Source organism: Streptomyces sp. AC627_RSS907 (genome assembly GCF_019049165.1).
This window is the reverse complement of record NZ_JAGMUE010000154.1, coordinates 1,193-58,863: the sequence shown is the minus strand read 5'-3', so window position 1 is coordinate 58,863 and position 57,671 is coordinate 1,193. Positions and strand designations below refer to the sequence as shown.

Sequence of the window (57,671 nt, the reverse complement as noted above, 5' to 3'; positions counted from 1 at the left end):
TACGGGGGCCGGGCCAGCGGTGGATCGAGGACGACCCGCCCGCCACACGCGAACAGCGCCCGGCCGTGCGGGTCGGTGGCGTGGCGCAGCCCGTCCACCGCCTCCCGCACGGCCCGGCAGGTCGCGTCGTCCGCGCCCTGCTCCGCCAGCTCCCGGGCCACCGCGGCGGCCGTCAGCTCACGTTCGTGGGGGGTGTCCTCCGTGTGCCGGGAGAGGTCGACGTACACGGAGGCCCAGGGCCCCTGGTGTTCATAGAGAGGATGCAGAAACGCGAGATCCATGGCTCCCTCCCGGGTGCCGCTCGGGGGTGGTAGTGCTCCGGGGCGGGTACCCGGACCGCATGAACGAACACGACACACGGGACGACACCATGACCGGCGTGGACCCGGGTCGCCTGGACGACCAACAGCTCATGAAGGAGCTGGAGACCATCCACCGCACGCGCCACGACACCCTGCTGTACGGCTCCAACGACGCGCTGCGGGCTCACAACGGGCGCATGGCGCAGCTCGAGGGCGAGTGGCTGCGCCGCAACCCGCGGCGTCCGGTCGCCGCGGGCCGCACCCGCGAGGGCGCCCGGGAACGCGGCTGCGGGACAGGGGTCACCCCGGCGCCCGAGTGAGGACGCCGGGGTGACCCTGGTGCTCGGCTTTCCCCGTCGCCCGCCTCAGCCGCCGGCCTTGGCGAACTCCGCGAGGAAGGTCTCGCAGAACGCGTCGAGGTCGTCCGGCTTGCGGCTGGTGACGAGGACGTTGTCGCCGTGGTCGCAGACCTTCACCTGCTCGTCCACCCAGGTGGCACCGGCGTTGCGGAGGTCGGTCCGCAGACTGGGCCACGAGGTCACCACCCGGCCGCGCACGACGTCCGCCTCGACCAGCGTCCACGGGGCGTGGCAGATGGCGGCCACCGGCCGGCCCTGCTCGAAGAAGGCCCTGACGAACGCCACGGCCTTCTCGTCGGTCCGCAGGAAGTCCGGATTGGCCACGCCGCCGGGCAGGACCAGCCCGTCGAACGAGTCGGCCGACGTGTCGCCGACCACCTCGTCCACGGGGAACGTGTCCGCCCGGTCGAGGTGGTCGAAACCCTGGATCTCACCGGACTGCGTGGAGACGAGCACCGGCTCGTGTCCCGCGTCCTTCGCCGCCTGCCACGGCTGGGTGAGCTCTACCTGTTCCACGCCTTCGGGCGCGGACAGAAATGCGATGCGCATGTGGTCCGTGCTCCTTTCGTAGCGCGCCGGCCGGTGCCGCCGTCCGGCGCGCGTGTCTCGTTCGGTCCCGTCTCAGCCGCTGTCCCGGGCGTCCGGCTCCGCGCGACTGATGTCGGCGAGTGCCGAGGACGGATCCCGGGCCTCGGCCAGATCGCCCAGGCTCACCACGCCGACCGGCAGTCCGTCCTCCACGACGGGCAGCCGGCGCACGGCGTGCTCGCGCATCAGCGCGACCGCGTCCTCCACCGGGTCGTCCGGGGCGACCACCAGCGGACCGGCGGTGCAGACCGACCGGACGTCCACCGCCATCGGGTCGACGCCCTCCGCCACCGCACGGACCGTGATGTCGCGGTCGGTGAGCAGGCCCACGACGTCCTGCCCGTCCGCGACCACCACGTCGCCGATGTTCTGCGCGCGCATCAGCCGCGCCGCCTCGACGAGCGAGGAGTCCGGGCGGACGGCGGTCACACCCGGGGTCATGACGTCCTTCACGTACTGGGTCATGGGGAGCCCGCCCTCTCCGGCGGCTACGCGCCCTGCGGCCCCGCGGGTCCGGAGCCGCCCTTCTCGGTCAGAGCCACCGCCAGTTCCTGGACGTTGCCGTAGCGCGCCTTGTGCGGCAGCCGCTCCAGTCCCTCGACGAGGGCGTCCGGCGCGTTGCCGCGGCGCAGTGCACGGGACAGTTCCCGCGGGCTCGCGGGAAAGGTGCCCCGGGTCAGGTTCCGGGCCAGTTCGAGCCGGAGAGCTTCCAGGTACGTGGGTCCGCGTCCGGGGGTCACCGGGCCGTACATGACGTCCGGGTCGTCCTCGGCGCTCGGTTCCGGGTCGTGCCACTCCTCGCTGCGGGTGGGGTGCCCGGACCTGAGCAGTCCCTGCAGTTCGTGCTTCATCTCGTCGTCGCGGTGGACGCTCATCCGGTCGCTGCCTCGCTGCATGTCTCCCTCCAGATCCTCAGGGTGCCGACCGCGTACCCGGACACCGCGGGCCGACACGGATTCACCTGGACGGGTCCGGCCCGATTTCTCCGTGCACGCTGCGCGTCCGCCCGTGCACGCTGGGTTTGCGCGGGGGGTGCGGGGAACCCGGCCCGCGCCCCCCACGCCCCACCCCTTCGGGAAGGACGGACCATGGCGGTGCTGCTCGCTGTGTTCATCCCGGTCCTCATGCTCGGCGTGGTGCTGGCCCTCGGCCGCTACGAGGACCTGGTGCTGCCGGTCACCGTGCCGCCGTCCGACGACCCCGAGGCGGCCGTGGCCGACCGGACGGATCAGTAATCGAGAAGCGCACGTCCCCGTGGGCCGTCTAGCGTGTACCGCGCCGACGGAGACCGCGACCGCGGCCCGGCCGAAGATGGAGACACGATGAGCAGCGCCAACAGGGCGGACACGCAGTCGCGTGCGCCGCACGTCGCCGACAGCCACGACATGATCCGCGTGCACGGCGCCCGTGAGAACAATCTCAAGGACGTCAGCATCGAGATCCCGAAGCGCCGCCTGACGGTGTTCACCGGTGTCTCCGGCTCGGGCAAGAGCTCGCTGGTGTTCAACACGATCGCCGCCGAGTCGCAGCGGCTCATCAACGAGACGTACAGCGCCTTCGTGCAGGGCTTCATGCCGACCCTGGCGCGGCCCGAGGTCGACGTCCTCGACGGACTGACGACCGCGATCATCGTGGACCAGCAGCGGATGGGCGCCGACCCCCGCTCCACCGTCGGCACCGCCACCGACGCCAACGCGATGCTGCGCATCCTCTTCAGCCGGCTCGGAGACCCGCACATAGGCCCGCCCAGCGCCTACTCCTTCAACACCGCCTCCGTCCGTGCGAGCGGCGCGATCACCGTCGAGCGCGGCAACAAGAAGGCGGTGAAGGCGACCTACGAGCGCACCGGCGGCATGTGCACGAACTGCGAGGGCCGGGGCAAGGTCTCCGACATCGACCTCACCCAGCTCTACGACGACTCCAAGTCGCTCGCCGAGGGCGCGTTCACCATCCCGGGCTGGAAGTCGGACAGCCAGTGGACCGTGCAGGTCTACGCCCAGTCCGGCTTCGTCGACCCCGACAAGCCGATCCGCGACTACACCGAGAGGGAACTGCGCGACTTCCTCTACGGCGAGCCGGTCAAGGTCAAGGTCAACGGCGTCAACCTCACCTACGAGGGCCTGATCCCCAAGATCCAGAAGTCGTTCCTGTCCAAGGACAAGGAGGCGATGCAGCCGCACGTCCGGGCGTTCGTCGAGCGGGCCGTCACCTTCACCACCTGCCCCGAGTGCGACGGCACCCGGCTCAGCGAGGGGGCGCGGTCGTCGAGGATCGGAAAGATCAGCATCGCCGACGCCTGCGCCATGGAGATCCGGGACCTGGCCGCATGGGTCCGCGAGCTCGACGAGCCGTCGGTGGCGCCACTGCTCACCGCGTTGCGGGACACCCTCGACTCCTTCGTGGAGATCGGCCTCGGCTACCTCTCGCTCGACCGTCCCGCGGGCACGCTGTCGGGCGGCGAGGCGCAGCGCGTCAAGATGATCCGCCACCTCGGCTCCTCGCTCACCGACACCACGTACGTCTTCGACGAACCCACCGTCGGGCTGCACCCCCACGACATCCAGCGGATGAACGACCTGCTGCTGCGGCTGCGGGACAAGGGCAACACGGTGCTCGTCGTCGAGCACAAGCCGGAGGCGATCGCCATCGCCGACCACGTCGTCGACCTCGGTCCCGGCGCCGGCACGGCGGGCGGCACCGTCTGCTTCGAGGGAACCGTCGAGGGCCTGCGGTCCGCCGGCACCGTCACCGGGCGCCACCTCGACGACCGGGCCTCGCTCAAGGAGACGGTGCGCAAGCCCACCGGCGCGCTGGAGATCCGCGGCGCGACCACGCACAACCTCCAGGGGGTCGACGTCGACGTCCCGCTCGGGGTGCTCTGTGTGGTCACCGGCGTGGCGGGCTCCGGCAAGAGCTCGCTGATCCACGGCTCGATCCCGGCCGGCGCGGACGTCGTCTCGGTCGATCAGAGCGCCATCAAGGGATCGCGACGGAGCAACCCGGCGACGTACACCGGACTGCTCGACCCGATCCGCAAGGCCTTCGCCAAGGCCAACGGCGTGAAGCCGGCCCTGTTCAGCGCCAACTCCGAGGGCGCCTGCCCCACCTGCAACGGCGCCGGGGTCATCTACACCGACCTGGCGATGATGGCCGGCGTCGCCGCCCCCTGCGAGGACTGCGAGGGCAAGCGGTTCCAGCCCTCGGTACTGGAGTACCGCCTCGGCGGCCGCGACATCAGCGAGGTGCTCGCCATGCCGGTGTCCCGGGCCGAGGAGTTCTTCGGCGCCGGCGAGGCCCGTACGCCGGCCGCGCACAGGATCCTCCAGCGGCTCGCCGACGTGGGACTCGGCTACCTCACCCTCGGCCAGCCCCTCACCACGCTGTCCGGCGGTGAGCGGCAGCGACTGAAGCTGGCCACGCACATGGGCGAGAAGGGCGGTGTCTACGTACTCGACGAGCCCACCACCGGCCTGCACCTCGCCGACGTCGAGCAACTGCTCGGCCTGCTGGACCGCCTGGTCGACGCCGGCAAGTCGGTCATCGTCATCGAGCACCACCAGGCGGTCATGGCGCACGCCGACTGGATCATCGACCTCGGTCCCGGCGCCGGCCACGACGGCGGACGGATCGTCTTCGAGGGCACACCCGCCGACCTGGTCGCCGACCGCTCCACCCTCACCGGCGAGCACCTCGCGGCGTACGTCGGCGCCTGACCGTTCCCGTGGACCCACGGCGCCGGTACCGGCGGAGTCCGGCGCTGTGGGATCGTGGTGGCGTGACGACCTTGGAGGACCTGGCCCGGCTGCGCCGCGCCCGTGACCTGATGGACCGCGAGTACGCGAAGCCGCTCGACGTCCCGGCGCTCGCGCGCGTGGCCCTCATGTCGGCGGGCCACTTCTCCCGCAGCTTCCGCGCCGCCTACGGGGAGACCCCGTACAGCTACCTGATGACCCGCCGGATCGAGCGGGCCAAGGCGCTGCTGCGGCGTGGCGACCTGACCGTGACGGAGGTCTGCTTCGAGGTCGGCTGTACCTCACTGGGGTCCTTCAGCTCGCGGTTCACCGAACTCGTCGGTGAGAGCCCGAGCGCGTACCGGGCCCGCGACCACGGCGACGGCGCCGCCGTCCCGGCCTGCGTCGCCAAGATCTACACACGACCGGTCAGGAACGGAGAAGCGAGGCCGGCGCCCCGCCCGTAGCGTGAGGCACATGGACATCAGGCTCTCGCAGTGCTTCATCGCCGTCGACGACCACGACACGGCGCTCGCCTTCTACCGGGACGTACTCGGACTGGAGGTGCGGGGCGACGTGCGGTTCGACGGGATGCGCTGGGTGACCGTGGGCTCGCCGGCGCAGCCCGGCGTGGACATCGTCCTCGAACCCCCGCTCGCGGACCCGGGCGCGTCGGCCGCCGACAAGGAGACCATGGCGGAACTGCTGGCGAAGGGCCTGCTGCGCGGCGTCGTCTTCACCACCGACGACGTCGACGCCACCTTCGAGCGCGTCCGGGTCTCCGGCGCCGAAGTCCTCCAAGAGCCGGTCGACCAGCCCTACGGCGTCCGCGACTGCGCCTTCCGCGACCCGGCCGGCAACATGCTGCGCTTCAGCCAGCCGCGCGAGGGGTGACCCCGGGGGTACGGCGGCCCTGCTCGCCCCTGGCGCCGGGGCGGCGGGGGCGCGGCGTGCCGGGTGTTCCGGGGTGCGGGGTGTCTGGTGGTGCGGATGCGGTGCCGAGGCCCGATGGCTGCGCAGGCGTCCAAGGCGTGCGGATGCCCGGGGCGGCGCCCGCGGGCACCGGTGTGTTTGCCGGGCGGGCTCCGGGGCAGGTGCAGTTGCAGTGCTTCGGACAAGAAGGCACGTCCGTGGGAGCGGCGTGAGGCCGCGGTGGACGCGTCCGTCCGGACCGGACGTCCTCCCACGGTGACCGCCCGACCCAAGGGCCGTGTCGTCGCACGGTGGCGCCCGCCCCGAGCCCCCGGTGAGCCGTTCGAGCCCCGGGTGCCGTCCCCGCCGACCGGGTCACCGCCCGGCGCGACGACAGGACCCCGCGCTCCGAGGGAGTTGCGACGCACCATGCCGATCCACGCCAGCGTGAAGCACCCGCACGACGACGCCCCCGACACCGCCGACGCCTTCCGTCGGCTCACCACCCTTCCCGACGGCCCGGAGCGCGACGCGGTCCGCGACCGGATCGTCGAGGCCTGGCTGCCCATGGCCGAACGGCTCGCGGGACGGTTCCGCAACCGGGGCGAGAGCTACGAGGACCTGCGCCAGGTCGCGGCGCTCGGCCTGGTCAAGGCCGTCGACCGCTACGACCCCGAGCGCGGCAACGCCTTCGAGAGCTATGCCGTGCCGACCGTCACCGGCGAGATCAAGCGCCACTTCCGCGACCACATGTGGACCCTGCACGTGCCGCGCCGGGTGCAGGACCTGCGCAACCGCGTCCGCTTCGCCGGCCAGGACCTCTCGCAGACCGTTTCCGGCCGCCGTCCCACGGTCGCCGAGATAGCCGAGCACGCCGACCTCAGCGAGGAGGACGTCCGGGTCGGCCTGGAGGCCCTGGAGACCTTCACGGCCCTGTCCCTGGACGCGGAACTGCCGGGCAGCGAGGACGGCTACTCGCTCGGCGACGCCCTCGGCGCCCCCGACCCGGCCCTCGACACGGTCGTCGACCGCGAGGCCGTCAAGGAACGCCTGGCCGCGCTGCCCGAACGGGAACGCGCCATCCTCTACATGCGCTTCTTCGACGACATGACCCAGAGCCGCATCGCCGAGCAGCTCGGCATCTCCCAGATGCACGTCTCCCGGCTGATCAGCCGGTGCTGCGACCGAGTCCGCGAGCAGGTGCTCCGGGACCCGGCGGCCTGACCGGCGCCCCGCCCCGGTGAACCCGGGCCGCGCACCCGGCCCTCACCCGCTCGGGCGCCCCGTTCGTACGAACGGCGCACGGCGGCGCGCGTCCTCGTGCCGGGCGGGCTGTGATGGCTGCGGGGGCGCGAGTGCCGTGCCCCCGCAGCCGTCGCTCGAAGGAGCCCGCCCCATGCGCCGCACCGCCCGCGCCCTGTCCGTCGCCGTCCTGGCCAGTGCCGCCCTCGGTGTCGTCGCGGGGCCCGGGGCGGCCGACCCCGGAGTCCCACCCCCCGCCGGCGCCGGCGAACCCGCCCCGGAGGCAGGGCCGGGCGGTGCCGGGCCGGCCGGTGCCGGCACGGACGGCAACGGCACGGTGCCCTGCGCCCCGGGCGGCGGGACCGCGCCCGGGACGCACCACGGCACCTCGCAGCCCCTCGACGAGGGCGACGACGCGACGACCGCGCGTATACCCCCCGTCGAAGGCTTCGAGGGCTTCGAGGAGGACGAGGACCCGGAGGCTGCGGTGGGCCCGGAGGACGCCTGGACCGCCGACGGCGCCAACGGCCCCTGCTCGTCGGTATCCGGCGACGAGGGCGGTGGACGGGGGGCGACGGCGACCGGACCGGGGCAGGGCGACAGCGCCGCGGCACCCTGCCCCGAACCCGCCGCTCCGCACCGCGACAGCGCCACGGCCCGCGGTACGTCCTGCGCGACCAAGCCGCCCGGCGCCACCGTGGACCACGGCGTGCGGGCCGGCACGGGCGGGTCCTTCACCGACTCGGTTCCCGCCCTGATCACCGGTGGCGTACTGATCGCGGGCGCGTGCGGCGCGGCCGCGCACCGGCTGCGGCTCCGGCTGCGCGGGGAGGACGGGGACCACTGATCCGCGGTCGCCGGTTCGCGGACGCACCGCGCGAACAGGGCCCCGGCCATGACCGGGCGGCACGGTGGGTACCTGGAGCAACAGCCGAGGAGGGAGCCCACGGCCCGACGGCGCAACAGGACACGGCATCACGGACCGCGCGGAGGTACGCATGCGGCGGACGGACTCCGAAGGCCACGCCCCCGAAGGCCATGCCCCCGCAGGCCATCTCCCCGCAGGCCATCTCCCCGAAGGCCGTCCCCCCGCAGGCCATGACCCCGTAGGGCACGGCCCCGTCCGCTACGGCCCGCACCTCCCCGACGACGGGCTGCCGGTGCTGCCCGAGCTGGCCGCCGTACTCGCCGCCGCCGCGGACCGCGCCCACGAAGAACCGGTCGGCGGCGGCCCCGCCCTCCTGGACGCCGCCTGCGCGTACTGGGACCGGCGCGGCCTGCCCACCCAGCCCGGCCACGTGGCCGCCGCCCCCGGCGCCAACGCCCTGCTGCTCGCGCTCACCGCCGCGCTCGACGGCGACGTCCTGGTGCCGCGCCCCTGCGCCGCCTGGTGGGCGCCGTACGCCCGCCTGCTGGGCAGGCCCGTCTTCCACGTCCCGACCCCGGCCGAGTCCGGCGGCGTCCCCGACCCGTACGCCCTCCTGGAGACCGTCCGCCGGGTCCGCGCCGAGGGCGGCGACCCCCGGCTGCTCGTGCTGTCCGTCGCCGACGACCCCACGGGCACCGTCGCGCCGCCCGAGCTGCTGCACGAGACCCTCGAGGCCGCCGCCGGCGAGGGCCTGCTGCTGGTCAGCGACGAGACCTGGCGCGACACCCTGCACGACCCGCACGCCACCGTGCTGCTCAGCCCCGCCGAGATGCTGCCCGAACGGGTCACCGTCGTCACCGACCTGGCCGGCGCGCTGCTGCCGCCCGGCTGGCCGGCCGCCGTCGCCCGTTTCCCCGCGTCCGCCGCCGGGGACGGCCTGCAGGCGCGCGTGCTCGACGTGCTCACCGCGCTCGGCGCCCGCGTCGCCGCGCCCGTCGCCGCGGCGGCCGGCTACGCGCTGGCCGAACCCGAGCCGGTCACCGCCCGTCGTTCCGCCGCCGTGCGCCTGCACGCGCGCGTGGCCGCCGCCGTGCACACCACCGTCGTCGCGGCGGGCGCCACCGCCCGCCCCCCGCAGGCCGGCCGCCACCTGTACGCCGACCTCGAACCGCTGCGCGACGCGCTCGGCGCCCAGGGAGTCGGCGACGCCCAGGAACTGGAGGAGTTCCTCGCCGCCCGGCTCGGCATGCCCGCACCGGGCGGCCACCGCTTCGGCGACGACCTTCAGGCGCTGCGCGTCCGGCTCTCCACCGGTCCTGTGGTGGGTGGCGGTACCGTCGGGCAGCGCGCGGCATGCCTCACGTCCCCCAACCCGTTGGAACTGCCACACGTGCAACGCGCGTTGATCGGGCTGAAGTCCGTCTTCGACGATCTCCGCGACGCTCAGCGATGGGAGCCCCCTCGATGACGCACCAGCCCCGTTCGACCACGAGCACGCCCACGACCGTCCAGGACGGGGACTGCGGCGCCCCGGCGGCCACGTCGCCCGCCACGGCCCCGTTCCCGCCGCTGGCCGACCCCCGGCCGCCGGGCGAGCACCGGGTGTGGCCACGGGCCTTCCACGACCGGCTGACCGCCCCGCTGCCCGGCCTGAGGGCCTTCGCCAGATTCGCCCGCGAAGGCGCGGTGAGACCCGGTCGTGAGGGCCTCGCCGACATCCCCCGGCTGCCGTACGCCCCCGGTCCGCTGCCCCGCGTGGACGCCGGCACGGTCGCCGTCACCTGGGCGGGACACGCCAGCTGGGTGGTGCACATAGGCGGGCTCACCGTGCTCACCGACCCCGTCTGGTCCCGCAGGATCCTCGGCACCCCAGCCCGCGTCACTCCCGTCGGCGTCCCCTGGAGCGCGCTGCCGCGCGTCGACGCCGTCGTCATCAGCCACAACCACTACGACCACCTGGACGCCCCCACCCTGCGCCGGCTCCCGCGCGACACGCCCGTCTTCGTCCCGGCCGGGCTCGGCCGCTGGTTCCACCGCCGCCGTTTCACCCGGGTCACCGAGCTGGACTGGTGGGAGGCCGCCGAACTGGGCGGGGTCCGTTTCGACTTCGTACCGGCCCACCACTGGTCCAAGCGCAGCCTCACCGACACCTGCCGGACCCTGTGGGGCGGCTGGGTCCTCACCGACCCCCACGGCCACCGCGTGTACTTCGCCGGGGACACCGGGTACGGGCACTGGTTCACCCGCATCGGCCGCCGCTACCCCGGCATCGACCTGGCGCTGCTGCCCATCGGAGCCTACGAACCCCGCTGGTGGCTGAGCGACGTGCACTGCGATCCGGAGGAGGCGGTGCGGGCCGCCCAGGACGTCGGAGCCCGCCGGATGGCGCCGATGCACTGGGGCACGTTCGTCCTGTCGGCGGAGCCGGTCCTGGAACCGCTGATCCGCGTACGCACGGCCTGGCAGCGGGCGGGCCTGTCCCGGGAGGACCTGTGGGACCTCCCGGTCGGCGGCTCCCGCGTACTGGACTGACCCCGGCCCCGGGCTCCTGCGCCCCGCCCGGCGACCCCCATGGGCCCGACGGCCTCGCGTCAGCCCCGCGGCCCTGGCAGGCAGGCCCCCGCCTCCCCCGGTGCTCCGTCGGGGGAGGGCACGCGTCGGTCCCGGGTCCGCCCGGCCTTCGTACCGTCCGGAGCCACCGTCACCCGGTGCCCGTCCCGTCGCCGGGCGACTCCCCGTGGGTTTGGCGGCCTCGGGCAGGCCGATGCGGCCCTGGCAGGCGGGCCCCGTCGTCCCCGGTGCTCCGTCGGGGGAGGGCACGCGTCGGTCCCGGGTCCGCCCGGCCCTTCGTACCGCCCGGAGCCACGGTCACCCGGATGCCCCGCCCCGCCCGGAGCCACCGTCACCCGGGTGCCCCGCCCGCCCGGCAGGGCCTACGCCTTCGCCGGGCCCCGTAGGCGCCGCCACACGGTGGGCGCCCCGCTGAGCAGTACGGTCAGTGCGATCGCCGCGGCCACGCCCTCCCACGGCCTGCTGAACAGCGAGCCGCTCAGTATCCCGATCAGCTGGTACGTCACCGCCCACGCCAGGCAGGCCGGGAGGTTGCCCCGGGCGAAGCGGCGCAGCGGCCACTCGGCGAGCAGACAGGCCAGCATCACCGGTATGCGCCCCGCCGGCACCAGCCGGGAGAGCACGAGCACGGCGACATCGTGCTCGGTGAGCTTGCGCTGCGCCTGCGCCAGCCGGTCCTCGGGCGCCCGGGACCGGATCGCCTCCAGCCAGCGCGAGCCGTTCTTCGAACCGACCCCGCGCCGCCCCAGCCAGTACAGCGCGATGTCCCCGCAGAAGGCGGCCAGCGCCGCCGTCACGAACACCATCAGCAGGGCGAACGGCAACGTCTGGTGCATCGCCACCACCGCCGCCGAACTCACCAGCGCCCCCGTCGGCACCACCGGCACCAGCGCCCCGATCAGCACCAGCAGGAACAGCGACGGATAGCCGAACGCCTGCTGCGTCGGCTCCGTCGGAATACTCGTCGCGGCGGCGCCCAGCCAGCTCACCGCGCGACCTCCACCCGCACGCTCTCGCCGTGCCCCAGCCGGTGCACCGCCACCCCCGGCGCGCGCAGCGCCGACAGGCGCACGAACTCGTCACCCGGCGTGTGGAACTCGTGGGGGCGCACGGCGTCCATCCCGATCGGCCAGTACGTGCCGTAGTGCACCGGCACCGCCGTGCGCGGCGCCAACCGGGCCACCGCCTCGGCCGCCCGCCCCGCGTCCAGGTGCTCCGCGCCCAGGTACGGCCCCCAGCCGCCGACCGGCAGCAGGGCCGCGTCGACCGGCCCGACCTCCTTCTCCATGCCGTCGAAGAGGCCGGTGTCCCCGGCGAAGTAGGTCCGTGCCTCACCGTGGACGACATAGCCGAGCGCGGGGGAGCGGTGCGGTCCGAGCGGCAGCCGCCGCCCGTCGTGCCGAGCCGGCACCGCCCGTATGAGCAGGTCCCCGACGAGCGTCTCGTCGCCGGGCGACACCTCGCTCACCTCCAGGTGCCCGAGCCGGCGAAACCCCGGCACCGCCCGTCGTGCGCCCCGGGGCACGAGGAGGCGCGTGCCCGGCGCGAGCCGCGCGAGCGACGGCACGTGCAGGTGGTCGGCGTGCAGGTGGGACACCAGCGCCACGTCCGCGCGCCACGCGTCCGGCGGCGGCACCGCGCCCCGCCTGCGGCGCAGATGGGCGAGCCTGCGGACGAACAGAGGGTCGGTGAGCACGCGGATGTCCGAGTCCTCGACCGTGCAGGTGGCGTGACCCCACCACGTGAGCTCCACCGGCACCCCTTTGCCTCCTTCGCGCGACTCCCCGCAGCCTACGTCCAGGAGTAGGGTCGGCGGCGAAAACGGGAGGTGAGGGGGACCCCATGGGGCCGGTGCGGGTGACGGCGATCGCGAGTCTGACGCCGCTGGAGCAGCTGGACGACGACCCCTTCCTGGTCGACTCCCGCAGCCAGCACGCCATGTGCGCCCGCTGGGCCGAGGAGCACGGCTACGTCGTCGCCCGGGAACTGCTGGTCCGCGGTCTGCGGCCCGACCACGACGCCCTCTGGGACGGCGTCCGCCCGGGGCGCGACCTGTTCGTGGCGCCCAGTCGGCGCGTGCTGGAGAGCGCGCTGTCGTCCGTGGCGGATTTCACAGCCGAGTGCGTGCGGCGCGGCGTCCGCGTCGAGACGGTCGGCCGTGCGGAACCGTCCTACGACGCCCGGATGAAGGCGTGCGTGCACCGCAGGCTGTCGATGCCGACGGCGGGGTACGACGGCCGCTGACCCCACCGCGCGGTGTGAAGGGGACCCGGGGGGACAAACAGGCGCTCCGGAGCGTTGTGACAGGGTGGGGGAGGCCCGCGCGGACGACGGGCCGGGACGTGAGGTGTGCGGAGCGTGGGTGGAGGGGGTTGGCGCCGGGTCGCCAGTCAGGTCGGGCGGAGTGTCACGGTGTGGGCCGTCTCCACCCTCACCATGCTCGTGCTCGCCGGGATCCTGCCGGACTTCCGGCTCCAGTCCCCGGACGGCGACAGTGCCACGGACATCGCCGTCACCGCCGCGGTCGGCGCCGGCGCCTTCGGCCTGCTGTCGGCCCTGGCCTGGCCGCTGCTGGTCCGCCTGCTGCTCCTGGTGCCCGCGCTCGTCCTCGGACTGCTGGTCTTCTTCCTCAACGGCGGGCTGCTGCTCCTCGCGATCGACGTGAACCCGGCCGGGCGCGGCGGCGTCGCCCCGGAGACGGCGGTCGTGGTCGCCGCGGTGATGTCCGCGGTCGCCTCGGCCACCGGTGGCGCCCTGGCCGTGCGGGACGACGACGCCTACCGGCGCCGGCTCCACCGCCTCGCCGACCGCCGACGCAGACAGGGCCCGCCCTGTGCGCCCGGCCCCGGCACCGTCTTCCTGCAACTGGACGGCGTGGGCCACGACGTCCTGCGGGACGCCGTCGACAGCGGCGCCATGCCCACCGTCGCCCGCTGGCTCGGCCGCGACGGCAGCCCCGCGACCCACCGGCTCGCCCCGTGGCGCACCGACTGGTCCAGCCAGACCGGCGCCAGCCAGCTCGGCATCCTGCACGGCAGCAACCACGACGTCCCGGCGTTCCGCTGGTACGAGAAGGACAGCGGCGAGGTCGTGGTCTGCAACCGGCCCACCAGCGCCGCCGAGCTCCAGCACCGCGCCGTCCGGCGCACCGGCGACGGCGGACTGCTCAGTCTCGACGGCGCCAGCCGCGGCAACCTCTTCAGCGGCGGCGCCGACGAACAGGCCCTCGTCCTGTCCATCGCCACGCGCCGCCGCAGCCGGGAGACCCGGTCCCGGTCCGGTTACTTCGCCTACTTCTCCGACCCGGCCAACGCCGTCCGCACCGCGATGTCCTTCGTCGCCGAGGTGTGCCGGGAGGTCGGCCAGTCCACCCGCGCCCGCCTCCACAAGGTCCGCCCGCGCGTCTCCCGCGGCGGCCTCTACCCCTTCGTCCGCGCCTTCGCGACCGTCGTCGAACGGGATGTCGTCGTGGCCGCCGTGATGGGCGACATGCTCGCCGGACGCACCGCCGTCTACGCCGACCTGGTGGCGTACGACGAGGTGGCGCACCACTCCGGGCCGGGCAGCCGGGACGCCGCGAAGGTCCTCCAGCGGCTCGACCGGTGCCTCGCGCTGATCGAGAAGGTCGCCGACCACGCGCCCCGCGCGTACCGGATCGTCGTCCTGTCCGACCACGGCCAGAGCCCGGGCGAGACCTTCCGCGCCCGCTACGGCCTCACCCTCGGCGACCTGGTGCGGGCCGGCTGCGGACTGCCCGTGCCGCGCCGCGCGCAGCGCACCCACAGCGGCGCGGAGGCCCGCAACGCCGTACGGGCCGCCCTGCACCGGCCCGTCGAGGAGGGCGCCGGACAGCAGCGCCCGGCCGACACCCCCGCCGGACGCCGCTCGGAGCCGGTCGTGCTGGCCTCCGGCAACCTCGGCCTGGTCTCGTTCCCGGACGTGCCGCACCGGATGAGCAGGGAGGAGATCGACGCCCGCCACCCCGCCCTGCTGCCGACCCTCGCCAACCACCCCGGCATCGGGTTCCTGCTGGTCCGCAGCGAGGAACACGGCGGTGTCGTGCTCGGTGCGCGCGGCGCCGAGACACCCCTGGACCGGCTCGACGAGGATCCCGGACCGCTCGCCCCCTTCGGCCCCGGAGCCGCCGACGCCGTCCGCCGCACCCACTCCTTCCCGCACACCGCCGACATCATGGTCAACTCCTTCCACGACCCGGCCGACGGCGAGGTCCTCGCCTTCGAGGAGCAGATCGGCTCCCACGGCGGACTCGGCGGCGCCCAGTCGCGCGCCTTCCTGCTGTCGCCGCTCACCCTCTCCGCACCGGTCGTCGAGGGGGCGGAGATCGTCGGCGCCGAGCACGTCCACCGGGTCCTGCGCCGCTGGCTGCGCGAGTCGAACGGCCCGCAGGTACCCCTGGACGATTCCCGGCCCACGACCGTCGGAAGTGCACCTTTTCCCGTCGCGGACGGGGTCGTGCAGGACAAAAGCGCCTGATTTGGAGCCGTGCCGGGCCGTGCCCGACCATGGGCGCCGTCCCGGCGATCCCGGGCACCAGTTCCACGAGAGGCGCACCACCCCATGCACGTCACCGGGACCGTCCCCCCACCGGCTCCGGCCCCGCAGGAGTCCCCCGCGGCCCCCGGCACCGCTCCCGCCCCCGGCACCAGCAGGCACGCCCGGCGCTTCGGGCTGCCCGTCGCCACCGCCCTGGTCATGGGCAACATCATCGGCGGCGGCATCTTCCTCCTCCCGGCCTCGGTCGCCCCGTTCGGCACCGTCAGCCTGCTCGCCTTCGGTGTCCTGACCGTCGGTGCCATCGCGCTCGCCCTGGTCTTCGGCCGCCTCGCCGCCCGCGACCCGCGCACCGGCGGCCCCTACGTCTACGCCCGCGAGGCCTTCGGTGACTTCGCCGGCTTCCTCGCCGCCTGGGCGTACTGGATCACCACCTGGGTCTCCAACGCGGCGCTCGCCGTGGCCGCCGTCGGCTACCTCGACGTCCTGATCCCGGTGAACGACCACCGCTGGACCGCCTGCCTCGCCGCGCTCGTGATCCAGTGGCTGCCCGCGCTCGCCAACTTCGCCGGCACCCGCTACGTGGGCGCCGTCCAGCTGGTGTCCACCGTGCTGAAGTTCGCGCCGCTGCTGCTGGTCGCGGTCGGCGGGCTGTTCTTCTTCGACCCGGACAACCTCGGCCCGTTCAACGCGAGCGGCGGCAGCGGGATCGGCGCGGTCTCCGCCGCCGCGGCGATCCTGCTCTTCTCCTACCTCGGCGTGGAGTCCGCCGCCGTCAGCGCCGGCGAGGTCAGGGACCCACGGCGCACGGTCGGCCGGGCCACGGTCATCGGCACCGCGGGCGCCGCCCTCGTCTACCTGCTGGGCACCCTGTCCGTGTTCGGTACCGTCGCCCACGACCGCCTGGTCACCTCGACCGCGCCCTTCTCCGACGCCGTGAACGCCATGTTCGGCGGTGCCTGGGGCGGCTGGGTCGTCGCGCTGGCCGCCCTGGTGTCGATGACCGGCTGCCTCAACGGCTGGACGCTGCTCAGCGCCCAGACCCCGTACGCGGCGGCGAAGGACGGCCTCTTCCCGGCCGCGTTCGCCCGCAGGCGGCGCGGCGTGCCGACGGTGGGCGTCGCCGTCACCGTCGTCCTCGCCTCCCTGCTCACCGTCTACAACTTCACGTCCGGCTCGGCGAAGGTCTTCGAGATCCTCGTCCTCGTCACCACCTTCACCGCGACCGTTCCCTACCTGCTGGCCACCGCCGCGCAGATCTTCCACCTGGTCTCCGGGCAGGGTGAGAAGGTCGACCGGGCGCGGCTGGTGCGGGACGGTGTGATCGCGGCGGTCGCGGCCGGGTTCTCGCTGTGGCTCGTCGCGGGCGCCGGGTACGCGGCGGTCTACCAGGGCGTGCTGTTCCTCTTCGCCGGTGTGCTGGTCTACGCGGTGATGGCGGCCCGCAGGCGGCGCGTGGACGGACCCGTTCCCGGCCCGGGGGCCGGTTCTTCCGGGTGAGCCGGGCCGGAGTGTGATCGTATGGGGGCGGGAGCCCGGACACGGGCTCCCACCACCCGAGTACAGCAAGCGAATTCGAGAGGACCCGCCGTGGCAACCACGCGCTCCGCACACACCGTCTGGGAAGGCAACCTGCTCGAGGGCAACGGTGTCGTCACCTTCGACTCGTCCGGTATCGGCGAGCAGCCGGTGTCGTGGCCGTCGCGCGCCGAGAAGGCGAACGGGAAGACCAGCCCGGAAGAGCTGATCGCCGCCGCCCACTCCAGCTGCTTCTCCATGGCACTGTCGCACGGCCTGGCCGGCGCCGGCACCCCGCCCACCAGGCTCACCACCTCCGCCGACGTCACCTTCCAGCCCGGTGAGGGCATCACCGGCATCCACCTCACCGTGGTGGGCACCGTCCCCGGCCTCGACAACGACGCGTTCGTCGCCGCCGCCGAGGACGCCAAGAAGAACTGCCCGGTCAGCCAGGCCCTGACCGGCACGACGATCACCCTCACGGCGAAGCTGGCCTAGTGCTCCAGCCGCGGTGGAGTGCCGGCCGAAAGGTCTAGGAGCCCGCGCGCTCCCAGCCCGCCCGGTCCGGGCGCGGCCCCAGCTGTCTGGGGCCGCGCGACCGGTACACCCCGTAGGGCCGGGTCAGGTTCGGCACCGGCGCACTGGACATGCGCACCAGCCGGGTGTACGGCACCAGGGCGATCAGTAGCATCCCCACCACCGTGTGCACCTGGTACAGCACCGGCACCCCGACCGTCGGCTCCGTCTTCGGCGTAGTGGAACACGGGCGAGGCGATGTTCAGCAGCCTCGACTCGTGGATCTGCGAGGACCGGGTGGTCCAGCCGAACCGGTCGTAGCGGTGGCTCCGGACCGGGCCGGCGACGAGCAGGGCGGCCGCGGCGTAGGGCAGGGCGCCCTACAGGAAGACGGTCACGGGCGGTCTCCGGTGGGTGCGGGCGGCAGCGTGGCGCACACGGCGTCCAGGACGCGGGCGTAGGGCGTGCCGAAGGCGGTGAGCCGGGAGCGGAGCTGGTCCAGGGCGGCCCGGTGCTCGGTGAGCATGCCGGTGTCGCCGGTGCGGGAGACGAACTCCAGCACCGCCGGCAGGAAGTCCGGCAGCTCCTCACCGGTGAACTCCAGGCCGTGCGCGCGGTACAGCTCCTTGAAGCGGACCAGGGACATGCCCCGCCGCCGGGTGTCCCCGTCGGTCCACCAGCTCAGGTACAGGCTGTGCCGGTTCCTGAAGTCGAAGACCTCCACGTAGTGCGCCTGGAGCTCGCCCTGCGGGGTCACGGCCGCGTGGTCGGTGAAGGCGCGCAGCTGCGGCGCGGCCTCGCGCAGCAGGGGCAGCCGGGCGCGGAAGTCGTCGTCGGGGTAGGTCAGGCAGAGCGCCGCCGCCTGGTACAGCACCTGGAATCCGGGCATCAGACGTCCCTCTCGTCGTCCGCGGTCCGCCGCCGGCGCAGGACGTGGAAGTTCTCCACCGGCACCAGCGGCAGCCTCCTGCGGCCCGAGTCCTGCCCGAAGGGGCCGTCGCCGCCCATGCCGGGGCGGCCGTCGGGATCACGTACCGTTCCTCGTACTTGGCGATCGCCGGCGGCCGGTACATGCCCTCGATCTCCTCGGGTCGCATGCCGGCGCCCGCGCAGACGGCCGGGTCGGGGTTCTCACCCAGGTTGGCCGAGCGCATGCGGGAGCGCATCGCCGCGAGCTTCTCCAGCGACGCCCGCACCGGGCCCGTGTCGCCCGCCGTGAACACCTCCGCCAGGTACTCCAGCGGGATGCGCAGCGTGTCGATGGCGCCGAAGAGGTTGTCCGCGTCCTCGCCGTCGTGCCCGGGTCGAGGTTCCGCCTCCCCCGGTCGGCCTCGTTCCAGCGGAAGCCGACCGAGCCGTTGGGGACCACCGCGCGGCCCGTCGCCTCGTCCAGCACGACCGTCTTCCAGCGCGCGTCCTCGCCCTCCTGGCCCAGATCGGCCGCGCGCAGGAACTTCGCCGGGACGTACGCCCCGTCCCTGGCGCGGCGGTGCCGGGCCGGAAGAACCGCCCCGCGCGCAGCGGCGCCGCGCCCGGCTCGGCGGGCGGTGTCCGTGTGTCGGTCACGTGCCGCTCCCTTGCTCGCCCTGGTCTCCGAACCTAGGGGCGGGCGCGGGAGCGCACCCGTTCGCGGCGCCCGTACGGGTCAGCGGCCGGTCGGCCGCGCACGCGTCGGACGTCACCCGGCCGTGGCGCCCCGGGACCGGTGACCGTGACCGTGCCCGGCCGACGGGGGCGGCTGGGGCGGTGGCGTACCAGGAACCTCGGCATACCGGTGCGCCGCCTCGGCATACCGGTGCGCCGGCCGGGTGGCAGGGGTGCGGCTACGGGCGGGGCGCTGATGCGGACGCTCCGGCGGGCGCCGCGGGAGTGCCGGGTGCCGGTCGTCCGGTCGGCACCCGTGTCAGGGCTTGCGCGCCACCCCCGCGTACACCGGCACGATGCCCTCCGCCTGGGCCGCCACGTCCTCCGGCTCCGGCCGCCACCCGGTGACGGGGATGACGCCCGGGCCCAGCAGCTCCAGTCCGTCGAAGAAGCGCGAGAACTCACCGAGCGAGCGCGGGTGGAACGGCGTGCCGCTGCGGGCGAACAGACCGGCGGCCTTGCCCACCGCCTCGGGGTTCAGATCGGGCGTGACCTGGGACAGAATCAGGTAGCTGCCCGGCGCGAGGGCGTCCAGGTACCGCTTGAGCAGGCCGTGCACGTCGTCGCCGTCGACCGCGTCGCCGAGGTAGTGGGTCAGGGCCACCAGCGACAGGGCGACGGGCTTGCCGAAGTCGAGGGACTCGCCCGCCAGCCCGAGGATCCGCTCCGGATCCCGGACGTCCGCGTGGACGTAGTCGGTGGTACCCTCCGCCGAGCCGTGCAGCAGCGCCTCGGCGTGCCGGAGGACGATCGGGTCGTTGTCGGCGTAGACGACCCGCGCCTCGGGGGCCACGGCCTGGGCGACCTGGTGCAGGTTCGGCTCGGTCGGGATGCCGGTGCCGACGTCGAGGAACTGGCGGATCCCGGCCTCGGCGACGGTACGGACGGCCCGGTGCATGAACCTGCGGTTGGCACGCGCCCCGCGGACCGCGGTGCTGTCCGCGGCGAGGATCCTGCGGGCGAGTTCCTCGTCCACCGGGTAGTTGTCCTTGCCGCCCAGCCACCAGTCGTAGACACGGGCCGGGTGCGGCCGGCTGGTGTCGATGGGCGCGGGGGTGGCGTCGGATCCGGTCATGCGGTGTCGTCTCCTCGGAGCCTGGTGTGTCGGAGCCTGGTGTGTCGGGGCCCGGTGGGTCGGGCCCGGCGTGCCGGGTACGGGCGGGGGCACCGGGTCAGTAGTCCTCGCGGTACTCGCGCAGGATCTTCTCGGTGCGCTGGGTCGAGGCGGCGCGCGCGGTCATGTGGTCCAGGACCTCCAGGTGCGCGGAGACCTCCGTGCGGGAGTCCAGGTACAGGGCGCCGGTCAGGTACTCGGTGAAGACCATGTCGGGCAGCTCCGGCTCCGCGAACCGGAACAGCGTGAACGGCGCGTACGTCCCGGGGTGCGGCCCGTCCTCGAACTCGGCGACCTGGAGCGTCACCCGGTCCCTGGTCGCGAACTCCAGTAGCCTGTCCAGCTGTTCGCGCATCACCCGGCCGTGGACGCTCACCGGGCGCCGCAGCACCGTCTCGTCCATCACCACCCACAGGTGGGGCGGGTCCGCCCGCTCCAGCAGCCGCTGCCGCTCCATGCGCAGGGACACGTGCCGCTCGACCGCGTCCGGACCCGCGCTGCCGATCGTCCCGGCCTCCAGGACCGCGCGCGCGTAGTCCTCGGTCTGCAGCAGCCCCGGGACGAAGTGCGGCTCGTAGGAGCGGACGATCCGGGCGGCGCCCTCCAGGCTCACGTACAGGCTGAACCAGTCCGGCAGCACGTCGTGGTACCGCTGCCACCAGCCCGGCTCGTTCGCCTCCTCGGCCAGCGCGACGAACGCCGAGACCTCGTCCTCGGGCACGCCGTAGGCCGTCAGCAGGACCTGGACGTACGGTATCTTCAGCGCGACCTCGGCCGTCTCCATGCGCCGCACGGTCGCCTGGGCCACCCGGAGCACCTTGGCGGCCTCCTCGCGTCTGAGGCCCGCCCGCTCCCGCAGCTCCTGCAACCGCCTGCCCAGGACCACCTGGCCCACGGTGGGTGCGGCCCGCCGTTCACTCACGCCACGCCTCCCCAACGCGCCCAAGTCTGCCCGCAGTCTGCCATGTTCCCCTGTCGGTCTCACAGGGGGCGGCCGGACCCCGGACCCCGCCACCCCGCGTCACGGCAGCTGCGTGTGCAGGTACTTGACCGTCGCCGGGTCGGCCGGCAGCAGCGTCTCGATGGCCAGCTCGGCCACGGTCACGTCCATCGGGGTGTTGAAGGTGGAGATGGAGGAGATGAACGACAGGACCCGGCCCTCGTGTTCGATCTGCATCGGCAGCGCGAAGTACGGCACCGGTTCGTCCGGCTCGGCGCCCGCCGCGTCGTCCGGCACCGGATAGCCGGCCACCTCCTCGTACAGCGCCCGCAGCGGTTCCGAGCGGTGCAGCGCGATCTGCCGCTCCATCTGCTCCAGCAGATGCCCGCGCCACTCGCGCAGATTGCGGATGCGCGGCGCCAGACCCTCCGGGTGCAGGGTCAGCCGCATCGCGTTCAGCGGCGGCTCCAGCAGGTGCTCCGACACGCCGTCCATCAGCATCAGGATGCCCCGGTTGGCGGCCAGCACCTGGTACGTCGCGTCGACGACCAGCGCGGGATAGGGCTCGTAGCCCCGGATCAGCCGCTCCATGCCCGCGCGCAGGGCGTCCAGCGCCGGGTCGTCCAGCGGCGTCTCCGGGTAGTGCGGGGCGTAACCGGCCGCGAGCAGCAGCGTGTTGCGTTCCCTTACGGGGACGTCCAGGTGCTCGGCGAGCCGCAGCACCATCTCCTCGCTCGGACGGGAGCGGCCCGTCTCGACGAAGCTGATGTGCCGGGCGGAGGAGCCGGCGCGCAGCGCCAGCTCCAGCTGGCTGACCCGCCGCCGCTCCCGCCAGGCCCGCAGCAGCGGACCCACGCCCTGGGCGGTGGGGACGGCAGTGGACATGGGTGCGGTCATACGCCGAACGGTAGTCGACGGCCGGCCCCGGCGGGCCCGGCCCGCGTTCCCGCCCAGGGCCCCGGCGGCCGTGCTGTGGCAGGCTGAGAGGGACCCGCCACCCAGGTAAGGAGCGCAGTCCATGCCCGTCGAACCGCTGACGCAGAAGGAGATCGAGGAGCGGCTGTCCGAGCTGCCGGGCTGGTCCCTCGACGCCGGTCGTCTCACCCGCTCCTACCGCCTCGGCTCGCACTTCGCGGCGACCGCCATGGTCGTCCACATCGCCCAGGTGCAGGACGAGCTCGACCATCACTCCGATCTGACCCTCGGCTACGACACGGTCGCCCTGGCCGTGCACACGCACAGCGCGGGCGGCGCCGTCACCGAGAAGGACGTGGAGCTCGCCCGCAGGGTGGAGGACCTGGCGGCAGGCCACGGGGCACACTGAAGGGCGTGCTGGACTACGACAAGGAAGCGGAACGGTACGACGCCTCCCGCGGCGGTGAACCCCGGGCCGAGGCCGCCGCGCGGGCCGTACTGAGCCTCGTGCCGCACCAGGCGCGCAGCCTGCTCGACGTGGCCTGCGGCACCGGCATCGTCACCCGGCGGCTCGCGGCCGGACGGGACGCCCTGCGCGTGACCGGCGCCGACCTCACCCCCGCCATGGCCCGGCGTGCCGCCGCCCGGCTGCCCGGCGCCGTCGTGCTGGCGGACAGCCGCCGACTGCCCTTCGCCGACGGGGAGTTCGACGCCGTCAGCAGCGTGTGGCTGCTGCACCTGGCCGGCAGCGCCGAGAACGCGCGGGCGATCGTCGGCGAGTGCGCCCGCGTGCTGCGGCCCGGCGGGGTGTACGTGACCACGGTCGACAAGGGCGCCTCGCACAACGTGGGCAGCGACATCGACGCCGTCCTCGCCTCCCGCCCGCCCAGCACGGCCCACGACGCCGCCGACCTCGTCGCGTCGTACGCCCGCGCGCACGGCCTGGTCCCGGCCGGCCGGGCCCGCTTCACCGGCCGGGGCCAGGGCCGCAGCCCCCGCCGAACCATCGCCGACCTGCGACGCGGCTGGTTCGTCACGCTGCCGCCGGGCGACCCGCTCGCGGAGGACTTCGCCACCCGGCTCGCCGCCCTGCCGGACCAGGACCGGCCCCGCCCCGACCCGGTGTTCACGCTGAGGGCGTTCAGGAAGCCGGTGGCGGCGCCCCGGTCGGCGGCGTCCACGGCGTGACCTGCGGGGATCTCCTCACGGAGCGCCCCGGAGGGGCTACTGAAGTTGATCAGCGTGTGGCATATTGATCCGCGCATGCCAGGGATACGGAGTCCCCGGCCAGGGGAGGAACAGCGTGAAGACCCGGAGAACCGCGATCCGAGCACTCGTCACCGGCGCCTGCGCGGTCGGTCTGGCCGTCGGCCTGCAGGGCCAGGCCTGGGCGGGGACGGTGACCATCTACGCCCCCAACGGCGCGGGCAGCGCCACCTGGAACGCGGACCCGTCCGGCTCCATCCCCGGCGACGCCATCCGGGCCTGCGACACCAAGTCGGACGGCTGGGGCATCGAAACCGCCCTCGACTACAACTACGACGGTGTCATCGACCGGCGGGTCGACACCCGCGGCCACACCGCCGGTTACTGCAGTCCCTGGAAGGGCGGTGACCTCACCGAGGGCAAGACCGTCCGTATGTACGTGACTCCCGTCAGCGGGGGCAGCTACGGGCCCTCGACGTACATCGACGTCGTCGCCTGACCGACCGCACAGGGCGACGTCCCCGGAACCTGCCGGTCCGGGGACGTCGCGCGTGCGGGGCCACAGCAGCCCCCGCCGACGCGGCCTGTGGCGTCGGTCAGCCGATCGAGCAGCTCCGGCCTCCCACCGCGAACGCCACCGGCTCCGCGTTCGTCCCCGACCACTCGCCCGTGAAGCCGAAGCCCACCGACGAACCGGGGGCCACGGTGCCGTTCCAGCCGGCGTTCCTGGCGGTCACCGAGGTGCCCGACCGGGTGTGGTCGGCGTTCCACATCCGGGTCACCTTCTGGCCGTTCGCGAAGGGCCAGGTGAGGGCCCAGCCGTTCCAGGGGGACGTGCCGGTGTTGGTGAGGCGGACGTCCGCCTGGAAGCCGCCCGACCACTGGTGGGTGATCGTGTACGTCACCTCGCAGGCGCCCGCGGGAGTCGGGCCTTCGCCGCCGTCGCCGCCCGCCGTGTCGCCGTAGACGACGCCGCGCCCGTTGGTCGCCACGTACACCCGCCCGTACACCCGCGGGTCACCGGTGATGGCGGCACCCGTCCAACCCCACTGGTGGGCGTCGTCGTTGACGCGGGTCCAGCTCGCTCCCCGGTCGGTGGACCGGAAGATGCCGCGGACGCCGCCGATCTCGGCGCTGGTGTAGAGGGTCTGGTAGGAGGCGTCCGGGGCCGCCTTGCCGAAGCCGACGGTGTCGGCCGCCCCGACGTTCGGGAGCTTGGCGAAGGTCGCGCCGCCGTCCGTCGAGTGCCACAGGCCGTACGGGCCGTCTGCCGCCCCGCCGGCCAGCCAGATGTCGCCCTTGCCGCCCGGCAGCGCCTTGAAGCGGACGCTGTCACCGGCGGGCAGGCCGCTCGCCGCCGACGCGGTGAAGGTCGCGCCGCCGTCGGTACTGACGTAGAACTTCCCGGACTTGAAACCGTAGAAGGTCTTCGGGTCGACCCGGTCGGACTCGACGACCGCGCCCGCCGGGATGCCGCTGGAAGCCTTCCAGCTGGTGCCGAAGCCCGTCGTGTAGTGCACTCCGGTGCCCTGCGGGCTCCACACGAAGCGGCTGCCGTCCGCGCCCGCCGCGACCGTGCCGCCGCCGCTCACCCCGGCGGGGTCGCTCCCGCCGGACCAGTTGGCGCCGTTGTCCGTGGAGAAGGCGATGTGCGGGCCCGCGTCGAGGTTGCCGGCCCGCACGACCGTGTCCGGGTTCGCCTCCGCGAAGTCCAGGCTGGTGGTGGAGGTGAAGTTCGGGGAGGTGTACATCATCGACGGGACCTCGGTCAGGCTCGTGTGCCGGAAGCCGCCGATGTCCCCCAGCGCGCTGAGCAGCGGGGCACCGGACGGGGGAGAGGCCAGGTCGTTCACCGCCGTCTCCTCCAGGCCCCGCACCATCGGGGTGATGGCGAACGTGCCGCCGTCGTCCCAGTTCGTGAGGTTCTCGGTACCGTAGATCGTCGCGCCGGTCCCGTACATCATCCGGTCCGGGTCGAACGGGTCGATCTCCAGCGACTCCGTCATCCAGCCCAGCTTCGGGGACTGCTCGGGCGGGGAGGGCCGCGCGCCCCAGGTCAGCCACGGGGACGACGAGACGTCCATCGTGTAGCGGTTCTCGCGGGCGGGGTACGACGTGTAGCTCCACGCCTGCGTCCACGTCGCGCCGCTGTCCGTCGAGCGGAAGATCTGCGTGTCCGGCCACCAGGAGCTGTACGCCGTCGCCATCACCGTGCCGGGGTTCTGCCGGTCGACGGTCAGGCCGCTGAACCCGTAGTAGGTGTCCGCCTCCGCGACCGGGCTGATGTCGGTCCAGGCGCCCGTCGCCGTCGCGTACCGGTACAGCCGGCCCTTGCCGCCGTCGTACGGGCCGCCGGTGTCGCTGTAGGCGAGGTAGAGGTGGCCGTTCTCCGCGTCCAGCACGCCCTTGTGGGCCAGGTACCCCGTCGGCTGCCCGGCGATCCGCTGCCAGGTCGCGCCGGCGTCCGTCGAGCGGTAGACGGCGTTCTCCTTGTCGGCCACCCCGACGTAGATCGTCTTCGTGGCCGCACCCGCGGTGCCCGTCGACTCGTCGAAGGTGACCCAGGTGATGCCCTGGTTGTCGGAGGCGTAACCGCTCGTGTCGCTCGGGTCCTGCGCGTAGTCGCCGGGGTTCGGGAAGGCCGTCACCTCGGACCAGGTCACGCCCGCGTCGGTCGACCGCCACAGGCCCTTGCCGCTGGGCGCGCCCAGGTACAGCACGTCGTTGTCGTGCGGGTCGACGGCCAGGCGCTCGCCCATGCCGCGGCCCGGCATGTTGCCGCCCAGCTTGAACGGCAGATCGGCCTTCTCCCAGCTCGCGCCCCGGTCGGCGGAGCGCAGCACCGCGCCGTTGCCCGGGTCCCAGTCGTTGGTGTACGTGCCGACCGCCGCGTACACCCGGTCCGGGGCGACGGAGTCGGAGGCGATGCTGACCACACCCGTGTGCCCCCAGTCGTCCCAGCCGACGTGGTCGAGCAGGGGCGTCCAGGTGTGGGACGACTCCTGCCAGCGGTAGGCGCCGCCGATGTCGGTACGGGCGTAGGCGAGGTCCCGCTCGGCGCGGTTGAAGACGATGCCGGGGACGAAGCCGCCACCGTCGATGCGGGCGTTCTTCCAGGTGTAGGTGTCGGCGGCGACGGCCGTCTCCGGCGTCTCGGCGGCCAGCACGGCGGGCGGGCTGCCCGCGAGGAGGCCGGCCGCGAGGGCCAGCACGGCGGTGAGGATCCGGGTTCTTCGCACGGTGGGGAACCGTCCTTCCGGCCAGGGGTGAGGAGGGGGACGTGCGAGGACCGGGCGGCCCTCGGCGTGGGTGGGGGCCGCCCGGTCGGGTGGTCTCGTCGTCCGGTGACGAGACCGGGCACGCGGAGCTGTCAAGCGCCCTGAAGGGGTGCGGGGAACTGCGCGGCCGGCCACGCACGGCCCGCAGCCGAAACACCCGCCCGACCCGCGGGGCGCTTCGCGGGGACTATTCGAGTAGCTCCGCGTACGAGCCCATGGCGAGGGCTATGTCCGCCTGGGCCCAGAACCGGTGATACGTGAACGTGGGCGCGGCACCGCCCCGGAGATAGTTCTCGATCTTCGACCAGGCCGGGTCGTCCTGGTAGAAGGACCGGATCGAGGAGAAGGTCGACGAGGCGTCGATCGTGTCGCCGTTCGGCATGGTCCCGGTCCAGCCGTTCGGGACGTACACCGGGTCGTCGAAGCGGTTGTAGTCGGCGCGGGTCTCCGGGACGGCGATGCCGAGCGCGTCCTGGTTGTTCTCCCACATGCCGTCGAGCAGGGCCTTCGCCGTGGCCGCGGCCTCCGTGTCACCGGAGCGGTCGGCGTAGTACGTCAGCGTCTTGGCGTACGCCGCCGCCACGCCGACGTCGTTGGTGTAGTCGGCGACGGTGACGTGCAGGTCACTGTTGGCGCCCGGGGCGGAGGCGTTCCAGGTGTCGGGCTTGCCCGACCACTGGAGCGTCGACGGGATCCGGAAACTGCCGTCGGGGTTGACCGTCGTCTCCGACAGCGCCCAGTCGACCCACTTGTCCAGGACCTCCTTAGCCTGGGCGTCACCGCTCTGCTGGTAGTACTCGGCGACCCGCTCCATGGACCACGCCTGGAAGCCGAACCACTGGTTGGACGGCGGGTCGTGGTACACGGGCTTCTCGTCGTAGTACATGCCGTAGAAGGTCGGCGTACCGGCCGGCGGCACGGCGTACCGGCCCGCCCAGCTGTTGGTCGCGCCGCCCGCGATGGCGCCCTCGTCGGACTGCAGCCAGCGGTAGAACTCCAGTTGCCGGTCGAGGGACTTGGCCCAGTCCGACGCGCCCGTGGCCGACTTGGGCTTCAGGTCGGCGTAGGTGCTCAGCGCGTAGGCGGCCAGCGGGTTCTGGTAGCCGCCGTGGGTGTGACTGGAGCCGATGCGCCAGGCCCAGCTCGCGGAGGTGTCCACCGCGCCGCCCCAGGCGTAGTACCAGGACAGCAGGTAGTGCGAGGAGTCCTTGCCGGTACCTGCGGGGCAGCTCGACTGTCCCACGCAGTTGCCGACCTTCTTGAAGTACTTGTCGAACATCGCGTAGCGCAGGTAGTCGCCCATCTTGGCGGCCTTGTCGAGGGTCCCGGCGATCTCGTCGCCCTTGCCCTGTTCCTCGGCCCAGAGGTCCGCCCAGTAGGCGGCCTGCACGGCCCGCGCGTCGGCGTCGGGGGCGTTGGTGAACTTCCACTGCTTCGCGTAGGAGGCGTCACCGGTGAACAGGTCCAGGTAGCCGTTCCTGCCGCCGTACTTGAAGGCGTCGCAGGTCGGCTGCGGCACCGTCTCCCACACCGATTCCTGCGCACCGCGCTGGAAGGTGTTGATGTACGACGGGCCGGTGTCCGACGGACCCGCCTCGCACGTGCCGGGCGAGTTGCCGTAGCCGTAGGTGTTGTCGACGTCCTGCAGCCAGTGCATGCCGTACACGTCGTCCGTGCCGTACGCCGACTTCAGCTCCCCGGCGATCGGGTCCTGGCCCACGGAGACCGTGCCGTCCAGCTTCGCCGGGTACTCGTTCGGCGTGTCCAGCTCGGGGGCGTAGGTCGCCGGCTTCGAGGCGTTGTAGGCGGAGTTGGTCGGCTGGTCGGCGTGGGTGGGGATCATGTACGTCTCCATGATCTCCCAGGCGTTGTTGAACCTGGACCAGTCGCCGGTCACCTTGCCGTACATGGCCTGGAGCCACAGCAGGTAGCTGTACGCCTCGGACGTGGTCTCGTGCCCGTGGTCCGGTGCCTCGACGATCAGGGTCTCGACCGAGTGGTAGGGGATGCCCTCGGGGGAGAAGTAGCCGTTCGCCGGGTCGGTGATCTTCCCGTAGAGCTCCAGGAAGCGGGCGTCGTAGTCCTTCGTGGCCGCCAGTTGGGTGACGGTGACCGTGGCCTTGCCGTGGCCGGGGGCCGTCGACTCGAAGACCGCGGATCCGGTGCCGGAGGCGTCGGCGGCGACGGTCACCCTCTGCGCGGTGTCCCAGTTCGCCGGGGTGAAGGTGAGGCTCGCCCCGCCGGTGACCGTCAGGCCCGTGTTGCCGCTCGCGCGGGACGTCGTGACGGTCACGTTCGCGGCCGGCTGTTTCGACAGCTTGACCTCGTACGTCCCCGACTCGCCCTGCTGCACGCCCAGTTGGGCGGGAGTGGCGACCACGGTCGGTCCCGAGGCGACCGTGATGCCGACCGGTGTGGAGTCGGCGGCGGCGCCCGTGCTGTCGTAGGCCTTCGCCACCAGTGAATGACTGCCCACGGTCAAACCGGAGGCGGAGTGGGTGTAGGGCGCGCTGGTGTCGGTGCCCAACAGGGTGGTGTCGTCGTAGAACTCCACCTTGCTGATCGTGGCTCCGTCGGCCGCGGCTGCCGTGGCGGCCAGGGGCACCGTCTCGCCCTGCGAGTACACGGCGCCCGCCTCCGGGCTGGTCAGCACGGCGATCGGCGGCTGGTGCGCCCCGGCGCAGACGGTGCCGTTGACGGTGAAGCTCGTCGGCGCGGTGTTGGTGCCGCTGTAGGTGAACTGCCCGCCGGTGGAGACGGCGGCCCCGGCGGCGATCCGCGCGTTGTACGAGGCGCTCTTCACGGTGACCGTCCGGCCGGACTGCGACCAGGTCCCGTTCCAGCCGTTCGTCAGCTTCTGGTCGCCGGCGTAGGCGTACGACAGGGTCCAGCCGTCGATGGCGTCGCCGCCGCGGTTGGTGAGCGTCAGCTCCGCGGTGAAACCGCTGCCCCAGTCGTTGGTCCGGTAGTCCACGCTGCACTGGAGCGCGGCCGCCCGGGCGGGGGTCGAACCGGTGCCCAGCATCGTCAGGGGGAGTGCGAGTGCCGCCAGCGCGGCGGTCCACAGCCGCCGTGCGGTGCGGCGTCCGGGTCTGTGTCGGGAGTGCATGGTGCTGGTTCCTCCTTGCGGCTCGGGGCGGGGAGGGGGAGCAACAAGCCTTGAACCAGTGGGAGCGCTCCCATAGTGAAGAGGGGGCCCAGGGCGGTCAAGGTGTGTGAAGAGTCGAAAAGATTCGACGGCCGTCGCCGGGAGAAAGTCGGTTACTCCTCTGTTCTTCACCGTCACTTGGCGCTACCTTCGCTGCACCAGTGGGAGCGGTTCCATCAGTCGACGCGTCCGTCACGGCGCGCCCGAACTGCAAGGAGTCGCTCATGCGACACCCCCCGTCCCACCTCCGCGTCCAGGACTCCCGGCCGCCGCCGCGGCCTGCCCGACGTGTCATCGGCCGGTGCGCCGGCCCGCACATCCCCCGGGTGCTCCCACCGTGCCCGCGGGTCGTTCCTGACCTCTGAACGCGCCTGACCTCCGCACGCGACGGCACCCCCATGCCGTTGGACAGCGGACCGCGCCGGGTGGAAGCGCGGCCCCGCACCAGAGCTCACCCCCACGAAAGAAGGAACCCGCACTCATGACCCGTACCAGAACCGCGATGCTCGCCGCCCTGACCCTGGTCGCCGGCGCCTCCGGCACGGCCCTCGCCGCGCACTCCGCGAACGCCGGCGCGGCCGCCGTCCCCTGTACCGTCGACTACAAGGTGCAGAACGACTGGGGCAGCGGCTTCACCGCCGCCGTGACCGTCACCAACAACGGGGCCGCCACCTCCAGCTGGTCGCTGGGGTGGACGTACGCCGGCAGCCAGAAGGTCACCAGCAGCTGGAACGCGAAGGTCTCCCAGAGCGGTGCCGCCGTGACCGCGGCCAACGAGTCCTACAACGGGACCCTGGCCACGGGCGGTTCGGCGAGCTTCGGCTTCCAGGGCACCTACAGCGGCAGCAACGCCGTCCCGGCCACCTTCACCCTCAACGGCGTGACCTGCAACGTCGACGCCGGCGGCCCGACCGACCCGCCGGAGCCGGGTGACAAGGTGAACAACCCGTACGACGGCGCCAAGGTCTACGTCAACCCGGAGTGGTCCGAGAAGGCCGCCGCCGAACCGGGCGGCAGCCGCATCGCGAACCAGCCCACCGGCGTGTGGCTCGACCGGATCGCCGCGATCAACGGCGTGAACGGCGGCATGGGGCTGCGCGACCACCTCGACGAGGCGCTGAGGCAGAAGGGTTCCGGCGAACTCGCCATCCAGCTCGTCATCTACAACCTGCCCGGCCGCGACTGCTCGGCCCTCGCCTCCAACGGCGAGCTGGGCCCGACGGAGATCGACAAGTACAAGACGCAGTACATCGACCCGATCACCGCGATCCTCGCCGACCCGAAGTACGCGGACCTGCGGATCGTCACCACGGTCGAGATCGACTCGCTGCCCAACCTGGTCACCAACGTCACCCCGCGGCCCACCGCCACGCCGAACTGCGACGTGATGAAGGCCAACGGCAACTACCAGAAGGGCGTCGGCTACGCCCTGAACAAGCTCGGCGACATCGGCAACGTCTACAACTACGTCGACGCCGGCCACCACGGCTGGCTCGGCTGGGACGACAACTTCGGCGCCTCCGCCGACATGTTCAAGACCGCCGCCACCACCGAGGGCGCGACCGTCGCCGACGTGCACGGCTTCATCGTCAACACCGCCAACTACAGCGCGCTGAAGGAGGACCACTTCAAGATCACGGACTCCGTGAACGGGACCTCCGTGCGCCAGTCCAAGTGGGTCGACTGGAACCGCTACACCGACGAGCTGTCCTACGCCCAGGCCATGCGCGACAAGCTGGTCTCCATCGGCTTCGACCAGAACCTCGGCATGCTGATCGACACCTCCCGCAACGGCTGGGGCGGCACCGCCCGGCCCACCGGACCGGGCGCGACGACCAGCGTGGACACCTACGTCGACGGCGGGCGCTACGACCGCCGCACCCACCTCGGCAACTGGTGCAACCAGTCCGGAGCCGGCCTGGGCGAGCGCCCGCAGGCCTCTCCCGCCGCCGGGATCGACGCGTACGTGTGGATGAAGCCCCCGGGCGAGTCCGACGGCGCGAGCAAGGAGATCCCGAACCCCGACGGCAAGGGCTTCGACCGGATGTGCGACCCCACGTACGAGGGCAACGCGCGCAACGGCTACAACCGGTCGGGCGCCCTGGCCGACGCCCCGATCTCCGGGCAATGGTTCTCCGCGCAGTTCCAGGAGCTGATGAAGAACGCCTACCCGCCGCTGTCGTGAGCGGAATCCCGCGCGGGTGACGCCGTCGGGGCCGGGTCCTTCCGACCGGGCCCCGGTGGCCGTTTTGCGGATACGGCAACAGAACTTGCCCCGCAGCGGTGAGTCGTCGCACGCTGACGGCACCGCGAACGGGAGGCTGACCACCATGGCGCACGACCCCCACCGGCACGACGCCGGACACCAGCACGGCCACGCTCACGACCACACCGACCTGGACTGGGCCGCGATGGCCCCGCTGCTCGAGGCCCAGGCCGAGCTCTACTCGCCGCTGTACCGGCAGGCCATGGACTGGCTGGCACGCGAAGTACCCGAGCCCGGTCTGGTCGTCGACGTCGGCAGCGGACCCGGGGTCGTGTCCGGCCTGTTCGCCGAGGCCTTCCCCGGCGCCCGCGTCGTCGCCGTCGACGGTGCCGGACCGCTGCTGGAGCGGGCCCGCGCCCGCGCGGCCCGGCTCGGCGTCGCCGACCGCTTCGGCACTCTCGCCGGCGACCTGCCCGGTGTGCTGGCCGAGCTCGACCGCCCCGCCGACCTGATGTGGGCGAGCCAGAGCCTGCACCACCTCGGCGACCAGCGGGCGGCCCTCGCCGCGCTCGCCGGGCACCTCGCACCCGGCGGCACGCTGGCGGTCCTGGAGGGCGGGCTGCCCGCCCGGTTCCTGCCCCGTGACCTCGGCTTCGGGCGCCCCGGACTGCAGGCGCGGCTGCGCGCCGCGGAGGAGGACGGGTTCGCCGAGATGCGCGCGAGTCTGCCCGGCTCCGTGGCCGAGGCCGAGGACTGGCCCGCGATGCTGACCGCCGCCGGTCTGAAGCACACCGGCACCCGCAGCTTCCTGCTGGACCTGCCCGCCCCCGTCTCCGACGAGACCCGCGCGTACGTCACCACCTCCCTGTCCCGGCTGCGCGACCAGATCGGGGACGGCCTCGACGCCGACGACCGGGCCACGCTGGACCGCCTGCTCGACCCCGGGGACGAGGCGAGCGTGCACCGGCGGCAGGACGTGTTCGTACTGGTGGCGCACACGGTCTACACGGCGGTACGGCCCGTCTGACGCGGACGGCACACGCGCGGGCCGCCGCGACAGGCGGACGGCGCACGCATGCGGGGCGGACGCGATCGTCGGACGGCGGTGCACACGTGCGGGGCGGACGCGACCGTCGGACGGCGGTGCACACGTGCGGGGCGACCGGCCGTCGGACGGCGCCACGCGCGGTGACCGCGAACACCGGGCGTCGCCCGCACGGGACGGCCGCGTCCGGCTCACCGGCCGCGCTCGCCGCCGGCGGCGGAGCATCCGCCGGGGGCACGCCCGGCACACGCACCGACTGGGACACACGCGCCCGACCGAGACACACGGAGGGGCCCACCGACCGGGCCCCTCCGCGGGCGCCGCCTCACTCCCCGTTGAACTCCGCCGGGTCCGGACCCAGACGCCGGTCCTCGTTCAGCGCGCTGATCGCCGCGAGGTCCTCGGTGTCCAGGGCGAAACCGAACACGTCGATGTTCTCCTTGATCCGGGACGGCGTCACGGACTTCGGGATCACCACGTTGCCGATCTGGAGGTGCCAGCGCAGCACGACCTGGGCCGGTGTGCGGCCGTGCTTCTGGGCGATCGCCACGATCGCCGGGATCTCCAGGATGCCCTTGCCGGAGCCGAGCGGGGACCAGGCCTCGGTGGCGATGCCCTGCTCCGCGTGGTACTCACGGGCGGCGTGCTGCTGGAGGTGCGGGTGGAGTTCGATCTGGTTGACCGCCGGGATGACCGACGTCTCGCCGATCAGGCGCTCCAGGTGCTCCGGGAGGAAGTTGGAGACACCGATGGCCCGGATCCGGCCGTCGGCGTGCAGCTTCTCGAACGCCTTGTACGTGTCGACGTACCGCTCCTTGGCCGGCATCGGCCAGTGGATCAGGTACAGGTCCACGTACTCGAGACCCAGCTTCTCCAGCGACGCGTCGAAAGCCCGCAGGGTGGAGTCGTACCCCTGGTCCTTGTTCCAGAGCTTGGTGGTGACGAAGAGGTCTTCGCGCGCCACGCCGGAAGCGGCGAGCGCCTTGCCGGTGCCCTCTTCATTGCCGTAGATCGCCGCTGTGTCGATGCTGCGGTACCCGGCCTCCAGGGCCTGTGCGACGGCCGTCTCGGCCTCGTCGTCCGGCACCTGCCAGACGCCGAAACCCAGCTGGGGCATCTCGACGCCGTTGTTCAGGATGATCGGGGGGACCTTGCTGCTCACGAGCTCTTGATCCTTCGGTTGTGGTCAGGTGGTACTCCTATCGTCAACGATCACGAGCCGTGATGCATTCCTGACCGGCGAACTCACATCCGGTACAGCGCCTCGACCTCCGTGCCGTAGGCCTTCTCGATGGCCCTGCGCTTGAGCTTCAGCGACGGCGTCAGCAGACCGTGCTCCTCGGTGAACGGCTGCGCCAGGACGCGGAAGGTGCGGATCGACTCGGCCTGGGACACGAGCGTGTTGGCCGCGACGACCGCGCGCCGCACCTCCGCCTCCAGATCGGCGTCGTGCACCAGGTCGGCCGGGGACTTCCGCGGCTTGTTGCGCATCGCCAGCCAGTGCTCGACCGCCTCCTGGTCGAGGGTGATGAGGGCGGCGACGTAGGGGCGGTCGTTGCCGACGACGATGCACTGGTTGACCAGCGGATGATCCCGCACGCGCTCCTCCAGCAGGCCCGGCGAGACGCTCTTGCCGCTGGAGGTCACCAGGATCTCCTTCTTGCGGCCGGTGATGGTGAGGTAGCCGTCCTCGTCGAGCGAGCCGAGGTCACCGGTGGCCAGCCAGCCGTCGTGCAGGGTCTCGCCGGTGGCCTTGGGGTTGTTGAGGTAGCCCTGGAAGACGTTGTCGCCGTTCAGCCAGATCTCGCCGTCGTCCGCGACCCGCACGGTGACGCCCGGTACGGGGCGGCCGACCGTGCCGTAGCGGGTGAGCCCGGGCGGGTTGGCGGTGGCCGCGGCCGTGGACTCGGTGAGGCCGTAGCCCTCGTAGATCTGGACGCCCGCGCCCGCGAAGAACAGGCCGAGCCGCCGGTCCATCGCCGAGCCGCCCGACATGGCGTTGCGGATGCGCCCGCCCATCGCGGCCCGCACCTTGGCGTAGACGAGCTTGTCGAAGAGCTGGTGCTGCACGCGCAGAGCCGCCGACGGGCCGGGCCCGGTGCCCCAGGCCTTCGCCTCCACGGCCTCCGCGTACTTCACGGCCACGTCGACGGCCTTCTCGAAGGGACCGGCCCTGCCCTCCTTCTCGGCCCTGCGCCGGGCCGCCTCGTACACCTTCTCGAAGATGTACGGCACGGCCAGGATGAAGGTCGGCCGGAAGGCGGCCAGGTCGGGCAGGAGGGCGGCGGCGTTGAGCTGCGGCTGGTGGCCGAAGCGGACCCGGCCGCGGATCGCCGCGACCTCCACCATCCGGCCGAAGACGTGGGCGAGGGGCAGGAACAGCAGGGTCGCCGCCTCGTCGCCCCTCCTGGAGTGGAACACCGGCTCCCAGCGCTCGATGACGGTGTCCGCCTCGTACATGAAGTTGCCGTGCGAGATGACACAGCCCTTGGGGCGGCCCGTGGTGCCGGAGGTGTAGATGACGGTGGCGACCGTGTCGGGCGTGACCGCCCTCCGGTGCCGGTGCACCACCTCGTCGTCGAGGTGGGCGCCGGCGTCGTACAGCTCCTGGACGGCGCCGGCGTCGAGCTGCCACAGGCCGCGCAGGCGGGGCAGCCGGTCGATGACGGTGGCGATGGTCATCGCGTGGTCCTCGTGCTCCACGACCGCGGCCGTCACCTCGGCGTCGTACAGCATCCACAGGCACTGCTCGGCCGACGAGGTCGGGTAGACGGGCACCACCTGGGCGCCGATCGTCCACAGGGCGAAGTCGAAGAGCGTCCACTCGTAGCGGGTGCGGGACATGATGGCGACCCGGTCGCCGAAGCGGACTCCCTGGGCGAGCAGGCCCTTGGCGAGGGCCAGCACCTCGTCGCAGAACGCGCCGGCGGTCACCTCCCGCCACTGCCCGGTCTCGTCCTTGCGGCCCAGCGCGATGTGCTGCGGGTCCTCCTGGGCGTGCCGGAAGACGGCGTCGGCCAGACCACCCACCGGTGGCGCCGACGTCGACGGAGGATTGGTGAACTCGCGCAAACCCCGCTCCCCACTCCTGGTGACGCCCCGCACAGCGCGGTGAAAGCTACCCCACGCACGGCGGGGGCGGGAGGGGCGTCACGGGCGGACAGCACGCGTGTTCGCGCTGGTCAGCGAGAGGAAATGCGCTCACATGGGGCGGGGTCGGACAGTTTCCTGACGGTTGGGTAAGTATCGGCGCACCAATCTCCACCGAATCTGTACGACCCGCTTACCGCCGGTACGGGGCCCGCCGGGACCGCCTCTTCCTCCTGCGCCCGCGAGGCCGTGCGGCACGGCGAGGCGTCCCCACGCCCGCGTCGGGGCGAGCGGCTCATCTGGCCTGGCTCATCTGTCCCGGCTCCCCTGTCCCGGCTCATTTCTCCCGGCTCCCCTGTCCCGGCTCCCTATGCGAGGCCCGTGCGCCGGGGCCGGTGCAGGCGGTCGCCGCCCGCCAGGATCGCCGACGCCAGGGCGTCCGCCGCGTCCTGGGCCGAGGCCCGGCGCCGGCCGTGCACCAGCACGAAGTCGACCCGGCCCAGCTCCGGCAGGCCGGCCCGGTCCGGCACCCGTACCAGGCCGGGCGGAATGAGCCCGCGCGAGTGCGCCATCACGCCGAGGCCCGCGCGGGCCGCCGCGATCAGGCCGTTCAGGCTGCCGCTGGTGCACGCGACGCGCCACTCGCGGCCCTGCCGCTGCAGTGCCTCCAGCGCGAGCGCGCGGGTGATGCCCGGTGGCGGATAGACGATGAGCGGCACCGGGCGGTCCGGGTCGACGCGCAGCCGCTCGGCGCCGATCCACACCAGCCGGTCCCGCCAGACCGGCTCGCCCTGCGGGTCCTTCGGCCGCCGCTTGGCCAGCACCAGGTCGAGCTTTCCGGCGGCCAGCTGCTCGTGCAGCGTGCCCGACAGCTCCACCGTCAGCTCCAGGTCGACCTCCGGATGGTCGTGCCGGAAGCCCTCCAGGATCTCCGGCAGCCGGGTCAGCACGAAGTCCTCGGACGCCCCGAACCGCAGCCGCCCGCGCAGCCGGGTGCCGGTGAAGAAGGCCGACGCCTGCTCGTGGACCTCCAGGATCCGGCGCGCGAAACCGAGCATCGCCTCCCCGTCCTCGGTCAGTTCCACGGAGTGCGTGTCACGCGTGAACAACTGCCGCCCGGTGGCGTCCTCCAGCCGCCGCACGTGCTGGCTCACCGTCGACTGGCGCAGCCCGAGCCGCCGTGCCGCCTGCGTGAAGCTCAGCGTCTGGGCCACGGTCAGGAAGGTCCGCAGATGGGAGGGGTCGTACACGCGGCCCACCGTACCCGGTCATCGCGACGCGTGATGACAGTGAGAGCGGTGTACCGGATTCCCGATCGCGGGGTGAGGGAGCACGATGGAGCGGGGACCCGGGACCCCACTGGAGCACGAGAGCCGGAGCACGAGAGTTGGAGCACGAAAGCCGGGGCACGAGAGCCGGAGCACGAAGAGAACGAGCGATCGAGCGATCGAGTAAGTGGAGCACCGTGAAACGCCTGCGACGGCCGCGTCGGATGCCGGTCGACCCGTACATCCTGCTGCTGCTCGGGACGGTGGGCCTCGCGGCGCTGCTGCCGGCCCGTGGAACGGGCGCCGACGTCGCCTCGGGTGCCTCCACGCTCGCGATCGCGTTCCTCTTCTTCCTCTACGGCGCCCGGCTCTCCACCCGCGAGGCGATGGACGGGGTGCGGCACTGGCGGCTCCACGTCACCGTGCTGGCCTGCACCTTCGTCGTCTTCCCGCTCCTGGGCCTCGCGTCCCGCGGGCTCGTCCCGTTCTTCCTGACCGACCCCCTCCACCAGGGCCTGCTATTCCTCACCCTGGTCCCGTCCACCATCCAGTCGTCGATCGCCTTCACGTCCATGGCCCGCGGCAACGTGCCCGCGGCGATCTGCGCGGGCTCGTTCTCCTCGCTGGTGGGCATCGTCGTCACGCCGCTGCTGGCCGCCGCCCTCCTCGGCGGCAGCGGGGGCGGGTTCTCCGCCGACTCGGTGGTGAAGATCGTGCTGCAACTGCTGGTGCCGTTCGTCGCCGGGCAGGTGCTGCGCCGCTGGATCGGCGGATTCGTGGCCCGGCACAAGAAGGTGCTCGGACTCGTCGACCGCGGCTCGATCCTCCTCGTCGTCTACACGGCGTTCAGTGAGGGCATGGTGCAGGGCGTCTGGCACCAGGTGAGCCCCGTCCGGCTGGCCGGCCTGCTGGCCGTGGAGGCGGTACTGCTCGCCGTGATGCTGCTGCTGACCTGGTACGGGGCGAGGGGGCTGGGCTTCGGCCGGGAGGACCGGATCGCGATCCAGTTCGCCGGGTCGAAGAAGTCCCTCGCCGCGGGCCTGCCCATGGCGAGCGTCCTGTTCGGTGCGCACGCCTCACTGGCCGTGCTGCCGCTGATGCTCTTCCACCAGATGCAGCTGATGGTGTGCGCGGTCATCGCCAAACGCCGGTCGCACGACCCGGAGGCGGTCGCCTCGGACGAACGGGACGCGGCGGCCCGGGCGACCGTCGGCAGCGGACCACGGCGGGGTTGAGCGGTGCGGCGGCGAGGGCGGGGCCGGGCGGCCCGCGCCGCAGGGGGCGCCCCTGCCGGCCGGGGCCACGCCCCGGGTGCCGGAGAGGTGGCTCACCCCTGCGTGGCCGCCGCCCGCAGGGCGACGCGCTCCTCGCCCGCGTACACGTTCATGGAGGCACCCCGCAGGAAGCCCACCAGCGTCAGCCCCGTCTCGGTGGCCAGGTCCACCGCCAGCGAGGACGGCGCCGACACCGCGGCCAGCACCGGGATGCCCGCCATCACCGCCTTCTGCGCCAGCTCGAAGGAGGCCCGGCCCGACACCAGCAGCACGGACCGGGACAGCGGCAGGTCCCCGGTCTGCAGGGCGCGGCCGACCAGCTTGTCGACCGCGTTGTGCCGGCCCACGTCCTCCCGTACGTCGACCAGTTCCCCGTCCTCGGTGAACAGGGCAGCCGCGTGCAGTCCGCCGGTCCGGTCGAAGACCCGCTGGGCGGCGCGCAGCCGGTCGGGCAGGCCCGCCAGCAGCTGCGGCGTGACGCGGACCGGGGGAGTGTCGGCGAGGGGCCAGCGGGCCGTCGTGCGCACCGCGTCCAGGCTCGCCTTGCCGCACAGCCCGCAGGACGAGGTCGTGTAGACGTTCCGTTCCAGCGTGATCTCGGGGATCAGCACGTCCGACGCCGTCTGCACGTCCACCACGTTGTACGTGTTGGAGCCTCCCTCGCCCGTGGCGCCCGCGCAGTAGACGATGTTCCGCAGGTCGCCCCGCTCGGCGAGCACCCCCTCGCTGACCAGGAAACCGGCGGCGAGGGCGAAGTCGTCGCCCGGAGTGCGCATCGTGATCGCGAGCGGTCTGCCGTTCAGCCGGATCTCCAGCGGTTCCTCGGCGACGAGCGTGTCCGGGCGGGTGGAGACCGCACCGTCCCGTACGCGGATCACCTTGCGTCGTTCCGTGACTCGTCCCATGTCGCGTGTCCCGATTCCCGTGTGGCGTGCACCGTGTCCCGTGTGCCGGTCCGTCCCCGCTCATTGTCCTGCACGCAGGCCTCCCCACCGCCGCCCTGCCAGGTCGGCGCGATCCACGGACGGCTGCCCACCGCCCGGTTCCTCACCGGGTGACGCCGCCGGGGGCGCCCGGGATGCTGACCGAAGCCGACAAGGCGCGCGCCGGTTTCCTGTCGCTTCACCTGCCGTCGTACCCGTCGGTCACTGAACACACTGGTGGACCCGGTCCCCGAGGCAGCGAGGATTCCACCCATGCACGGCTCCCGCATCACCGCCGTCGGCCACTATCAGCCGGCCAGGGTTCTCACCAACGAGGACCTGGCGGGCATGGTCGACACCAGCGACGAGTGGATCAGGAGCCGGGTGGGCATCCACTCCCGCCGTATCGCGGGGCCCGACGAGCCGGTCGACGAGCTGGCCGGTCACGCCGCCGCCAAGGCCCTCGCGTCGGCCGGACTGACGCCGGCCGACGTGGACCTGGTGCTGGTCGCCACCTCCACCGCGATCGACCGTTCCCCGAACACCGCCGCCCGTGTCGCGGCCCGCCTCGGCATGCCGGCACCCGCGGTCCTGGACGTCAACGTCGTGTGCGCGGGCTTCACCCACGCCCTGGCCACCGCCGACCACGCCGTCCGGGCCGGTTCGGCGAGCCGCGCCCTCGTCATCGGCGCGGACAAGATGTCCGAGGTGACCGACTGGACCGACCGCACCACCTGCGTGCTCGTCGGCGACGGGGCGGGGGCCGCCGTCGTGGAGGCCTGCGCCCCGGGCGAGGAGGCGGGGATCGGCCCCGTGCTGTGGGGGTCGGTGCCCGAGATGGGCAACGCGGTCCGCATAGAGGGCACGCCCCCGAGGTTCGCGCAGGAGGGGCAGAGCGTCTACCGCTGGGCCACCACACGACTGCCCGCCATCGCACGCCAGGCCTGCGAGCGGTCCGGACTGGAACCGGCCGACCTCGCGGCGGTCGTCCTGCACCAGGCGAACCTGCGGATCATCGAACCCCTCGCCGCGAAGATCGGCGCCGTCAACGCCGTCGTCGCCCGCGATGTCGTCGAATCCGGCAACACCTCGGCGGCGAGCATCCCGCTCGCCCTCTCCAAGCTGGTGGAGCGCGGCGAGATCACCAGCGGGGACCCGGTACTGCTCTTCGGCTTCGGCGGCAACCTCTCCTACGCCGGGCAGGTCGTCCGCTGTCCCTGAGCCACCCCGGTGAGGCCTTGGCGTGGCGCGGACTGCTCCCGGCCGGCGGGCCCCGGACCCCGACCCCTGTGCGTCGTGGACATCGCCGCGCAGGCGGCCGCCCGGGTGCGCCGATGCGCGGACACACGGAGCGGATGGAGGGTGGAACAGGCGGAGCACCTGGGGCGCACAGAGCACATACGGCCCTCGAACCACGTGTGATCCAGCGCTTGACCCGCGATCCGTCCTGAACTGCGCGCGTCTGCCCGAACTGTCCCCGTCGAGGTCGACCTTCTTTGTCCTCTCAGTGGAGAAAGTTCGCAGCAATTCATGCGCGACTTCTTCCCACACCCGACGGCCGCTGCTACGTTCCCTCCGAAAGCAAGCCACGGACGCGACCGAAACGGGCGCGCTCAAGCCATTGAGGCGGGGAGGGGCTCGTGAGACGCATGACGGCACGACCCGCGAACGCCCACCAAGCCCGACTGCTCCAGCTGTTGCGCGACGGTGGCCCCAACTCCCGAGCCCAGCTCGGCGACCAGGTGGACCTCTCCCGGTCCAAGCTGGCCGTGGAGGTGGACCGGCTGCTGGAGACGGGGCTCGTCGTGGCCGACGGACTCGCCGCCTCGCGCGGCGGACGCCGTTCCCACAACGTCCGTCTCAATCCCGAACTACGCCTGCTCGGCGTCGACATCGGCGCGACCTCGGTCGACGTCGCCGTCACCAACGCCGAACTGGAGATCCTCGGGCACATCAACCAGCCCCTGGACGTACGCGAGGGACCGGTCGCGGTCTTCGAGTACGTCCTGTCCATGGCCGCCAAGTTGCGGGCCTCGGGTCTGGCGGAGGGCTTCGACGGCGCCGGCATCGGCGTCCCGGGACCGGTCCGCTTCCCCGAGGGCGTACCGGTGGCTCCGCCGATCATGCCGGGCTGGGACGGCTTTCCCGTGCGGGAGGCGCTCAGCCAGGAACTCGGCTGCCCGGTCATGGTCGACAACGACGTGAACCTGATGGCGTTGGGGGAGCAGCACGCGGGCGTCGCCCGCACCGTGCACGACTTCCTCGTCGTCAAGATCGGTACCGGTATCGGCTGCGGCATCGTCGTCGGCGGTGACGTCTACCGGGGGACGACGGGCAGCGCGGGCGACATCGGGCACATCCAGGCCGTGCCCGACGGACGACCGTGCGCCTGCGGCAACCGGGGCTGCCTGGAGGCCCACTTCAGCGGCGCGGCACTGGCCCGCGACGCCACGGAGGCCGCCGAGCAGGGCCTGTCGGCCGAGCTCGCGAACCGGCTGGAGGCGAACGGGGGCCTCAGTGCCGCCGACGTCGCCGCCGCGGCCGCCGCGGGCGACGCCACCGCACTCGAGCTGATCCGGGAGGGCGGCCGCAGCACCGGCCAGGTCATCGCCGGCCTGGTCAGCTTCTTCAACCCGGGTCTCGTGGTGATCGGCGGCGGGGTGACCGGCCTCGGCCACAACCTGCTCGCCGCGATCCGTACCCAGGTCTACCGCCAGTCGCTGCCGCTGGCGACCGGCAACCTGCCCATCGTCCTGGGGGAGCTGGGCCCCACCGCCGGAGTCATCGGCGCGGCCCGGCTGATCAGCGACCACCTGTTCTCACCCGCGTAGGACCGTCTGTTCACCCGCGTAGGCACCGTCGTCCCACCCGCGTAGGCACCTCCGTCCCACCCGCACGGGCACCACCTGCCACCCGCCCGGGCACCACCCGTGGCACCCGTATCGGCACCACCCGGTTCGTGAGCTCCACCCGCACCCTGCTCCGCACTGCTCGCACCGCACGCCCTTGCTCCAGGCCGCTTCGCACCGCACGCCTCTGTTCCACGCTGCCCCACACCGCACGGCCCTGTCCCACCTCTGTTCCATCCCGACCCGCCCTGCTCTGCCCTGACACCGGCCCGCACGCCCGCCGAGGGGACCACACATGGCACCAGAACCACCGCTGCTCAGCATGTCCGGCATCACCAAGTCGTTCCCCGGAGTCCGGGCCCTGGACGGCGTCGACCTCGACGTCCAGGCCGGCGAGGTGCACTGCCTGCTCGGCCAGAACGGCGCCGGGAAGTCCACCCTCATCAAGGTCCTGGCCGGAGCCCACCAGCCCGACACCGGCACCATCCGCTGGCGCGGCGAGGACGTCACCCTGCGCTCGCCCATCGCGGCCATGCGCCTCGGCATCGCCACCATCTACCAGGAGCTCGACCTGGTGGAGCACCTGTCGGTCGCCGAGAACGTCCACCTCGGCCACGAGCCGACCACCGCCGGCTTCGTCGTACGGGGGAGGGCGGCCAGGGCGTCGACGGCCCAGCTCCTCAGGCGACTCGGCCACCCGGAGGTCGATCCGGGGCGGCTGGTCGGGGAGCTCTCGGCGGCGCAGCAGCAGATCGTGTCCATGGCGCGGGCGCTCTCGCACGACGTACGGCTGATCGTGATGGACGAGCCGTCCGCCGCGCTCGACCCGGAGGAGGTGGACAACCTCTTCCGCATCGTCGCCGACCTCACCGCCGACGGTGTCGCCGTCGTCTACATCTCGCACCGCCTGGAGGAGATCCGCCGCATCGGCGACCGGGTCACCGTCCTCAAGGACGGCCGGGCCGTCGCCGGCGGGCTGCCCGCCAAGTCGACGCCGACCCGGGAGGTGGTGGCGCTGATGACCGGGCGCAACGTCGAGTACGTCTTCCCCGACCGGCCGGCCTCGCCGCCCCGGGGCGAACCCGTGCTGAGCGTGCGGGGACTGGCCAGGGACGGCGAGTTCGCCCCCCTCGACCTGGACGTCCGCCCCGGCGAGATCGTCGGCCTCGCCGGACTCGTCGGCTCCGGCCGCTCCGAGATCCTGGAGACGGTCTACGGGGCCCGCAGGGCGAGCGCCGGCGAGGTCCTCGTCGACGGCCGTCCGCTGCGGCCGGGCAGTGTGCGCGCCGCCGTCCGCGCCGGGCTGGGACTCGCCCCCGAGGAACGCAAGGCGCAGGCCCTGCTGATGCTGGAGTCCGTCACCCGCAACGTGTCGGTCTCCGCCATGTCCCGCTTCTCGCGCGGCGGCTGGATCGACCGCGGCGCCGAACTGGACGCGGCCCGTACGGCGACCCGCGAGCTGTCGCTGCGGCCCGACAACCCCTCCGTGCCCGTGCGCACCCTGTCCGGCGGCAACCAGCAGAAGGCGGTCCTCGCCCGCTGGCTGCTGCGCGGCTGCCGGGTCCTGCTGCTCGACGAACCCACCCGCGGCGTCGACGTCGGCGCCCGCGCCGAGCTGTACGCGGTCATCCGCCGCCTCGCCGACGAGGGCCTCGCCGTGCTGCTGGTCTCCAGCGAGGTGCCCGAGGTGCTCGGCCTCGCCGACCGCGTGCTGGTGCTGCGCGAGGGCCGCGTCGTGCACGAGGCCCCCGCCCGCGAACTCGACGAACACCGCGTACTCGACCTCGTGATGGAAGGAAGCCCGGCGTCATGACGCAGCACGTGTCCCCGCCACGGGGCGGCACCGGCAAGGCGGCCCCGGTGGACGGTCCGCCCGCCTGGCGGAGCCTGACGGCCCACGCCGACCTGCGCATCCTCACCCTGCTCGGGGTGCTCGCCGTACTGGTCCTCATCGGCGGCATCACCCAGCCCGACGCGTTCCTCGACACCCGCAACCTGCAACTGGTGCTCACCCAGGCGTCCGTGATCGGCGTCGTCACCGTCGGCATGACCTTCGTGATCGTCTCCGGCGGCATCGACCTGTCCGTCGGCGCGATCGTCGCCCTGTCCTCGGTGTGGGCCACCACGGTCGCCACCCAGGAGTACGGCTTCGCCGGCATCCTCTTCACCGCGGTCGTCGTCGGAGTGGGCTGCGGCCTGGTCAACGGGGTGCTCATCGCGTACGGGGCGATCGTCCCGTTCATCGCCACCCTCGCCATGCTGGCCTCGGCGCGCGGCCTCGCGCTCCAGATCACCGACGGCCGGACCCAGGTCGTCACGGTCCCCGGCGTGCTGGACCTCGGCGAGCGGGACGCCTACGTGCTCGGCATCCCGCCCCTGGTGCTGGTGTTCGCGGCCGTCACCGTCATCGGCTGGTTGGTGCTCAACCGGACCACCTTCGGGCGCCGCACGGTCGCCGTCGGCGGCAACGCGGAGGCCGCCCGGCTCGCCGGCATCGACGTCCGCCGCCAACGGCTCTACCTCTACCTGCTCTCCGGCCTGTGCTGCGGCATCGCCGCCTTCCTGCTGATCGTCCTGGCCGGCTCCGGCCAGAACACCAACGGCAACCTCTACGAACTCGACGCCATCGCCGCCGCGATCATCGGCGGCACCCTGCTCAGCGGCGGGCGCGGCACCATCGTCGGCTCCGTGCTCGGTGTCCTGATCTTCACCACGATCACCAACATCTTCGCCCTGAACAACCTGCAGAGCGACGTCCAGCAGATCGCCAAGGGCGCGATCATCGTCGCCGCCGTGCTGGTCCAGCGCCGTACCGCAAGCACGCACTGAGGAAAGGGTTCACCGCCATGTCGAAGCTCACGAGTCGCAGAGGACTGCTCTTCGGAGCCGCCGCCGTGTCCGCCGGTGCCGTCCTCACGGGGTGCACCAGCAACGACCCGGACGACGCCGACGACAAGCCGGCCGCCAACGACCAGCCGGCCGCCGACGACAAGCCGGGCAAGCAGGTCACGATCGGCTACGCCGGCCCGCAGGCCGACCACGGCTGGCTCAACGCCATCAACGACAACGCCAAGAAGCGCGCCGAGAAGTACTCGGACGTGACCCTGGAGGTCACCGAGGGCTCCAACGACACCGCGCAGCAGATCGGCCAGATCGAGACCCTCATCAACAAGAAGGTCGACGTCCTGGTGGTGCTGCCCGCCGACGGCAAGGCGCTCACCCAGGTCGGGCTGAAGGCGATGCGCGCCGGCATTCCGGTCGTCAACCTCGACCGCGTCTTCAACAGCCCCCAGGCCTACCGCTGCTGGATCGGCGGCGACAACTACGGCATGGGCCTCAACGCCGGCCACTACATCGGTGAGAAACTGAAGGACAAGGCCGATGCGCGCGTGATCGAGCTGGCCGGCCTGGACAACCTGGAGCTGACCAAGCAGCGCACCCAGGGCTTCGACGACGCCCTGAAGAACTACCCCAACATCCGGAAGGTGGCCCGCCAGGCGGCCGACTTCACCGTCGAGTCCGGGCAGGCCAAGATGGCCCAGCTGCTCCAGGCCCAGTCGGAGTTCGACGCCCTGTGGAACCACGACGACGACCAGGGCGTGGGCGCGCTGCGCGCCATCGAGCAGGCCGGTCGCGACGACTTCCTGATGGTCGGCGGCGCGGGCGCGCTCTCCGCCTTCGAGGCCATCAAGGCGGACCGCGGCGTCCTGAAGGCGACCGTGCTGTACCCGCCGACCATGGCCGCCTCCGCGATCGACCTGGCCCGCGCCCTCGGTCAGGGCAAGGGCGTCGGCGGTCTCGCCGAGTTCGAGATCCCCTCGTCGCTGACCTGCTACTCGGCCGTCGTCGACAAGGAGAACGTCGACCAGTACATGTCCACGGGCTTCAAGTGAGGGCCCCCGCCCCGCGCACGGCCTGACCAGCCCGCCGGGGCGGGGCCCACCCCCCACCGCGCCACCACGACGAGGAGGACATCCGCATGGGACAGCCGCAGCAGCCCGAGGGGGCCGGGGCTCAGGCAGCAGTCACCGGGACCGGAACCGAGAGCGGGACCGGGACCAGGGCGACGGGCGCGTCCGTGACCAGACCGCCGTTGCGCGTCGGCATGGTCGGCTACGCCTTCATGGGCGCCGCCCACTCCCAGGGCTGGCGCACCGCCGGCCGGGTCTTCGACCTGCCGCTGAACCCGGTACTGGCCGCGATCTGCGGGCGGGACGCCGACGCCGTCCGCGCCGCGGCCGACCGGCACGGCTGGGCGAGCACCGAGACCGACTGGCGGGCCCTGGTCGAACGGGACGACATCGACCTCGTCGACATCTGCACCCCCGGCGACAGCCATGCCGAGATCGCCCTGGCCGCGCTCGCCGCCGGAAAGCACGTCCTGTGCGAGAAGCCGCTCGCCAACACCGTCGAGGAGGCGGAGGCGATGACCCGGGCCGCCGAGGAGGCGGACGCACGGGGCCGGCTGGCGATGGTCGGCTTCAACTACCGCCGCGTGCCGGCCACCGCACTGGCCCGGCGCATGGTCGCCGAGGGCCGCATCGGCCGGCTGCGGCACCTGCGGGTGACGTATCTCCAGGACTGGCTGGTGGACCCGAAGGCCCCGCTGACCTGGCGGCTGCGCAAGGAGCTGGCGGGTTCGGGAGCGCTCGGCGACCTGGGCGCGCACATCGTCGACCTCGCGCAGTACCTGACCGGGGAGCGCATCGCGGGCGTCTCAGCCGTCACCGAGACCTTCGTACGCCAGCGCCCGCTGCCGGCCGGCGCCGCGCGGGGCCTGTCCGCGGGCTCGGCGGACGGCACCACGGGGCAGGTCACCGTGGACGACGCCGCCCTGTTCACCGGCCGTCTCACCTCCGGCGCCCTGGCCTCCTTCGAGGCCACCCGGTACGCCACCGGCCGCAAGAACGCCCTGCGCGTCGAACTCAACGGAGAGCGCGGTTCGTTGGCGTTCGACCTGGAGCGCCTCAACGAGCTGTCGTACCACGACGGCACGGAGCCGGGGGAGCACGCCGGGTTCCGCCGGATCCTCGTCACCGAACCCGAGCACCCCTACCTGGACGCCTGGTGGCCGCCGGGTCACGGACTCGGCTACGAGCACACCTTCGTCCACCAGGCGCGCGACCTCGTCCACGCCGTCGCCGAGGGCCGCCGCCCCGACCCCTCCTTCGCCGACGGGCTGCAGGTGCAGCGCGTGCTCGCGGCGGTCGAGGAGAGCGCCGAGAAGAACTCCGTCTACACCCCGATCGCCCCCTGAGGAGGCTGGCAGCGACATGCCGCGCAACTTCACTCTCTTCACCGGCCAGTGGGCGGACCTGCCTCTGGAGGAGGTCTGCCGCCTCGCTCGCGACTTCGGCTACGACGGTCTCGAACTCGCCTGCTGGGGCGACCACTTCGAGGTCGACAAGGCCCTCGCGGACCCGTCCTACGTGGACTCGCGCCACCAGCTGCTCGACAAGTACGGGCTGAAGTGCTGGGCGATATCCAACCACCTGGTCGGTCAGGCCGTCTGCGACGCCATCATCGACGAACGCCACCAGGCCATCCTGCCCGCCCGCATCTGGGGCGACGGTGACGCGGAGGGCGTCCGGCAGCGGGCCGCGGCCGAGATCAGGGACACCGCGCGGGCCGCGGCCCGCTTCGGCGTCGACACCGTCATCGGCTTCACCGGGTCGGCCATCTGGCACCTGGTCGCCATGTTCCCGCCCGCCCCCGAGTCGATGATCGAGCGCGGCTACCAGGACTTCGCGGACCGCTGGAACCCGATCCTCGACGTCTTCGACGCCGAGGGCGTGCGGTTCGCCCACGAGGTCCACCCCAGCGAGATCGCCTACGACTACTGGACCACGCGGCGCGCGCTGGAGGCGGTCGACCACCGGCCCGCCTTCGGCCTCAACTTCGACCCCTCGCACTTCGTGTGGCAGGACCTCGACCCGGTCGGCTTCCTGTGGGACTTCCGCGACCGGATCTACCACGTCGACTGCAAGGAGGCCCGCAAGCGCCTCGACGGCCGCAACGGGCGGCTCGGCTCCCACCTGCCGTGGGGCGACCCGCGCCGCGGCTGGGACTTCGTGTCGGCCGGCCACGGCGACGTCCCCTGGGAGGACGTCTTCCGCATGCTCCGCGCCATCGACTACCAGGGCCCGGTGTCGGTGGAGTGGGAGGACGCCGGAATGGACCGGCTGCAGGGCGCCCCCGAAGCGCTCACCCGTCTCAAGGCGTTCGACTTCGAACCGCCCAGCGCGTCCTTCGACGCCGCGTTCAACAGCTGATCCACCCGCCCGGCAGCAGGTCGGGGACGGGGGCCGGCACCTCAGCCGGTCCCCGGTCCGGCCTGCCCGGATCCCGCTTTGTCCTGCCTTGGGAAAAAGTTCAACCAGCACTGACCCAAGGGGTGTTGGACGCGGACGAACGCGGTTACCGTCCCTGAAGTGTTCAGGACACCCACACCTCCGGGGTGACGGCGCACCCCGGCGCCCGCACCGCACGCCTTCGCACCCATCCCGTACGGCCCATCCCGTTCCCGGAGGGACTTCGTGCACAGAAGCAGACTCAGAAGGACCGGAACCCCGCGGCTTCGCACCACCCTCGCCCTGTTCACCGGCCTGATGCTGGCCGTGGGCACCCCGGCGACCGTCGCCGGCGCCCACCCCGGCCACCCGGAACACGACCAGCCGGCAGCCGCCGAGGGGCAGTTCCAGCAGGTACCGCTCGCCAAGGGTGAGCCCGAGATGGGCGAGCCGATGTCCCTCGCCGTGCTCCCGGACCGCAGCGTCCTGCACACCGCACGCGACGGCACGCTGCGCCTCACCGACCAGGGCGGCGTCACCAGGATCGCCGGCAAGCTCGACGTGTACAGCCACGACGAGGAGGGCCTGCAGGGCGTCGGCATCGACCCGGACTTCAAGAACAACCGGGCGATCTACCTCTACTACGCCCCGCCGCTCGACACCCCCGCGGGCGACGCCCCCGAGACCGGCACCGCCGAGGACTTCAAGAAGTTCGACGGCGTCAACCGCCTCTCCCGCTTCGTCCTCAAGCCCAACGGCACGCTCGACATGGCCAGCGAGAAGAAGGTCCTGGACGTCGCGGCCTCCCGCGGCACCTGCTGTCACGTCGGCGGCGACATCGACTTCGACGCCGAGGGCAACCTCTACCTGTCCACCGGCGACGACACCAACCCCTTCGCCTCCGACGGCTTCACGCCGATCGACGAGCGACCGGACCGCAACCCGGCCTTCGACGCCCGCCGCAGCGCCGGCAACACCAACGACCTGCGCGGCAAGATCCTGCGCATCAAGGTCGCCGAGGACGGCTCGTACACCGTCCCGGAGGGCAACCTCTTCGCCCCCGGCACCGCGAAGACCCGTCCCGAGATCTACGCGATGGGCTTCCGCAACCCCTTCCGGATGAGCGTCGACGACAAGACCGGCACCGTCTACGTCGGCGACTACGGCCCCGACGCCGGCGCCGCCGACCCGAAGCGGGGACCGGCGGGCCAGGTCGAGTTCGCCAAGGTCACCAAGGCCGCCAACTTCGGCTGGCCCTTCTGCACCGGTGACAACGACGCCTACCTCGACTACGACTTCGCCACGAAGACCTCCGGCGAGAAGTTCGACTGCGCCGCACCGAAGAACACCTCGCGGCACAACACGGGCCTCGTCGACCTGCCGCCCGCGCAGGCCGCGTGGATACCGTACGACGGCGGGTCCCTGCCCGAGTTCGGCAGCGGCTCCGAGTCCCCGATGGGCGGACCCGTCTACCGCTACGACCCGGACCTCGACTCCAAGGTGAAGTTCCCCGAGGAGTACGACGGCGACTTCTTCGCCGGGGAGTTCGGCCGCCGCTGGATCAAGCGCATCGAGCAGACCGAGGACGGCGGGGTCGCGAAGATCAACGACTTCCCGTGGACCGGCACCCAGATCATGGACATGGAGTTCGGCCCCGACGGCGCGCTCTACGTCCTCGACTACGGCCTCTCCTGGTTCCAGGGCGACAAGGACTCCGCGCTCTACCGGATCGAGAACGCCGAGGACGGCTTCTCCCCGATCGCCGAGGTCAGCGCCGACAAGACGTCCGGCGCGGCCGGCCTGAAGGTCGCCTTCACCGCCTCCGCCAAGGACGCCGACTCCCCGGACCTCACCTACAGCTGGGACTTCGGCGACGGCACCAAGGGCGAGGGCCTCAAGCCCACCCACAAGTACAAGAAGACCGGCACCTACACCGCGACCTTCACCGCGAAGGACCCCGAGGGCAACACCGGCAACGCCAGCGTCCGGATCGTCGTCGGCAACACCGAGCCCAAGGTGAGGATCGAGGTCCCGGGCAACGGCAGCCTGGCCGCCTTCGGCGAGCCCGTTCCCTTCAAGGTGACGGTCACCGACCCCGAGGAGACGATCGACTGCTCCAGGGTCAAGGTCGCCTACAGCCTCGGCCACGACTCCCACGCCCACGAGCTGACCAGCGAGACGGGCTGTGAGGGCACCCTGAAGCCCCCCGCCGGCGACGGCGGCCACGACCCCAACGCCAACATCTACGGCGTCGTCGGCGCCGGCTACACCGACGGCGGGGCCAACGGCCAGGAGGCACTGACCGGCACCGCGCGCACCGTGATCCAGCCGCTGCACCGCCAGGCCGAGCACTTCACCACCCAGTCGGGCATCAAGACGTACGACAAGACGGGTGCCAACGGCGGCAAGACCGTCGGTGACATCGACGACGGCGACTGGATCTCCTTCAGCCCCTACCGGTTCGACGGGCAGAAGAAGCTGACCGTGCGTGCCTCCTCCGGCGGCGCCGGCGGCTTCGTCGAACTGCGCACCGGCTCGCCCGACGGCCCGCTGCACGGCTCGGCGTACATCCCGCCGACCGGCAGCTGGGAGACCTTCCAGAACGTCGACGTGCCGCTGCGGGCCCTGCCCAAGCGCACCACGGAGATCTACCTGGTCTTCAAGGGAGGTGAGGGCGCGCTGTATGACGTGGACGACTTCGAGTTCTCCAAGGAGCCGTTCAAGGGCGGCAAGAGGGTCCTGGTCTTCTCCAAGACCGCCGGCTTCCGGCACGACTCCATCCCCGCGGGCATCACCGCGCTGAAGGAGCTGGGCGCACCGGCCGGCATCACGGTCGACGCGACCGAGGAGGCCCGGCAGTTCACCACGACCAACCTCGCCAAGTACGACGCCGTGGCCTTCCTGTCCACCACCGGTGACGTCCTCGACGCCGACCAGAAGGCGGCGTTCGAGAAGTACGTCAGGAACGGCGGCGGCTACATGGGCGTCCACGCCGCGGCCGACACCGAGTACGGCTGGAAGTTCTACGGCGGCCTCGTCGGTGCCTACTTCCACTCGCACCCGGCCGTCCAGAAGGCCACCGTCCGCGTCGAGGACCACGACCACCCGTCCACCGCGCACCTCGGCGACACCTGGGAGCACACGGACGAGCTGTACAACTACCGCACCAACCCGCGCGAGCAGGCCAAGGTCCTCGCCACCCTCGACGAGACCACCTACCAGGGCGGCACCATGAAGGGCGACCACCCGATCGCCTGGTGCCAGACCTACGAGGGCGGCCGCTCCTTCTACACCGGCCTCGGCCACACCAAGGAGTCCTACGCCGACGAGACGTTCCGCGCCCACCTGCTCGGCGGCCTCCAGTACGCCACCGGCCAGGTCAAGGCCGACTGCAAGCCGAGCAAGGGCTACCGGAAGATCTTCAACGGCCAGACCCTGGACGGCTGGAAGCAGGCCGGCCCCGGCACGTTCAACGTCAAGGACGGCACCCTGGAGTCCGAGGGCGGCATGGGGCTGCTCTGGTACCAGGCCAAGGAGCTGAAGTCGTACTCCCTCAAGCTCGACTGGAAGATGCGGGGCGACGACAACTCCGGGATCTTCGTGGGCTTCCCGGCCTCCGACGACCCGTGGTCCGCGGTGAACAAGGGCTACGAGATCCAGATCGACGCCACGGACGCGCCCGACCGCACCACGGGCTCCGTCTACTCCTTCAAGTCGGCGGACATCAAGGCCCGTGACCAGGTCCTGCGTCCGCCCGGCCAGTGGAACTCCTACGAGATCAAGGTCCAGGGCGAACGCCTCCAGGTGTTCCTCAACGGAGTGAAGATCAACGACTTCACCAACAAGGACCCGGAGCGGAGCCTGACCGACGGCTACGTCGGCCTCCAGAACCACGGCGCCGCCGACCAGGTCTCCTTCCGCAACATCCAGCTGAAGGAACTGCCCACCACGGGCGACTAGAACGGCGGCGGGCGGAGGACGCCGGACCTCCGCCCGCCGTCACCTCGTGTGTCCACCCCTGTCTCCACCCCTGCGTCCCCCTGTGTCCACGGCCGGTGGTGTGCACGGCCGCCTGTGTGCCTGACCGCTTGTGTGCGACCGCTCGTGTGTGTTCGACGCGCTCGACAAGGAGGCTGCCCATGTCCGCGTCCCCCTCAGGTCCCCTTGGCTCCCTCGGCTCCCTCGGTCCCCGTGGCTCCCGTACCGGTGTCTGGCTGATCGGAGCCCGCGGTTCCGTCGCCACCACGGTGGTGGCGGGCTGTGCCGCCGTCACCGCGGGGCTGCACCCGCCGACCGGCATGGTCACCGAGACCCCCGACTTCGCCGACGCCGGGCTGCCCGCGCTCTCGTCCCTCGTCTTCGGCGGCCACGACACCGTGGACTGCCCCCTGCCCAAGCGTGCGGAGGCCCTGGCCGCCGGAGGCGTGCTGCCGCCGGGCCTCCCCTCCGCCGTGGAGGCGGAACTGACCGCCGCCGACCGCGAGATCCGCCCCGGCGGCCCGCTGCCCGGGGACACCCGCGGCGAGGAGGACCTGATCGCCGCCTTCGCCGCGGACATCACCGACTTCGTACGACGCTCGGGAGCGGACCGGGCGGTGGTGGTGAACGTGGCCTCCACCGAGCCCGCACCCACCGGCCGCACCCTCCCGGCCAGCTCGCTGTACGCGGCGGCGGCCCTGCGCGCCGGCTGCCCGTACGTCAACTTCACCCCGTCGACCGGCCTGCACCACCCGGCACTGGCGGCTTCGGCCGAGGCGAGCGGACTGCCCTACGCGGGCCGCGACGGCAAGACCGGCCAGACCCTGCTGCGCTCGGTGCTGGGCCCGATGTTCGCGCAGCGGGCGCTCACCGTACGCGCCTGGTCAGGCACCAACCTCCTCGGCGGCGGCGACGGTGCCGCCCTGGCCGACCCGGCCGCGGCGGCGGCGAAGAACGCCGGGAAGGAGCGCGTCCTCGCCGACACCCTCGGCGCCGTACCGCAGGGCGAGGTGCACATCGACGACGTGCCCGCGCTCGGCGACTGGAAGACGGCCTGGGACCACATCGCCTTCGACGGCTTCCTCGGCGCCCGGATGTTCCTGCAGACCACCTGGCAGGGCTGTGACTCCGCCCTCGCCGCGCCCCTGGTCCTCGACCTGGCCCGGCTGACCGCACGCGCCCACGAGTCGGGCCGCTCCGGTCCGCTGGGCGAGCTGGGCTTCTACTTCAAGGATCCCGTGGGCGACGGACCGTCGGGCCTCGCGGAACAGTACGCGCAGCTCGTGCGGTTCGCGGCGGGGCTGCGGGACGCGGACCCGGGGGGCCGGGCGGAGGCCGACGACCACCCCGACCACCCCGGCGTCGGGGAGCAGCGGTGAGCCGCACGGCGGAGACGGTGCCGTCGGGCCGCCCGGCAGCGGCGTCCGGCACGGCCGCCGCGACGGCCCCCCGAGACGCCGAGGGACCGGGCCGGGGCGGGGCACGGAGGGACGGGCGCACGGCCGGTCCCCGAACCGGTGCCCGCGCCCGCGCCCGCGCCGGGGCCTGGGCCTGGGCCGAACTCCTCCGTCTGCCCGCCCTGTTCACCGTCCCCGGCGACGTACTCGCCGGGGCGGCCGCGACCGGTGTCCGGGCCGGGCCCCGTACCCTGCTCGCCATCGGTTCCTCCCTGTGCCTGTACGAGGCCGGGATGGCCCTCAACGACTGGGCGGACCGTGCGGAGGACGCCGCCGAACGCCCGCACCGGCCCATCCCGTCCGGCCGCGTCCGCCCCACCGCCGCCCTCACGGCGGCCTGCGGTCTGACCGCGGGCGGCCTGGCCCTCGCGGCCCGCGCCGGCCGCCCCGCCCTGGCCGTCGCCGTGCCGCTGGCGACGACCGTGTGGGCGTACGACCTCACCCTGAAGCACACGCCCGCCGGCCCCGTGGCCATGGCCGCGGCCCGGGGTCTCGACCTGTTGCTGGGCGCCGCGGCGACCGGCGGCGACGTCCGCGCGGCGGTGCCGTCCGCCGCGTTGCTGGGCACCCACACCCTCGCGGTCACGGCCGTCTCCCGTGAGGAGACCCGGGGCGGTTCCTCCCTGGCCCCCCTGGCGGCCCTCGCCACCACCGGCCTCCTGGCCCACCTGGCGGCCCGCCGCCCCACCCGGCTCCCGGCAGGCCGGGGGGAAGCAGCCACCCCCGGCCTGCCGGGCCCGACCTCCGCAGCCCGGTCCCGTTCCACCGACCGTTCCCTCCTCCCGGGTACGACCTTCCGTCCCACCACCGAACGGATCACCTCCGCTCTCACCTCCGCCGTGACCGCCGCCTACGTGGCCACCGCAGCCCGCCCCTACTTCCACGCCGCCCTCAACCCCTCACCCCCGCTCACCCAGCGGGCCGTCGGTGGCGGCATCCGCGCCACGATCCCCCTCCAGGCCGCGCTCACCGCCCGCGCCGGCGGCAAGGCCACCGCCGTACTGATCGCGGCCCTCGCCCCGCTCGGCCGGAAGTTCGCGAGGAAGGTGAGCATCACGTGACCCCTGAGACCCCCGGATCCCCCCGCACATCCCTCCGCTTCGGTTACGGCACCAACGGCCTCGCCGACCTCCGCCTCGACGACGCCCTCGCCCTGCTCGCCGACCTGGGCTACGACGGCGTCGGGCTGACCCTCGACCACATGCACCTCGACCCGCTCGCCCCCGACCTCGCGGCCCGCACCCGCCGGGTCGCACACCGGCTGGACGCGCTCGGCCTCGGCGTCACCGTCGAGACCGGCGCCCGCTACGTGCTCGACCCGCGCCGCAAGCACGGCCCCTCCCTCCTCGACCCGGACCCGGAGGACCGCGCCCGCCGCACCGACCTCCTCGTCCGCGCCGTCCGGGTCGCCGCCGACCTGGGCGCCCACGCCGTGCACTGCTTCAGCGGCATCACCCCGGCGGGCACGGACGAGGACACGGCGTGGAAACGGCTCAGCGAGTCCCTCGCCCCGGTCCTGGACGCCGCCGCCACCGCGGGAGTCCCGCTGGCCGTCGAGCCCGAACCGGGCCACCTGCTGGCCACCCTCGCCGACTTCCACCGGCTCCGCCGAACCCTCGGGGACCCCGAGCACCTCGGCCTCACCCTGGACATCGGCCACTGCCAGTGCCTCGAACCCCTTCCTCCCGCCGACTGCGTGCGCGCGGCCGCCCCCTGGCTGCGCCACGTACAGATCGAGGACATGCGCCGCGGCGTCCACGAGCACCTTCCCTTCGGAGACGGTGAGATCGACTTCCCGCCCGTGCTCGACGCCCTTGCCGCCACCGGCTACCAGGGGCTGACCGTCGTCGAACTGCCCCGCCACTCGCACGCGGGTCCCCACTTCGCCGAACGCTCCCTCCCGTTCCTCCGCAGGGCCGCGGCAGCGTCCCTGCGCACGAACCGCTCGGGCGAGCCCTCCGCCACGCACTGAAGGGAGCCACACCCATGACGCAGGCACACGCCGGCCACGTCACCCCCGACACCGCTGCCGCCGCTGGCGCCGCCGTCACCGCTGCCGCCGCTGGCGCCGCCGTCACCGCTGCCGCCGCTGGCGCCGCCGTCACCGCTGCCGCCGCTGGCGCCGCCGTCACCGCTGCCGCCGCTGGCGCCGCCGTCACCGCTGCCGCCGCTGGCGCCGCCGTCACCGCTGCCGCCGCTGGCGCCGCCGTCACCGCCGACGCCGCTGGCGCCGCCGTCACCGCCGACGCCGCTGGCGCCGCCGTCACCGCCGACGCCGCTGGCGCCGCCGTCACCGCCGACGCCGCTGGCGCCGCCGTCACCGCCGACGCCGCTGGCGCCGCCGTCACCGCCGACGCCGCTGGCGCCGCCGTCACCCAGGACGCGGAGGGCACCCCCGTCGTGCAGGACACCCAGGGCGCCACCCCCGCCCACGTCCCGCCGGCCGCCCTGCGCGCCGCCCTCGCCGCAGAACTCGGCGGAGCCGCCCGCGCCTGGCTGGACCAGGCCCTGGAGGAGGCCGCCGCCCACCCCGGCAGCCACGGCCCGATCTCCGTGTGGGAACTGCGCCTGGCCGAGGCGGGCCGCCGCTGCGGTCCCGTCCACGCGGACGCCGCCCGCGTGCTGGTCCTGCACGCCGCACAGGCCGACACGGACACCCTGACCCGGGTCTACTCCCAGGGCACCGCCGACGAACGCCGCGCCGTCCTGCACGCGCTGCCCCACCTCGTACCGGGCCCCGACGCCCTCCCGCTGGTGGAGGACGCGCTGCGCGCCAACGACACCCGGCTGGTCGCCGCCGCCCTCGGCCCGTACGCCGCCCGGCACCTCGACGCCCACCAGTGGCGGCACGCCGTACTGAAGTGCCTGTTCACCGGCGTGCCCGTCGACCAGGTGGCGGACTTCGCCCGCCGGGCCCGCGCGGACGCCGAACTCGCCCGCATGCTCGCCGACTACGCCGCCGAACGCGCCGCCGCGGGCCGCCCCGTCCCCGAAGACCTCCACCGCGTCCTGGCCCTGACCGAGCCCGCGCCCCCGTCGCACGGCACGGCCGACCCCCACGGCAAGGAGTCCTGATGCGCATCTTCGACCCCCACATCCACATGACCTCCCGGACCACGGACGACTACGAGGCCATGTACGCCGCCGGCGTCCGCGCCCTCGTCGAGCCCTCCTTCTGGCTGGGCCAGCCCCGCACCTCGCCGGCCTCCTTCCGCGACTACTTCGACGCGCTGCTGGGCTGGGAGCCGTTCCGCGCCGCGCAGTACGGCATCGCCCACCACTGCACCATCGCGCTGAACCCGAAGGAAGCCAACGACCCCCGGTGCCTCCCCGTCCTCGACGAACTGCCCCGCTATCTCGTCAAGGACAGGGTCGTGGCCGTCGGCGAGATCGGCTACGACTCCATGACCCCCGCCGAGGACACCGCCCTGGCCACCCAGCTCCAGCTCGCCGCCGACCACGGCCTGCCCGCCCTCGTGCACACCCCGCACCGCGACAAGCTCGCCGGCCTGCGCCGCACTCTGGACGTGGTCCGCGAGTCCGCGCTGCCGACGGACCGGGTCCTGGTCGACCACCTCAACGAGACCACCGTCAAGGAGGCCAAGGACAGCGGCGCCTGGCTCGGCTTCTCCGTCTATCCGGACACCAAGATGGACGAGGCCCGGATGGTCGCCCTCCTGCGCGAGTACGGCCCGGAACAGGTCCTGGTGAACTCGGCCGCCGACTGGGGCAGGAGCGACCCGCTCAAGACTCGCAAGGTCGGCGACCTGATGCTCACCGAGGGCTTCACGGAGGACGACGTGGACCTCGTACTGTGGCGCAACCCCGTCGCCTTCTACGGGCTCAGCGGACGGCTGGAACTCGACGTGACCCCCGCCGACGCCACCCACGAGGGCAACTCCATCCTGCGCGGCGGGGAGTGAGCCA

48 protein-coding genes and 3 pseudogenes (1 of these 51 cut by a window edge) are annotated in these 57,671 nt (G+C 72.9%); 32 read left to right on the top strand and 19 right to left on the bottom strand.

The window, feature by feature from the left end:
- On the bottom strand, positions 1-281 hold the start of the coding sequence (locus tag KUM32_RS29575) for a Vms1/Ankzf1 family peptidyl-tRNA hydrolase (protein ID WP_217145042.1). It extends 841 nt beyond the left edge of the window; only the first 281 of its 1,122 coding nucleotides appear in the window; the start codon lies at positions 279-281; its stop codon lies off the left edge, out of view.
- A 59-nt stretch (positions 282-340) separates the two neighbouring features.
- On the opposite strand from KUM32_RS29575, the gene KUM32_RS29570 reads away from it, so the two are divergent.
- Positions 341-622 (top strand): DUF6158 family protein, encoded by a 282-nt coding sequence (locus KUM32_RS29570; RefSeq protein WP_217145041.1) that lies wholly within the window; start codon positions 341-343, stop codon positions 620-622.
- 45 nt (positions 623-667) lie between these two features.
- Here the strand turns inward: KUM32_RS29570 and KUM32_RS29565 are convergent, their stop codons facing one another.
- The 3 genes from KUM32_RS29565 to KUM32_RS29555 form a co-directional block, all read right to left on the bottom strand.
- The gene (locus KUM32_RS29565; protein WP_217145040.1) at positions 668-1,210 is read right to left on the bottom strand and encodes a type 1 glutamine amidotransferase domain-containing protein; all 543 of its coding nucleotides are present in this window, start codon (positions 1,208-1,210) and stop codon (positions 668-670) included.
- Between the two features lie 72 nt (positions 1,211-1,282).
- Positions 1,283-1,714 carry a CBS domain-containing protein gene (locus tag KUM32_RS29560; RefSeq protein WP_217145039.1) on the bottom strand — a complete coding sequence of 144 codons (432 nt, stop codon included), beginning with the start codon at positions 1,712-1,714 and terminating at the stop codon, positions 1,283-1,285.
- Between the two features lie 23 nt (positions 1,715-1,737).
- Entirely contained in the window at positions 1,738-2,145 is a 408-nt protein-coding gene (locus tag KUM32_RS29555; RefSeq protein ID WP_217145038.1) for a DUF2795 domain-containing protein, read from the bottom strand.
- Positions 2,146-2,337: 192 nt separating this feature from the next.
- Between KUM32_RS29555 and KUM32_RS29550 the strand changes: the two genes are divergently transcribed.
- The 8 genes from KUM32_RS29550 to KUM32_RS29515 all read left to right on the top strand — a co-directional run bounded on the left by KUM32_RS29550 (position 2,338) and on the right by KUM32_RS29515 (position 10,534).
- Entirely contained in the window at positions 2,338-2,484 is a 147-nt protein-coding gene (locus KUM32_RS29550) for a hypothetical protein (protein ID WP_217145037.1), read from the top strand.
- 87 nt (positions 2,485-2,571) lie between these two features.
- Complete coding sequence (locus KUM32_RS29545) at positions 2,572-4,962, top strand: excinuclease ABC subunit UvrA (RefSeq protein WP_217145036.1); 2,391 nt, start codon at positions 2,572-2,574, stop codon at positions 4,960-4,962.
- Positions 4,963-5,024: 62 nt separating this feature from the next.
- A complete protein-coding gene (locus KUM32_RS29540) occupies positions 5,025-5,447 on the top strand; it encodes a helix-turn-helix transcriptional regulator (RefSeq protein ID WP_217145035.1) in 423 nt (140 codons plus the stop codon).
- Between the two features lie 10 nt (positions 5,448-5,457).
- Positions 5,458-5,874, top strand: a complete 417-nt coding sequence (locus KUM32_RS29535; RefSeq protein ID WP_217145034.1) for a VOC family protein — start codon at positions 5,458-5,460, stop codon at positions 5,872-5,874.
- Positions 5,875-6,321: 447 nt separating this feature from the next.
- Complete coding sequence (locus tag KUM32_RS29530; RefSeq protein ID WP_217145033.1) at positions 6,322-7,116, top strand: RNA polymerase sigma factor SigF; 795 nt, start codon at positions 6,322-6,324, stop codon at positions 7,114-7,116.
- Between the two features lie 172 nt (positions 7,117-7,288).
- Entirely contained in the window at positions 7,289-7,981 is a 693-nt protein-coding gene (locus tag KUM32_RS29525; RefSeq protein ID WP_217145032.1) for a hypothetical protein, read from the top strand.
- A gap of 151 nt (positions 7,982-8,132) precedes the next feature.
- The gene (locus KUM32_RS29520) at positions 8,133-9,470 is read left to right on the top strand and encodes an aminotransferase class I/II-fold pyridoxal phosphate-dependent enzyme (protein WP_217145031.1); all 1,338 of its coding nucleotides are present in this window, start codon (positions 8,133-8,135) and stop codon (positions 9,468-9,470) included.
- Entirely contained in the window at positions 9,467-10,534 is a 1,068-nt protein-coding gene (locus KUM32_RS29515) for an MBL fold metallo-hydrolase (protein WP_217145030.1), read from the top strand. The genes KUM32_RS29520 and KUM32_RS29515 overlap by 4 nt, the downstream gene beginning before the upstream one ends.
- A 401-nt stretch (positions 10,535-10,935) precedes the next feature.
- Here KUM32_RS29515 and KUM32_RS29510 read toward each other — a convergent pair whose 3' ends face one another.
- On the bottom strand, positions 10,936-11,562 hold the full coding sequence (locus KUM32_RS29510; protein ID WP_217145029.1) for a DedA family protein: 627 nt from the start codon (positions 11,560-11,562) through the stop codon (positions 10,936-10,938).
- Positions 11,559-12,332: an MBL fold metallo-hydrolase gene (locus KUM32_RS29505; protein WP_217145028.1), complete on the bottom strand. Its 774-nt coding sequence runs from the start codon at positions 12,330-12,332 to the stop codon at positions 11,559-11,561. The genes KUM32_RS29510 and KUM32_RS29505 overlap by 4 nt, the downstream gene beginning before the upstream one ends.
- Before the next feature lie 83 nt (positions 12,333-12,415).
- Between KUM32_RS29505 and KUM32_RS29500 the strand changes: the two genes are divergently transcribed.
- The 4 genes from KUM32_RS29500 (at position 12,416) to KUM32_RS29485 (ending at position 17,101) form a co-directional block, all read left to right on the top strand.
- Positions 12,416-12,817 (top strand): hypothetical protein, encoded by a 402-nt coding sequence (locus tag KUM32_RS29500; protein ID WP_217145027.1) that lies wholly within the window; start codon positions 12,416-12,418, stop codon positions 12,815-12,817.
- 105 nt (positions 12,818-12,922) lie between these two features.
- Positions 12,923-15,067, top strand: coding sequence for an alkaline phosphatase family protein (locus tag KUM32_RS29495; protein ID WP_217145026.1), 2,145 nt, complete (start codon positions 12,923-12,925; stop codon positions 15,065-15,067).
- An 84-nt stretch (positions 15,068-15,151) separates the two neighbouring features.
- A complete protein-coding gene (locus tag KUM32_RS29490; protein ID WP_217145025.1) occupies positions 15,152-16,585 on the top strand; it encodes an amino acid permease in 1,434 nt (477 codons plus the stop codon).
- A 90-nt stretch (positions 16,586-16,675) separates the two neighbouring features.
- Positions 16,676-17,101, top strand: a complete 426-nt coding sequence (locus tag KUM32_RS29485) for an OsmC family protein (RefSeq protein WP_217145024.1) — start codon at positions 16,676-16,678, stop codon at positions 17,099-17,101.
- A gap of 34 nt (positions 17,102-17,135) precedes the next feature.
- On the opposite strand, the pseudogene KUM32_RS29480 reads toward KUM32_RS29485, so the two are convergent.
- The 7 genes and pseudogenes from KUM32_RS29480 to KUM32_RS29455 form a co-directional block, all read right to left on the bottom strand.
- A pseudogene (locus KUM32_RS29480) lies at positions 17,136-17,493 on the bottom strand (respiratory nitrate reductase subunit gamma).
- A gap of 20 nt (positions 17,494-17,513) precedes the next feature.
- A complete protein-coding gene (gene narJ, locus KUM32_RS29475) occupies positions 17,514-18,008 on the bottom strand; it encodes a nitrate reductase molybdenum cofactor assembly chaperone (RefSeq protein ID WP_217145023.1) in 495 nt (164 codons plus the stop codon).
- Positions 18,008-18,438 (bottom strand): annotated as a pseudogene (gene narY, locus KUM32_RS29470) (nitrate reductase subunit beta); the annotation flags it as partial. The pseudogene narY and the gene narJ, both read right to left, overlap by 1 nt.
- Positions 18,413-18,599: pseudogene (locus KUM32_RS43960) on the bottom strand (hypothetical protein); the annotation flags it as partial. The pseudogenes KUM32_RS43960 and narY, both read right to left, overlap by 26 nt.
- A 423-nt stretch (positions 18,600-19,022) precedes the next feature.
- Positions 19,023-19,838, bottom strand: a complete 816-nt coding sequence (locus KUM32_RS29465; protein ID WP_217145022.1) for an SAM-dependent methyltransferase — start codon at positions 19,836-19,838, stop codon at positions 19,023-19,025.
- Between the two features lie 97 nt (positions 19,839-19,935).
- Positions 19,936-20,799 (bottom strand): helix-turn-helix transcriptional regulator, encoded by an 864-nt coding sequence (locus KUM32_RS29460; protein WP_217145021.1) that lies wholly within the window; start codon positions 20,797-20,799, stop codon positions 19,936-19,938.
- Positions 20,800-20,898: 99 nt separating this feature from the next.
- Positions 20,899-21,714, bottom strand: a complete 816-nt coding sequence (locus tag KUM32_RS29455; RefSeq protein WP_217145020.1) for a helix-turn-helix domain-containing protein — start codon at positions 21,712-21,714, stop codon at positions 20,899-20,901.
- Between the two features lie 121 nt (positions 21,715-21,835).
- On the opposite strand from KUM32_RS29455, the gene KUM32_RS29450 reads away from it, so the two are divergent.
- From KUM32_RS29450 to KUM32_RS29440, 3 genes are all read left to right on the top strand, one after another.
- The gene (locus tag KUM32_RS29450) at positions 21,836-22,141 is read left to right on the top strand and encodes a 4a-hydroxytetrahydrobiopterin dehydratase (protein ID WP_217145019.1); all 306 of its coding nucleotides are present in this window, start codon (positions 21,836-21,838) and stop codon (positions 22,139-22,141) included.
- Positions 22,142-22,146: 5 nt separating this feature from the next.
- Positions 22,147-22,920, top strand: a complete 774-nt coding sequence (locus tag KUM32_RS29445; protein ID WP_217145018.1) for a class I SAM-dependent methyltransferase — start codon at positions 22,147-22,149, stop codon at positions 22,918-22,920.
- A 115-nt stretch (positions 22,921-23,035) separates the two neighbouring features.
- Complete coding sequence (locus tag KUM32_RS29440; protein ID WP_374227564.1) at positions 23,036-23,437, top strand: hypothetical protein; 402 nt, start codon at positions 23,036-23,038, stop codon at positions 23,435-23,437.
- Positions 23,438-23,534: 97 nt separating this feature from the next.
- Here KUM32_RS29440 and KUM32_RS29435 read toward each other — a convergent pair whose 3' ends face one another.
- On the bottom strand, positions 23,535-26,177 hold the full coding sequence (locus KUM32_RS29435; protein WP_217145017.1) for a cellulose binding domain-containing protein: 2,643 nt from the start codon (positions 26,175-26,177) through the stop codon (positions 23,535-23,537).
- A 226-nt stretch (positions 26,178-26,403) separates the two neighbouring features.
- The gene (locus KUM32_RS29430) at positions 26,404-29,325 is read right to left on the bottom strand and encodes a glycoside hydrolase family 48 protein (protein ID WP_217145016.1); all 2,922 of its coding nucleotides are present in this window, start codon (positions 29,323-29,325) and stop codon (positions 26,404-26,406) included.
- Between the two features lie 520 nt (positions 29,326-29,845).
- Between KUM32_RS29430 and KUM32_RS29425 the strand changes: the two genes are divergently transcribed.
- Positions 29,846-31,549 (top strand): glycoside hydrolase family 6 protein, encoded by a 1,704-nt coding sequence (locus tag KUM32_RS29425; protein ID WP_217145015.1) that lies wholly within the window; start codon positions 29,846-29,848, stop codon positions 31,547-31,549.
- 145 nt (positions 31,550-31,694) lie between these two features.
- Entirely contained in the window at positions 31,695-32,597 is a 903-nt protein-coding gene (locus KUM32_RS29420; RefSeq protein ID WP_217145014.1) for a trans-aconitate 2-methyltransferase, read from the top strand.
- Positions 32,598-32,940: 343 nt separating this feature from the next.
- Here the strand turns inward: KUM32_RS29420 and KUM32_RS29415 are convergent, their stop codons facing one another.
- The 3 genes from KUM32_RS29415 to KUM32_RS29405 form a co-directional block, all read right to left on the bottom strand.
- Positions 32,941-33,777 (bottom strand): aldo/keto reductase, encoded by an 837-nt coding sequence (locus tag KUM32_RS29415; RefSeq protein WP_308408747.1) that lies wholly within the window; start codon positions 33,775-33,777, stop codon positions 32,941-32,943.
- Positions 33,778-33,860: 83 nt separating this feature from the next.
- Positions 33,861-35,687 (bottom strand): long-chain fatty acid--CoA ligase, encoded by a 1,827-nt coding sequence (locus KUM32_RS29410; RefSeq protein WP_217145013.1) that lies wholly within the window; start codon positions 35,685-35,687, stop codon positions 33,861-33,863.
- A gap of 386 nt (positions 35,688-36,073) precedes the next feature.
- Complete coding sequence (locus tag KUM32_RS29405) at positions 36,074-36,955, bottom strand: LysR substrate-binding domain-containing protein (protein WP_217145012.1); 882 nt, start codon at positions 36,953-36,955, stop codon at positions 36,074-36,076.
- A gap of 242 nt (positions 36,956-37,197) precedes the next feature.
- Here KUM32_RS29405 and KUM32_RS29400 point away from each other — a divergent pair, with 242 nt between their 5' ends.
- Positions 37,198-38,208 (top strand): bile acid:sodium symporter family protein, encoded by a 1,011-nt coding sequence (locus KUM32_RS29400; RefSeq protein WP_217145046.1) that lies wholly within the window; start codon positions 37,198-37,200, stop codon positions 38,206-38,208.
- 92 nt (positions 38,209-38,300) lie between these two features.
- On the opposite strand, the gene fdhD is transcribed toward KUM32_RS29400, so the two are convergent.
- Positions 38,301-39,152: a formate dehydrogenase accessory sulfurtransferase FdhD gene (fdhD, locus tag KUM32_RS29395; RefSeq protein WP_217145011.1), complete on the bottom strand. Its 852-nt coding sequence runs from the start codon at positions 39,150-39,152 to the stop codon at positions 38,301-38,303.
- A 291-nt stretch (positions 39,153-39,443) separates the two neighbouring features.
- Between fdhD and KUM32_RS29390 the strand changes: the two genes are divergently transcribed.
- The 13 genes from KUM32_RS29390 (at position 39,444) to KUM32_RS29330 (ending at position 57,667) form a co-directional block, all read left to right on the top strand.
- Entirely contained in the window at positions 39,444-40,391 is a 948-nt protein-coding gene (locus KUM32_RS29390) for a beta-ketoacyl-ACP synthase III (RefSeq protein ID WP_217145010.1), read from the top strand.
- A 428-nt stretch (positions 40,392-40,819) separates the two neighbouring features.
- A complete protein-coding gene (locus KUM32_RS29385) occupies positions 40,820-42,001 on the top strand; it encodes an ROK family transcriptional regulator (protein ID WP_217145009.1) in 1,182 nt (393 codons plus the stop codon).
- 313 nt (positions 42,002-42,314) lie between these two features.
- Positions 42,315-43,832, top strand: coding sequence for a sugar ABC transporter ATP-binding protein (locus KUM32_RS29380; protein ID WP_217145008.1), 1,518 nt, complete (start codon positions 42,315-42,317; stop codon positions 43,830-43,832).
- A complete protein-coding gene (locus tag KUM32_RS29375; protein ID WP_217145007.1) occupies positions 43,829-44,848 on the top strand; it encodes an ABC transporter permease in 1,020 nt (339 codons plus the stop codon). The genes KUM32_RS29380 and KUM32_RS29375 overlap by 4 nt, the downstream gene beginning before the upstream one ends.
- A gap of 17 nt (positions 44,849-44,865) precedes the next feature.
- Entirely contained in the window at positions 44,866-45,912 is a 1,047-nt protein-coding gene (locus KUM32_RS29370; RefSeq protein ID WP_217145006.1) for a substrate-binding domain-containing protein, read from the top strand.
- Positions 45,913-45,998: 86 nt separating this feature from the next.
- The gene (locus tag KUM32_RS29365) at positions 45,999-47,276 is read left to right on the top strand and encodes a Gfo/Idh/MocA family protein (RefSeq protein ID WP_217145005.1); all 1,278 of its coding nucleotides are present in this window, start codon (positions 45,999-46,001) and stop codon (positions 47,274-47,276) included.
- A gap of 16 nt (positions 47,277-47,292) precedes the next feature.
- A complete protein-coding gene (locus KUM32_RS29360; RefSeq protein ID WP_217145004.1) occupies positions 47,293-48,291 on the top strand; it encodes a sugar phosphate isomerase/epimerase in 999 nt (332 codons plus the stop codon).
- Between the two features lie 264 nt (positions 48,292-48,555).
- Positions 48,556-52,269: a ThuA domain-containing protein gene (locus KUM32_RS29355; RefSeq protein ID WP_217145003.1), complete on the top strand. Its 3,714-nt coding sequence runs from the start codon at positions 48,556-48,558 to the stop codon at positions 52,267-52,269.
- A 179-nt stretch (positions 52,270-52,448) separates the two neighbouring features.
- Positions 52,449-53,666, top strand: a complete 1,218-nt coding sequence (locus tag KUM32_RS29350; protein ID WP_217145002.1) for an inositol-3-phosphate synthase — start codon at positions 52,449-52,451, stop codon at positions 53,664-53,666.
- Positions 53,663-54,805 (top strand): SCO3242 family prenyltransferase, encoded by a 1,143-nt coding sequence (locus tag KUM32_RS29345; RefSeq protein ID WP_374227563.1) that lies wholly within the window; start codon positions 53,663-53,665, stop codon positions 54,803-54,805. Before KUM32_RS29350 ends, KUM32_RS29345 begins: the two co-directional genes overlap by 4 nt.
- Entirely contained in the window at positions 54,802-55,716 is a 915-nt protein-coding gene (locus KUM32_RS29340) for a sugar phosphate isomerase/epimerase (protein ID WP_217145001.1), read from the top strand. The genes KUM32_RS29345 and KUM32_RS29340 overlap by 4 nt, the downstream gene beginning before the upstream one ends.
- 428 nt (positions 55,717-56,144) lie before the next feature.
- Positions 56,145-56,819: an EboA domain-containing protein gene (locus KUM32_RS29335; protein WP_217145044.1), complete on the top strand. Its 675-nt coding sequence runs from the start codon at positions 56,145-56,147 to the stop codon at positions 56,817-56,819.
- Entirely contained in the window at positions 56,819-57,667 is an 849-nt protein-coding gene (locus KUM32_RS29330; protein ID WP_217145000.1) for a TatD family hydrolase, read from the top strand. Before KUM32_RS29335 ends, KUM32_RS29330 begins: the two co-directional genes overlap by 1 nt.
- Positions 57,668-57,671 lie beyond the last annotated feature (4 nt).

What these genes read in the sequence shown, in the direction of transcription:
- KUM32_RS29550 (WP_217145037.1), top strand. Translation starts at nt 2,338, where the DNA reads ATGGCGGTGCTGCTCGCTGTGTTCATCCCGGTCCTCATGCTCGGCGTG.
- KUM32_RS29390 (WP_217145010.1), top strand. Translation starts at nt 39,444, where the DNA reads ATGCACGGCTCCCGCATCACCGCCGTCGGCCACTATCAGCCGGCCAGG.
- KUM32_RS29425 (WP_217145015.1), top strand. Translation starts at nt 29,846, where the DNA reads ATGACCCGTACCAGAACCGCGATGCTCGCCGCCCTGACCCTGGTCGCC.
- KUM32_RS29350 (WP_217145002.1), top strand. Translation starts at nt 52,449, where the DNA reads ATGTCCGCGTCCCCCTCAGGTCCCCTTGGCTCCCTCGGCTCCCTCGGT.
- KUM32_RS29365 (WP_217145005.1), top strand. Translation starts at nt 45,999, where the DNA reads ATGGGACAGCCGCAGCAGCCCGAGGGGGCCGGGGCTCAGGCAGCAGTC.
- KUM32_RS29450 (WP_217145019.1), top strand. Translation starts at nt 21,836, where the DNA reads ATGCCCGTCGAACCGCTGACGCAGAAGGAGATCGAGGAGCGGCTGTCC.
- KUM32_RS29565 (WP_217145040.1), bottom strand. Translation starts at nt 1,210, where the DNA reads ATGCGCATCGCATTTCTGTCCGCGCCCGAAGGCGTGGAACAGGTAGAG.
- KUM32_RS29500 (WP_217145027.1), top strand. Translation starts at nt 12,416, where the DNA reads ATGGGGCCGGTGCGGGTGACGGCGATCGCGAGTCTGACGCCGCTGGAG.
- KUM32_RS29400 (WP_217145046.1), top strand. Translation starts at nt 37,198, where the DNA reads ATGCCGGTCGACCCGTACATCCTGCTGCTGCTCGGGACGGTGGGCCTC.
- KUM32_RS29555 (WP_217145038.1), bottom strand. Translation starts at nt 2,145, where the DNA reads ATGCAGCGAGGCAGCGACCGGATGAGCGTCCACCGCGACGACGAGATG.
- KUM32_RS29385 (WP_217145009.1), top strand. Translation starts at nt 40,820, where the DNA reads ATGACGGCACGACCCGCGAACGCCCACCAAGCCCGACTGCTCCAGCTG.
- KUM32_RS29330 (WP_217145000.1), top strand. Translation starts at nt 56,819, where the DNA reads ATGCGCATCTTCGACCCCCACATCCACATGACCTCCCGGACCACGGAC.
- KUM32_RS29570 (WP_217145041.1), top strand. Translation starts at nt 341, where the DNA reads ATGAACGAACACGACACACGGGACGACACCATGACCGGCGTGGACCCG.
- KUM32_RS29525 (WP_217145032.1), top strand. Translation starts at nt 7,289, where the DNA reads ATGCGCCGCACCGCCCGCGCCCTGTCCGTCGCCGTCCTGGCCAGTGCC.
- KUM32_RS29360 (WP_217145004.1), top strand. Translation starts at nt 47,293, where the DNA reads ATGCCGCGCAACTTCACTCTCTTCACCGGCCAGTGGGCGGACCTGCCT.
- KUM32_RS29490 (WP_217145025.1), top strand. Translation starts at nt 15,152, where the DNA reads ATGCACGTCACCGGGACCGTCCCCCCACCGGCTCCGGCCCCGCAGGAG.
- KUM32_RS29375 (WP_217145007.1), top strand. Translation starts at nt 43,829, where the DNA reads ATGACGCAGCACGTGTCCCCGCCACGGGGCGGCACCGGCAAGGCGGCC.
- KUM32_RS29535 (WP_217145034.1), top strand. Translation starts at nt 5,458, where the DNA reads ATGGACATCAGGCTCTCGCAGTGCTTCATCGCCGTCGACGACCACGAC.
- KUM32_RS29430 (WP_217145016.1), bottom strand. Translation starts at nt 29,325, where the DNA reads ATGCACTCCCGACACAGACCCGGACGCCGCACCGCACGGCGGCTGTGG.
- KUM32_RS29520 (WP_217145031.1), top strand. Translation starts at nt 8,133, where the DNA reads ATGCGGCGGACGGACTCCGAAGGCCACGCCCCCGAAGGCCATGCCCCC.
- KUM32_RS29530 (WP_217145033.1), top strand. Translation starts at nt 6,322, where the DNA reads ATGCCGATCCACGCCAGCGTGAAGCACCCGCACGACGACGCCCCCGAC.
- KUM32_RS29420 (WP_217145014.1), top strand. Translation starts at nt 31,695, where the DNA reads ATGGCGCACGACCCCCACCGGCACGACGCCGGACACCAGCACGGCCAC.
- KUM32_RS29560 (WP_217145039.1), bottom strand. Translation starts at nt 1,714, where the DNA reads ATGACCCAGTACGTGAAGGACGTCATGACCCCGGGTGTGACCGCCGTC.
- narJ (WP_217145023.1), bottom strand. Translation starts at nt 18,008, where the DNA reads ATGCCCGGATTCCAGGTGCTGTACCAGGCGGCGGCGCTCTGCCTGACC.
- KUM32_RS29370 (WP_217145006.1), top strand. Translation starts at nt 44,866, where the DNA reads ATGTCGAAGCTCACGAGTCGCAGAGGACTGCTCTTCGGAGCCGCCGCC.
- KUM32_RS29515 (WP_217145030.1), top strand. Translation starts at nt 9,467, where the DNA reads ATGACGCACCAGCCCCGTTCGACCACGAGCACGCCCACGACCGTCCAG.
- fdhD (WP_217145011.1), bottom strand. Translation starts at nt 39,152, where the DNA reads ATGGGACGAGTCACGGAACGACGCAAGGTGATCCGCGTACGGGACGGT.
- KUM32_RS29545 (WP_217145036.1), top strand. Translation starts at nt 2,572, where the DNA reads ATGAGCAGCGCCAACAGGGCGGACACGCAGTCGCGTGCGCCGCACGTC.
- KUM32_RS29455 (WP_217145020.1), bottom strand. Translation starts at nt 21,714, where the DNA reads ATGACCGCACCCATGTCCACTGCCGTCCCCACCGCCCAGGGCGTGGGT.
- KUM32_RS29465 (WP_217145022.1), bottom strand. Translation starts at nt 19,838, where the DNA reads ATGACCGGATCCGACGCCACCCCCGCGCCCATCGACACCAGCCGGCCG.
- KUM32_RS29380 (WP_217145008.1), top strand. Translation starts at nt 42,315, where the DNA reads ATGGCACCAGAACCACCGCTGCTCAGCATGTCCGGCATCACCAAGTCG.